Raw genomic sequence first — 56575 nt, 5'->3', positions numbered from 1 at the left:
GCAGTGTGCAGGAGAACGCCTGGGCTTTCTACGCCCTGTTCCCGATGCTGGGCCGGGTGGTTGCCGGCGTGACGGGGATGGACCCCGCCCTTGCCCTGACGCTTATCGCCACGGTCTGCGGTCTGGCGGCGGCCCTCGTGGTCTACAGCCTCTTCCGGCACAAGGCGTCGCACCTCACCGCGCTGTGGGGGACGATCTTCTTCGCGACCTTCCCGGTCTCGCCGGTGCTGCAGGTGCCGTATGCGGAGTCACTGAACCTCCTCCTGCTCGCGGCCGCATTGCTGCTCGTGGTGCGGCGGCGCTATCTGTGGGCCATGCCCGTCGTCGTGCTGATGTGCCTGTCCCGGCCCACCGGCGTGCCGTTCGCGGCCATGGTAGGGCTGCTGTTCCTCTACCGGGTTTGGCAGCGCCGGGCTGCCCGCCGGCAAGGGGATGACGGCCTCGCGACAGGCGCCGGACAGACAGGCGCCGGACAGGCAGGCGCCGTGCAGCACAGCAACCCGGAACTATGGTCCCTGGCCGGGCTGACCGCCGTCAGCGGGATCGGCGCCCTGCTGTGGCCCGCGATTGCCTGGGCCGCCACCGGAGATATCCAGGCCTACACCAGGACGGAATCCGTCTGGCGCGGCGGCGACCTGGTGCCCTTCAAGCCCTGGTTCGACACGGGCATCCTGCTGTTCGGTCCGGCGCTGGGTGTCCTGGCGCCGTTCGTGTTTGTTGCCGCCTTCGTCCTCGTCATGATGTCACGCCCGGTGCGGGCGCTTGGCCCTGAACTGCGCCTGTGGTGCGCCTGCTATCTGGGCTATCTGCTGATCTTCCTGCATCCGCAGACGAGTACCTTCCGGATGCTGCTTCCGCTGTTCCCGCTCGCCTTGAGCGCGGCCCTGATCTCCCGGTCCCGCGCCTACCGAGGCACCGTGGTGGTCATGTTCCTGCTGCTCCAGATTGTCTGGATTGTCTGGCTCTGGGCGTGGGCGCCGTTGCCCGGCGGAGGGGACTATCCGCCGTGACGCATGTTACCTTTCCGGGCTGCCGGCCCGGCATGGTGCGGCGCGGCGGAATGTCCAACGATTAGCTACCGGCGCGTTGTTACGGGATAATAGTTGGTAAGCAAGGACAAGAAGCAAACTGAGCTTGTGGCCCTGATGTCTCCCATCACGGCGACCGGGCAGCTTGATTGACTAAGCGGACACAGCCCGGTCGGGCTGGTAAGTCACTGGACCAATGGAGGGGATATTCCTTATGGCGGCTATGAAACCACGCACCGGCGACGGCCCGATGGAAGTTACCAAAGAGGGACGCAGCTTGATCATGCGTGTTCCGCTGGAAGGCGGGGGACGGCTCGTGGTCGAACTTAATTCCGCCGAAGCCACAAACCTGAAAGAATGCCTCGTCGGCGTTACCGAGTAGCTTCACCCCACACTTCCGCCAGAGGGCGGGACCGGCATCCGGTTGGCTGCCGATCCCGCCCTCTGTTTGGTTGCCTGCCAGTACCCGGCCGCTGCGCTACTTCTTGACGGCGCTACTCCTTGACAGCGCTACTTCTTGACAGCGATCAGGAGGCCATCGCCGGTGGGCAGCATGGCTGACGAGAGGCGGTCGTCGTCGCGGATGGCCTTGCCCACCTGGCGAAGGACCACCGTGGTGGCATCCCGGGCGGCCGGATTGGCGACGCGGTCCTTGTCCAGGGCGTCGTTGACGATCAGCAGGCCGCCTGATTTGAGCAGCCGGGTGGCCTGTTCCACATAGCCGGGGTAGTTCGGCTTGTCGGCATCGATGAACACTAGGTCGTAGGCGCCGTCGGTCAGCCGGGGCAGGACGTCGGCAGCCCGGCCGGAAATGGTGCGGGTGCGGTTGGCCGGGCTCCCGGCTTCCTGGAACGCTTCCCGGGCGGCCTTCAGGTGTTCGACGTCGACGTCGATGGTGGTCAGGACGGCCTGCGGCCCCAGGCCCCGCAGGATGCAGACACCGGACACCCCGGCACCGGTGCCGATCTCGACGGCGGTCTGCGCTTTCGAGGCGGCGGCGAGCACGGTCAGGACTGCGCCGACGCCGGAGCCTACCGGGGTGACGCCCAGCTCGAAGGACCGTTCGCGCGCGTGCAACAGGACCTCATCCTCGGCAGGCAGATCTTCTGCGTAGGACCAGCTCGTGGACTTATCGGCGCTCATGGGGGTATCACTTTCTGGGCGGCAGAGGGAGTATTGTCTCCAGCGTACTGTGTTCTGCGGGGCCCGGACGGGAGGCGCCTCCGCTGCGGATGTGATGGCGGACACCACGGTTCCGCCGTGGGCAGAAGGCCCCTCCGCGTCAGGAAATTCCCAGCTTGTTTTGAAATGATGGGTATCCGCTCATCCGCGTGGTGATCGGCGCCGAATCAAGGATGAAGCAGGAGCTTGCCGCCGCAAGCACCGTCCACGGCGTTAGTACCATCCATGAGGGGAGCGGACGATGTCGGTTCAGACAGTTGTCCCTGAAACTGAAGAGTCCCGGCTCACGGCCGAAGCCGAATGGGTCCGGCCCAGCTGGGAGGAAGTGGTGACCAACCACTCCGCGAAGGTTTACCGCCTCGCGTACCGGCTGACGGGCAACAAGTTCGACGCCGAAGACCTTACCCAGGAAGTGTTCGTCCGGGTCTTCCGATCACTCGCGAACTTCAAGCCGGGCACCCTGGATGGATGGTTGCACCGGATCACCACAAATCTCTTCCTTGACCAGGCCCGGCGCAAGAGCCGGATCCGCTTCGATGCGCTGTCAGAAGACGCCGAGTCGCGGCTTCCCGGACGCGAGCCGGGCCCGGAGCAAAGCTTCGAATTCAACAACCTTGACCTCGATGTTCAGGCCGCCCTCGAAGAGCTGCCGCCGGACTTCCGTGCGGCCGTTGTGCTCTGCGACCTTGAAGGCCTGTCCTACGACGAGGTGGCGGTGGCCCTCGGCATCAAACTCGGAACCGTGCGCTCACGGATCCACCGCGGCCGGACCATGCTCCGGGAGAAGCTCGCGCACCGCGACCCGCGCCCCAAACAGTCCCTGAAGCCGCGGCTTGCGATGCCGCGCATCGCCGGCCTGCTCTGAACCGGGCGATGGGCTCACTCAAACGATGGCGGCAGAGCCGGCACAAGCCGCGGCACCGGCACCTGGAGTTGTGCACCGAGTGCCTGCTGCAGCAGCGCCGGGAGCGCCAGTACCTTGAACGGCTCCGCGGCGCCGGGATCCCCAGCGCGAGCCACGACCTGACCGCACGCCTGCTGGCCCGTACCGAGAAACTGGCCTCGGAACAGCCGGCGGCGGCAGCCGCACCGCGGAGCCCCGGTCCGCACCGCGGGCGGCGGCTCGCGGCGCTTGTGGCTGGAAGTGCGGCAGCCGCCGCGACGCTGATGGCAGGCTCCGCCTACCTCCTCGGCGGCGACGCCCCGCCGCTGGCGGCAGGGGTCACGTCATCTGCCTTCCTGCAGAAGGACCTACCCAGCGGCGAAGGAACATCCGCCGGTGCCGGTGCCGCCTCCCGCCTGAGCGTCGCTGGCGAACCCGACATCACCCCGGCCGGAGCGCTCACCGCGGTGCAGCTGAACGGGCTGCGCTCCCAGGGATGGACATGTCCCGACCTGGGGGAGCTGGGCTACCGCTTGGTCTGGGCCAGGGGCGGCGTGGTGGCTGGCGGGGAGGTCCTGGAACTGCGGCTCACTGACGGACAGCACTTCGCGACGGTCATGGAACAGCACGGAGGTCCGGACGTACTGCCGTTGCCCAGCGGCACACCGCCGGTCAATGTGCTCACCGGCCGCCCCGCACCCGCTGACGGCTTCACCTCGGTACACGACGGGCTCTGGGTAAACCCGGCGGCGCCCTTCCGTGCCATCTATCAGACGTCCGCCGCGACGTTCACGTACATTTCGGATCAGCCCGCAGAACAGGCGGACGACGGCGTGGCGGCTCTGATGCGGGCCGGCTCCGTTGGCGCCGCGGCGGATCCGGCTCCGGGCACACCAGCGGTCGGAGCCGGGGAAAGCCATGCGGGCGGTCTTAAGGCGCGGATGGAGCGCGGACTGGGCCGGATCCTGGAGTTCCTGGCGCCGTGACGCGGGCATTTCCGCTGGGTCGCCGTCGTGTGGCAGCGCCGAATCGTCTCTGCTCCGGTTGAGAGGGTAATCTTCCTACAGTGCTTGGAATCAATGGACCGGAGTTCTTACTTCTGCTGATCATCGGCCTTCTGGTGATTGGTCCCAGCCGGCTGCCCGAATACACCCAGAAACTTGCCAATATCGTCAAGGAAGTCCGCCGCATGGCATCGGGGGCGCGGGAGCAGATCAAGGACGAAGTCGGCATCGACATAGATGACGTCGACTGGAAGAAGTACGATCCCCGGCAGTACGATCCGCGGCGAATCATCAAGGAAGCGCTGCTGGACGATGACAGCAAGCCGGTCAGCGCCGGTGCACCGGCCGCGGTGTCGGTGGCCGCAACGGCCGCCGCCGCGGAGCAGCGCCCGGCCCGGGTCATCGAGCGGTTGCCCGACGGCGAGTCCGCTCCGTTCGACTCCGAGGCGACCTAGGAGCGGGATCTCGGCCAGCGCGGCCTCCTGGCCCGATCCGGGCGGCTGGAGCCCCATGGGCATGCCCCGCGCCGGGTCCAGCGGGTGGACACAGTGCCCTTATGCCCGGTCCCGGGTGCGAAGAATGGGCATGTCCCCCACCGTTACCCGCGGTGCAGCCCAACTCCGCGCCCCGGGCCCCATCAGCGCGGCTGGAGCCCCAGCGGCATACCTTTCAGCCCTCGCGGGACCGACGCGAGCTTTCCGGCAATGTCCAGCAACGCTAGGGCCGCCGGCGTCTCCGGGCGGCCCAGCACCAGCGGAACCCCCTCGTCGCCGCCTTCACGGAGCAGGATGTCCAGCGGGATCTGCCCCAGCAGGGGGACCTCGGCCCCCACCGTGGCGGACAGCCGCTCGGCGAGTACGGCGCCGCCGCCGCTGCCGAACAGTTCCATCCGGGCGCCGTCGGGAAGTTCCAGGTACGACATGTTCTCCACTACGCCGGCCACGGTCTGGCCGGTCTGCGTCGCGATGGCGCCGGCCCGTTCGGCGACGTCCGAGGCAGCCGCCTGCGGCGTCGTCACCACGAGGATCTGCGCTTTGGGCAATAGCTGGGCCACGGAGATGGCGATGTCGCCGGTGCCCGGCGGCAGGTCCAGGAAGAGGGCATCGAGGTCGCCGAAGTACACGTCAGTAAGGAACTGTTCGAGCGCCCGGTGCAGCATCGGTCCGCGCCAGGCGACAGGCTGGTTCCCGGTGACGAACATGCCGATGGAGATGACTTTGACCCCGTAGGCCACCGGCGGCAGGATCATGTCATCCACCCGGGTGGGCGTCTGGGTGATGCCCATCAGGGCCGGCACGGAGAAGCCGTAGACGTCCGCATCCACGATCCCTACGCGCAGCCCTTTCGCGGCCAGGGCGCAGGCCAGGTTTACGGTGACCGATGATTTCCCGACGCCGCCCTTGCCGCTGGCGACGGCGTACACTTTGGTCAGCGAACCGGGCTCGTTGAAGGGGATCCCGCGCTGGCCGCCGGCGCCGCGTAGCTGCTCTTTGAGGGCGTCGCGCTGCCCCTGGGTCATGACCTTAAGCTCCACCTCGACGGCAGTGACCCCCGAAACTGCGGACAGCGCCGCCTCGCAGTCGGCGGTGATGGTGCCGCGCAGGGGGCAGCCCGCGATGGTGAGCAGTACGGCGATCCGAACCATGCCGCCGTCGGAAATCTGCACCGTGTCGACCATGCCCAGCTCGGTGATGGGGCGGCGGAGTTCAGGATCGATCACGGTGGCGAGGGCGGCGTGCACTGCTTTGCGCAGCGGGGAGGCCGCGGAATGGTCCTGCGACGGATCCGGGGAGGAGCCCAGGGGAGCGTCCGGCGGGGTGACATCCGGTGCGGTGCTCATGCGGTGGACACTCAGCTTCCGGGGGACGTGCGGTGTACCGGGGGGCCGGGCACGTCCGGACCGGCGTCCGGGCTGCTGCTGGACTTGGAATCCGGCTTAGAGTCCGACTTGGAATCCAATTTGGAGTCGGACTTGGAATCCGGTTTGCTGCCGGTTTTGACCCGGGGGACCTGCTGGTTCCGGGGGCTGCGTTGCTTGTCGCGGCGTTCCTTCAGCTTCTCCTTGACCTTGTCCCGCGGGGATTCGTGGACGCCTGCAGCCGGATCGTGGGTGCGCAGTTCCTCCTGCGCCTCCAGCATGTCCTCCAGCAGGCTGCGCAATTCGGCCCGGACGTAGTCGCGCGTGGCGACCTCACGCAGGGCGATGCGCAGTGACGCCAGTTCCCGGGTCAGGTACTCGGTGTCGGAGAGGTTCCGTTCGGCGCGCTGGCGGTCCTGCTGGAGTGAAACGCGGTCCCGGTCATCCTGCCGGTTCTGGGCGAGCAGCAGCAACGGCGCGGCGTAGGAAGCCTGGAGCGAGAGCATCAGAGTCAGGAGGGTGTACCCGAGGGCGCGCGAGTCGAACTGCCACTCCTCCGGGGCAAAGGTGTTCCAGACCAGCCAGAGGAGGACGAACACCGTCATGTAGACCAGGAACTGCGGCGTGCCCATGAACCGGGCAAAGCCTTCCGTGGTCTGGCCGAAGGCGTCCGGGTTGGGGGAAAACTTCGGCAGGATCCGCTGGCGGCCGCTCAGGGGCGTATCGAGGCTTCCCTTGGCCGTCTTGCTGCCCGGCCGGACCGGCGGATTCCTGGGTGCGGTGTTATCAGCCAATGCGGCCTCCAAGCTTCCTTATCGGGACATCGTCCTCGTGGGCGCGCCAGTCATCGGGCAGCAGATGATCCAGCACATCGTCAACAGTCACCGCCCCCACAAGCCGACCGTCGCTGTTGACGACGGGGAGCGAGTTGAGGTTGTAGGTGGCCAGCGTGCGGGCCACCTCGCTGATGTGTGCCAGGTCCGACACGGGTTCCAGGGTCTTGTCCACCAGGTTGCCCAGCGGCTCCGGCGGCGGGTAGCGCAGAAGCTGCTGGATGTGGACGACGCCGAGGAAACGGCCGGTGGGCGTCTCCAGCGGGGGCCGGGCGATGAAGATTGATGACGCCAGCGCCGGGGAAAGCTCCTCGCGGCGGACGTGGGCGAGGGCTTCCGCGACGGTGGCTTCCGGAGGCAGGATGACCGGGACCGGGGTCATCAGGCCGCCGGCGGTGTCCTCGTCATATTCGAGCAGGCGGCGGACATCTTCGGCGCCTTCGGGCTCCATCAGCTGCAGCAGCTGTTCGGCCTGGGCGCTGGGTAGTTCGGCGAGGAGGTCGGCGGCGTCGTCGGGGTCCATTTCCTCCAGCACGTCTGCGGCGCGGTGCACGTCGAGGGCTGAGAGGATCTCCACCTGGTCACCCTCCGGCATCTCCTGGAGGACATCGGCGAGCCGCTCATCCTGGAGTTCGCTGGCAACCTCGAAGCGGCGCTTGTCGCTCATCTCCTGGAGGGCCTCGGCGAAGTCGGCCGGCTTCAGGTCCTCGTGGGTGGCGACGAACTGGGTGGCGGCCTGCGGCTCGGTCCGGGCGCCCTGCTGCGCGTCGGCCCAGTCAATGATCATGGTTTCGTTGCGGCGCAGCCTGCTCAGCGGCGAGAGGGAATGGCCGCGGCGGACAAAAAGCTTGCTGACAAACCAGTCGCCGGAGCGGTGCTTGTCCATCGCGATGTCCTCGATGGTCGCATCCCCGCTGCCGTCCGCGAGGGTCACGCGGCGGTCGAACAGTTCGGCCACCACCAGAGTCTCGGCGCCGCGCTGCTCGAAGCGGCGCAGGTTGACGAGTCCCGTACAGATGATCTGGGTCGGGTCGATCGAAGTGATCCGGGTCATCGGCACGAAGACGCGTTTCTTTCCCGGCACCTCGACGACGATGCCCACCACATGGGGGGCGCCGCGGTTTCCGCGGGAGAGCACGACGACGTCGCGCAGCCGGCCCAGGCGGTCGCCCAGCGGGTCGAAGACGTCCAGTCCGAGGAGGCGCGCAACAAACACCCGCGAAAGATTTGTGCTCACCTGTACAGGCTACCCAGTCTGCTCTCCTTTAGCTGAATTTGCAGGCGATGCACAGCCGGATAGGTAAGAATGGGACTATGTCAAACATTTTTGGTGCCCCCAGGGCTGGTGCCCCCTCCGGCCCGGACGAGGCCCGCAGTGTCCCTAAGGGCGACACCGTCGGGTCCTACAATTCCTACCTGGATGCCCAGAAGGCGGTGGACTACCTCGCGGACCAGCAGTTCCCGGTGCAGATGGTATCGATCGTAGGCAACGAACTCAAAATGGTGGAGCGGGTGACGGGCAGGCTCACCTACCCCCGGGTTGCCCTCTCCGGCGCGGCCAGCGGCATGTGGTTCGGCCTGTTCGTCGGCATCATGCTCTCCTTCTTCTCCACGACCGACGGTGCCTTCTCGATCGTGACGTCGGTGCTGATGGGTGCCGCGTTCTTTATGCTCTTTGGCATCGTCACGTACGCCATGCAGCGCGGAAAGCGTGACTTCACCTCGACCAGCCAGGTAGTGGCGACCAACTACGACGTCGTTGTCTCCTTCGAAGCCGCAAACGAGGCGCGCCGGCTCCTCCACCAGCTCCCGATGACGCAGCATGACGCCTCGGCTTCGGCCGGGAGCACAGGTTACGCCCAGCACCAGCCATACCAGCCGGGTCCGGAGCACGGTTCCCAGCAGTCCGGTCAGCCCGGCCAGCAGGGCCAGGCACCGCAGCGCCCCGCGGGCTGGAATGACCCCTACGGCCAGAAGACTCCCCAGGACAGCCGGCAAACGGCCGCAGGCCAGCAGGCTGAGCCGTCCCCGCAGCAGGCCGCCGGTCCGGCTGAAGCAGCAGCCGCTGCCGCGCCGGAGGCGGAAGAGGCCGCCAAGCCGGCCGGTTTCGCGTATCCGGACCTGCCCGACGGCCGCCCGCAGTACGGTGTCCGCGTCACCGACGGGCCCAAGCAGGAACCGGGCCAGGACAGCTCACAGCGCTAGTGGTTATTTTCGTTAGTTCGTTGGGGTTGGACGCGGGCAGTTAGACAGGGCCTCGGCCTTTTCGCTCCGGGGGACATGTCCATTCTTCGCGCCCGGAACTGGACATAATGACAGTATGTCCATCCGCTGGCTCCGGCGCGGGGCATGTCCCTTCGGGCCGGTGTCCAGTCCAGCGGGACATGTCCATTCTTTGCGCCCCGGGACCGGGCACAACGGGACTATGTCCATCCGCTGGCCCCGGCGCGGGGCATGACCCTGAGCAGTGCCCTCCCAGCCCCCGGGCCAAGACCCCGACGAACTATCGAAAATGCCCGCTGGCCAGCGCTGCCCGGTCAGGGCTTAGGCCCGCGCACAGAAAGCCCCGTCCGGAGAACCGGACGGGGTTTTTGGACGGGTCTTTCCGCTGGGCTTTCTGGTTGGGCTTTCCATGGCGGCGGTATGCCCCGGGTGGTGCAGGCCTGCAGCCGGACCATGCGCCGCGGGCCTGCGGTGGAACTAGGGGTTCTGGCCGTTGGCTTCCTGGTAGATGCCCGCCATCCAGGATTCGACGTCGTCGGCCTTGCGCGGCAGGGCGGCGCTGAGGTTGACCGGGCCGGCCGCGGTCATGAGGATGTCGTCCTCGATGCGGACACCGATGCCGCGGTATTCCTGGGGGATGCCGAGGTCCTCGTTCTTGAAGTACAGGCCGGGCTCGATCGTGAAGACCATGCCGGGCGTGAGGACACCGTCCAGGTACAGTTCACGTTTGGCCTGGGCGCAGTCGTGCACGTCCAGGCCGAGGTGGTGGGAGGTGCCATGCGGCATCCAGCGGCGGTGCTGCTGGCCCTCGGCGCTGATGGCTTCCTCCACCGACACCGGCAGCAGGCCCCAGCCGGCGAGCCGCTCCGCCAGGACTGTGGTCGCGGCGGTGTGGATGTCGCGGAACTTGGTGCCGGGCTGGGCCGCTGCGAAGCCGGCGTCGGCGGCGTCGAGCACTGCCTCGTAGACCTTGCGCTGGATCTCGGTGAAGGTGCCGTTGGCCGGCAGTGTGCGGGTGATGTCCGCGGTGTACAGCGAGTCCGCCTCGACTCCGGCGTCGAGCAGCAACAGCTCGCCGGCATTGACCTTGCCGGTGTTCCGGGTCCAGTGCAGCACGGTGGCATTGTTTCCGGCGGCCGCGATGGTGTCGTAGCCGAGCTCATTGCCGTCCTCCCGGGCCCGGGCGAAGAACGCGCCCTCGACGACGCGCTCGCCGCGCTGATGGGTCAGTGCCCGGGGCAGGGCCTTGACCACCTCGGTGAAGCCCTGCACGGTGGCGGCGACGGCCGTCTTCATCTGCTCGATCTCCCACTCGTCCTTGAGCAGGCGCAGCTCGGAGAGGGCTTCGGAGAGCAACTCGTCGAGGGCGTCGAGGATGCCAAGGTCCAGGTTTTCCGGATCTTTGGCCGTGTTGTAGCGGGCGGTGTCCACAAGGGCGTCGATGTTCTCGTCCACCTTGCGCACCAGCCGTATCGAGATGCCGCCGATTTCGGGGGCGCCCACGTTCTTGGTGATGGCAAGCTCGAGCTCGCTGATGTCGTCGGTCGCCAGGCCAAGGCGGGCCTTGAACTCGGCGAGGCTGGGCCGGGCCCCGATCCAGAACTCGCCCGAGCGGGAGTCGGCGTAGAACTGCTCGGTGTCGCGGCCGGCCAGCGGGCGGAAGTACAGCGTCGCATGGTGGTGGCCGCCGTCGTCGCCTTTGCCTTCGCCGGCAGGCTCCAGGATGAGCACGGCGTCGGGCTCGTGGTCCAGGCCCAGTCCGGTGAGGTGCGCGAAGCCGGAGTGCGGGCGGAAGCGGTAGTCGCAGTCGTTCGAGCGGACCTTCAGCGGACCGGCGGGGATGACCAGGCGTTCGCCTTTGAACTGCTCTGAAATTGCGCGGCGGCGGGTGGCGGCATGGCCGGCAACTGCGTCGCATTCCGGCTGTTCATCCCGGGACGGGGCCCAGTTACTGGCCATAAAGGCCTTGAAAGCGGCGGAACTGGGCCGCTGCGAGCGGTTGTTGACGCGCTCTTCGAGGGGCTGGGAAGCGGAGACTGTGGTGTTATCTGCATCGTTCACGCATCTATCGTCTCACCAGCGGCGCGGCCGAGGCCAACAGGCGGGCGTTGCCCATCTACTAGGCTGGTGTGGTGAGGATAGACCTGCATGCCCATTCGAACGTTTCCGACGGCACCCAAGCGCCCGGTGCGGTGATGGCCTCCGCGGCGGAGGCGGGACTCGACGTCGTGGCCCTGACCGACCACGACTCGACCGACGGCTGGGCCGAGGCGACGCTCGCGGCCCGGGAACATGGAGTTGCGCTGGCTCCCGGCATGGAGATCTCCTGCCGGACCACCGAAGGCATCAGCGTCCACCTGCTCTGCTATCTGCATGACCCGGCGCACCCCGGCCTGCTGGACGAGATCACCAAGGCCAAGGACGCGCGCTTCGTCAGGGCCGAACGGATGGTCAGCCTGCTCGCGGAGGACTATCCGCTGAGCTGGGACGACGTCATCCACCATGTGGCGCCCGGTGCCACCCTGGGCCGGCCGCACATCGCTGACGCGCTTGTCGCCGCGGGCGTGGTGGCAGACCGTACCGAGGCCTTCGAGTCCATCCTGACGTCGCACTCGCGTTACTTCGTGCAGCACTACGCGCCGGACCCGGCACTCGCCGTCGGGCTGGTCTGCGCGGCCGGCGGCGTGCCGGTCTTCGCCCACCCGGTGGCCTCGTCCCGCGGACGGATCGTCGGGGAGCGCACCTACCGGGAGATGATCGACGCCGGACTGGCCGGGCTGGAGATCGACCACCGGGACAATCCCGAGGAGGGCAGGGCGTTCCTGCGCAAACTCGCCGAGCGGCACGGCCTGCTGGTGACGGGTTCCTCCGACTACCATGGGGCCGGGAAACCGAATCTGTTGGGCGAGAACCTGACCTCGCCCGAGGTGTTTGCCCGGATCGAGGAACTCGGCACCGGAACACCCGTGGTGCGCTGACGGATCAGCCCTCCCCGTCCGCCCGTTGTGCTATCAGTTGGAGTCCCCATCCGGCCGGATTAAGCACCGGGACTGATAGGGCAACGGGAGTCAGCTGGCCGGGAAGACGCTGAACTCGGCGTGGGCCGCGAGGCGTTTGGCCATGACGTCGATCGCGGGCTGGTTTTGGTCCACACAGACGAACCTGCGGTCCAGCTTCGCGGCGACGGCGCCGAGCGTTCCGGAGCCGGCGAAAAAGTCCAGGCACCAGTCGCCGGGGCGGCTGGAGGCGGCCACCACCCGGCGGATCACGCCCTCGGGCTTCTGCGTTGGGTAGCCGGTCTTCTCCTTGCCGGTGGGCGAGACGATGGTGTGCCACCAGACGTCTGTGGGGAGTTTGCCGAGCTCGCGTTTGGCCGGTGTGACCAGGCCGGGCGCCATGTACGGCTCCCGGTCCACCTCGGCGCTGTCGAAGTGGTACTTCGCCGGATTCTTGACGTACACGAGGATGTTGTCGTGCTTGGTGGGCCAGCGGTACTTGGCCCGCGCGCCGTAGTCGTAGGCCCAGATGATCTCGTTCAGGAAGCACTCCCGGCCGAAGATGGCGTCCAGCATCACCTTGGCGTAGTGCACCTCCCGGTAGTCCAGGTGCAGGTACAGGGTGCCGTCATCGGCGAGCAGCCGCCACGCCTCGACCAGCCGCGGCTCCAGGAAGGACCAGTAGTCGCTGAAGGCGTCGTCGTACCGGTGCAGGGCGCCCTTAATCGTGTCGTAGGACCGGCCCTTGAACCCCACCCGGTCGCCCCCGCCTGCGGCGTTGACCACCATTGTGGTTCCCTGGCGCGTCTGGACCCGGCCGGTGTTGAACGGCGGGTCCACGTAAATCAGGGTGAAGGCGCCGTCCGGCAGCGTGGGGAGGTAGTCAGCGTTGTCCGCGTGAACCACCAGGTTGCTGCCGTCCGGCGCCCAGACGTTCTCTGTCATGGGGAGAGGTCAGGCCTCGGTGCTGCTTACCGGAGACCCGGCCTGGGCGTCGCCGGCGACCACTTCGCCGTTGCGGCGGCGGGTGCGGGTCCGGTTGCGGCGTGCGCGGGTGGCGCGGTCTACCTCGGTGGGCGGCTTGACGGCTGCGACGGCTGCCGTCGGCTCTGCCGCCGGGCTGCTCGTGGCGTCGGCGTCGGAGGTACGACGGCGGTCTCCGGACCGTCCGCTGTCCCGTCCGCCGCCGGCGCTGCCGCTGCGGCGGCTGTCGCGGCTGCTATCCCGTCCGCTGCCGCGGCCCCCGTCCCGACCGCCGCCGGTGCTGCCGCTGTTTTGCCCTCCGCTGCGGGTACCGTCACGCCCGCCATCACGTCCGCCTGTGCTGCCGGTGCTGCGGGGAGCATTCCTCTTGCCGGTCTCGCCCAGGTCCTCGAGGACTTCGGCGTCGACGCCGGCGAGGACGCGCTTGTTGCGGGGCAGGCGGCCCTTGGTTCCTGCCGGGATGTCGAGCTCTTCGAAGAGGTGCAGCGAGGAGCTGTAGGTTTCCACCGGTTCCGGGACGCTCAGGCCGAGGGCCTTGTTGATCAGGCCCCAGCGGGGCATGTCATCCCAGTCCACGAACGTCACGGCGGTGCCCTTGTTGCCGGCGCGGCCGGTGCGGCCCACACGGTGAAGGTAGATCTTTTCGTCTTCGACGCACTGGTAGTTGATGACGTGGGTGACGTCGTCGACGTCGATGCCGCGGGCGGCGACATCAGTGGCGACGAGGACGTCCACCTTGTTGTTGCGGAAGGCGCGCAGCGCCTGCTCGCGGGCGCCCTGGCCGAGGTCGCCGTGGATGGCGGCGGCGGCGAAGCCGCGGTCCACCAGTTCCTCGGCAACCTTAGCGGCGGTTCGCTTGGTCTTGGTGAAGATGATGGTGCGGCCGCGGCCGCGGGCCTGCAGGATGCGCGCCACGACCTCGATCTTGTCCATGCTGTGCGCACGGTAGATGAGCTGGCGGATGTCGCGCTTGGTCAGGCCCTCGTCGTCCGGGTCGGCGGCGCGGATATGGGTGGGCTTCGTCATGTAGCGGCGGGCCATGGCGATGACCGGGCCGGGCATGGTGGCGGAGAACAGCAGGGTCTGGCGGACATCCGGGGTGCCGGCGATCAGGGTCTCGACGTCCGGGAGGAAGCCCAGGTCCAGCATCTCGTCGGCCTCGTCAAGGATGACCATCTTGACGTTCTTGAGCACCAGGTGCTTCTGCTTGTAGAGGTCGATGAGGCGGCCGGGGGTACCGACGACGATCTCGACACCCTTTTGCAGGGCCTCGACCTGGGGTTCGTAGGCGCGGCCGCCGTAGATCGTGGTGATGCGGGCGTTGCGCTTGCGGGCGGCGTTCTGCAGGTCGCTGGCAACCTGCACGGCGAGCTCGCGGGTCGGCACAATCACGAGGGCCTGGGGTGCGCCCGGGGCGGGCAACTGGTTGTAGCCGGCGTCGTCCGGCCCGACGACGCGCTGCAGCGCCGGGATGCCGAAGCCGAGGGTCTTGCCGGTGCCGGTCTTGGCCTGACCGATGATGTCGTGGCCCGACAGTGCCACGGGCAGCGTCATGGACTGGATGGGGAAGGGGTGGGTGATGCCGGCGTCGGCAAGGGACTCCACGATATCGGCGCGGACGTTGTAGTCGGCGAAAGTCAGCTCGGCAATCTCGTGCGGCTTTTCGTCCGAGATGATGGTCTCTTCCGGCTCAAGCGATTCCGTTCCGGATTCGTCGGTCAGAAGCTGGTGCGTGTGCAATTCACTCACAGGGGAGTTTCCTTATTCATTTTGGGCTGCGCTGCTTGCTCAACGGGGCCGGCCGGGAGGCCGTTCCGGAGCACGCTCAGGCGCGCAGGCAATTCCAGTGGAAGCCGATCGCGGGCTATCTAAATGCTGGCACTGGGGACCAGCGGGTGTATCTCAAGATCGCGTAGGGGCGGGCTTGTTGAATTCGGGAATCATGGAAATCAACGACCGGGCATCCATCTCTACCCTCCCAGTCTAGCTGTACGCAGCCCGGAATCTTGACTGGCCGTGCCGCTGCGGCCCCGTCACGGCGGAAATTGCGCACGTGAGCGCCGCGGAGCCTCAGCCCGCGAGCTCCAGCCGGACCTCACGGGTGGTGATATCGGAGGACACGATCCGGACCCGGACCTGGGTGCCGGGTTCCAGTTCGCCGGGGCAACGCGCCGTGACCGCGGGATCCGCGATCTGCACGATCCCGGAGGGGCTTCCGCCGTTCCCGTTTGCCTTTCCGGACGCCCCGTTCCCGTTCCCGTTTCCGTTCTTCCCGTTTTTGACGGGCTTGGTTGGCTTGGACCCGGAAATAACGACGGCATCAAATTCCTGGCCAATGTGGTTGATCAGCAGCGCCGCCTCGACGGTGTCCAGCGAGAGGCGCTCCAGCTTCGCGGCCAGTTGGTCCGACGCGGCCATGATCGAAGGAAGGGAGGGCAGGGCCTCGCGGGCCCAGGCCGGGACGTCGGTGCCATTGCTGAGCGCCTCGCAGATGACCAGCACAAAGCGGTCGATCAGCCGGCGCAGCGGTGCGGTGGAGTGGGCGTAGGCGGCGCCAATGGCGGCCTGGACGGCGGCGTCCGGTACCGTCCCGTCAAAGGGGGTGTAGCCGGCGCCGCGGAAGAGCATACCGGCCGAGTGCACGATCGCCAGCTGCTGCGGGTCCGTGGGGTCAAGGGTGCGCAGGTACTCGCCGTAGCTCATCTCCCCGTCCCAGGGCTTGCCGAGGGCCCGGGTCTGCCGGTGGAAGTGCGCCAGGGAGCTCTCATCCGGGGCGGGCATGGTGCGCAGGATCCCGACCTTGCCTTCGAGCATGATCCGGGCCGCCGCCATCCCTGTCATCAGCGAAATCTGGGCGTTCCAGTCCTCCACCGGCAGCGGCGGGACCGCCACGATCCGGTAGCCGCCGTCGGGCAGCTGTTCGATTTCCTGTTCCGGCATGTTCAGGCTGGCGCCGCCGCGGAGCCGTTCCAGCTCCACCCGCTTGATCCCCACTTCCCTGAGCAGCTGCAGCACGGGGGCCGCGGTGCCGGCGTCGAGCTCGGCCTGCACACCCTTGTAGCTGAGCTTGGCGCGGCTGCGGACCTGCGCCCGGCGCACCAGGACCGCAGCGACCTCGGCGGCGGAATCGAGCTCGAATTCCCAGACGAAGGCCGCACACAGCTGTCCGGCGAGCAGGCTGCCGGCTGCCTCGCTGATGACCTCCGGGTGCAGCGGGATCCGGCCGCCCGGGGTGTAGAAGGTCTGGCCGCGGCGGCGGGTTTCGGCGTCGAGCGCCCCGCCGGGGGCCACAAAGGAGGGGACATCGGCGATGGCATAGAACACTTTGTAACCGTCACCGGAGCGGTCGATGAAGAGCGCCTGGTCCAGGTCGGTGGAGGACTCCGGATCGATGGTGACAAACTCGATGTGGGTGAAATTCAACTCCGGCAGCTCATGCCCGGCCACGGCCTCCTTGGCTTCCCGGAGTGCGTCCTCGGGAAAGGGTCCCGGCAGCTCCAGCGTGGTGCGCAGCGTGGTCAGCGCCGCGGCAAGCTGGTTCTGCTGCTGGTGGATGCTGGGCGTCAGGCGATGATGGGACACGAAAATCAGAGTAGCCCGATTCCCGCGATTAGTCTTGGATCATGAGTGCATCCCCGTCCGATCCCGCGCGTTACAACAGTTTCCTGAGGGATCTGCTCGGTGCGATGGCCTACGGCGAGCTGTCGGCCTTCGAGCGGCTGTCCTCCGATGCCCGGTATTCGCCCACCCTCCACGACCGTGCGGTGCTCGGCCGGATCGCTGTGACCGAGTTCCAGCACTACGAACTGGTCAGCGCACGGCTGGAGGAACTGGGCCTCGACGCGGAGGCCGCCATGCTGCCCTTCCAGCCGTCCGTGGACCACTTCCACGAGCGCACGCGCCCGGCGGACTGGTTCGAATCGCTGATGAAGGCCTACGTAATCGACACGGTCTCCGCCGATTTCTACCGCGCCGTGTCGCGCCACGTCGACGGCTCGACCCGGGAGCTGGTGGAGCGGATCCAGTCCGATGAAGCGGCGACGGCGGTGCTGCGCGAGCTCCTCAGGGCGGCCCTGGACGATGACCCACGGCTGGCGTCGCGGCTGGCACTTTGGGCGAGGCGGCTGTTGGGGGAGGCCCTGACCCAGGCTCAGCGGGTGAGCGCCGGGCTTACGTTCCTCGGCGGCCTGATCGGCGTGGACGCGGAACAGTCAGAGGAACAGATCCGCGGGCTGAGGGCCGAACTCGCGGCCGGGCACTCGAGCCGGATGAAGCAGCTGGGGTTGACCGGTTAGGTCCTTATCAGGACTCTTCCCCGAGAGGCCCGGCTCAGGCCTCCGCGGCGTCGAGCGCGTCGAGCAGGGCGCGGGCGGCGTCCGCGGGGTCATCGGCCTCGGTGATCGCCCGGACCACGACGATCCGGCGGCCGCCGGCCGCCACTACCTGCTCCACATTGCCCAGGTCGATGCCGCCGATCGCGAACCACGGCATGGTTCCGTTGGCGGTGCCGTCGTCCGTGCCGTTGTTTCCGGACCGGGCCCGGCGGATCGTCTCCGCGGCGTACCGCACCAGATCCAGCCCGACGGCGGCGCGCCCCGGCTTCGTGGGGGTGGCCCACACGGGTCCCACGCAGAAGTAGTCCGGCCTGCCGCGGCCGGTGGAGGCCGCTATTGCGGCGTCCACCTGGTCGGGGCTGTGCGTGGAGAGCCCGATCACGGCGCCCTCGCCGAGGAAGGTCCGGGCCGCCGCAAGCGGGAGGTCCTTCTGCCCGATGTGGAATACCGGCGCCCCTGACAGCGATGCAATGTCCGCCCGGTCATTGACCGCCCAGAGCCGGCCATGACGGTGGGCGGCCTGGTGCAGCACCTCCAGGAGCTCCAGTTCCTCGGCCGCCTCGATGGACTTGTCGCGCAGCTGGATGATATCGACGCCGCCGGCAAAGGCGGCATCAACGAAGGCTGCAAAGTCGCCGCGGTCCTTGCGGGCGTCGGTGCACAGGTACAGGCGGGCGGTGGTGTGGACGGCATCCTTGCTCATGCTCCCAGACTAGTAGTCGTTTTCGCTGGTTCGTCTGGGGTTGGGCTGAGCCTGGGCCTTTCGTGCCGCGGCGGAGAAGGCAACGGGGGACATGCCCATTCTTCGCACCTTGGACTGGGCAAAATGACACTATGTCCATCCGCTGGCCCCGGCGCGGGGCATGTCCCTTCGGGCGGGTGTCCAGTCCGCGGGGGACATGCCCATTCTTCGCACCTTGGACTGGGCAAAATGACACTATGTCCATCCGCTGGACCCGGCGCGGGGCATGTCCATGAGCCCGGACGCGTCAGCGCGCCCGGCCAGCGCGCCCCTCGTCCGGACCTACGAGGAACTAACGAAAATGCCCACCACTTCCCCTAAACTGGGGCCATACCGCGGGAGCCCGCCGCAACCGACCGCCACTGGCGTTCGGCGCCGGAGGGGCTGAGAGGGCGTCAGAGCCGACCGCTTGACCTGATCCGGCTAGTACCGGCGTAGGGAAGGAATCCTTGATGGGCACACCATCCGCCTCAGCTGCTCCCGTGTCTGACGACGCCGGTCATGACGCCACCGCCGGGAATTTTTACGACGTTGCCGTGATCGGCGGCGGCGTGGTGGGCCACGGCATCGCCTGGGCCGCGAGGCAATCGGGCCGGTCCGTCGCCCTGATCGACGACGCCCCCGGCAGCGGCGCCAGCTTCGCCGCCGCGGGCATGCTGGCCCCCGTGAGCGAACTCCACTACCGGGAGGAAGGCCTCCTGGAACTCATGCTCGAGTCCTCCCGCCTGTGGCCTGGCTTCGCCGCCGGACTCGACGGCAGCGCCGGGAACCCTGGGGACCCCGGGGGAACCGGTCTCCCCGGGGGAACCTGGAAAACCGGAACGGCCACCGGCTACCTCACGACGTCGACCCTTGTCATTGGGGCCGACGCCGCCGACCGCCGGGCGCTCACGGACCTCCGGACCGTGCAGCAGTCCTGCGGACTGACCGTGGAGCCGTTGACCGTCCGCGGGGCGCGCGGACGCGAACCGCTGCTCAGCCCGGGGATCTCCTGCGCGTTCGACATCCGCGCCGACCATCAGGTGGACCCGCGCCGGCTGCTTGCCCGGATCGCGGCGCTGCTGGCGGCAGATAGCCGGTACTCCGCTGTTCCCCGCCGCGCCGTAGGGCTGCTCTGGGAGGGCGGACGCGTCAGCGGAGTCGGTTTGGCCGGCGGCGGGACGGTCCGGGCAGGGGAAACGGTTGTGGCAAACGGGCTGGGCGCCGCCGGGCTGGCCGGACTGCCTGCCGGGCTGAACCTTCCGCTCCGGCCGGTCCACGGAGACATCCTCCGGCTCCGGGTGCCCGCCCACCTGCGGCCGCTGCTGGGCTCGACAGTGCGCGGCCTGGTCCGCGGGGTGCCCGTCTACATCGTCCCGCGGGAGGATGGCACTGTGGTGATCGGGGCGACCCAGCGTGAGGACGCTCCCGCCGATGGGGGCTCCGCAGGCGACGCCGTCTCCGCCGGGGGCGTCTACCAGCTGCTGCGGGACGCGCAACAATTACTCCCCGCCGTCGCCGAACTGGAGCTGCTGGAGGCCACCGCCAGGGCACGGCCCGGGACGCCGGACAACGCTCCGCTGCTGGGCCGGGTGCGGGACCGGGCCCCGGACCGCGACGGGGACGTCGGAGGCCTGATTATCGCCACCGGATTCTTCCGGCACGGCATCCTGCTGACCCCTGCGGCCGCAGAGATCTGCCGGCAGCTGCTGGACGGCACCGCGGACCCGCGCTGGGCGCGCTTCCGGCCCGACCGGTTCTCCGCCGGCTCCCCAACAACCCGCCCCCACGACAGCCGCACCCGCCCAGAGCACAGCAAGGAAACGGTATGAACATCAGACTCAACGGAACGGAGCACAAGCTCCCCGACGGCGCCTCCGTCAGCACCCTGGTCAGCCGGGTCACCGGCCGGAAATTGGCCCCGAACGGCCAGTCCGCGGACGGCAGGAAGCTCGGTGTAGCGGTGGCCCGCAACGCCGAGGTGGTGCCCCGCAGCCAGTGGCACGGCACCGCGCTCGCCGACGGCGACGACGTCGAGCTGGTCACGGCGGTACAGGGAGGATGAGGAACATGGAAGCAACCACCCGTGCAGCGGCCCCGGGAGTATCCGCGGGCATCAACGATCCGTTCACGGTGGACGGCGTGCAGCTGGGATCGCGGCTGATCATGGGCACCGGCGGGGCGCCGAGCCTGGCAGGCCTCGGGGCCGCGCTCCTGGCGTCCGGCACGGAACTGACCACGGTGGCCATGCGCCGCTACTCGCCCGCCGAGGCCGGCTCGCTGTTCCAGCTGCTCGTGGACCGGAACATCCGGGTGCTGCCGAACACTGCGGGCTGCTTCACCGCCAGGGACGCCGTGCTGACCGCCGAGCTGGCCCGCGAGGCGCTGGAAACGGACTGGGTGAAGCTTGAGGTGATTGCCGACGAGAACACCCTGCTGCCGGATGCCGTGGAACTGGTGGACGCCACCGAGCAGCTCGTAGGCCGCGGCTTCAAGGTTTTTGCGTACACCAACGACGACCCCGTGCTGGCCCTGCGGCTGGAGAACCTCGGCGCCGCCGCCGTGATGCCGCTCGGCGCGCCGATCGGCACCGGGCTGGGCATCCTCAACCCGCACAACATCGAGCTGATCGTCTCCCGCGCTTCCGTTCCCGTGGTCCTGGACGCCGGAATCGGGACCGCCTCGGACGCGGCCCTGGCCATGGAACTCGGCTGTGATGCCGTGCTGCTGGCCACTGCCGTGACCCGGGCACAGAATCCGGCGCTGATGGGTGAGGCCTTCAAGCATGCGGTGATCGCCGGTAGGCTGGCGAAAAAGGCCGGCAGGATCCCGCGCCGGGAGCACGCGCTGGCGTCATCTGCCATGGAAGGCCGGGCCGAGTTACTTTAGGAATTCTCTGCCCGGGCCGGCAGATCCGGACCAGCAAAGGAGCAGTTATGGCAGCCACGGACGATGTTCTCAGCCGAAGCCGGATCGATGCCGCCCTGGCGGGCCTGCCGGACTGGAGGTACCGCCTCGGCGGGCTGGTGACGGTCTACAAGGCGCCGACGCCGGCTGCCGCGCTCGAGTTGATCGCCGCCGTCGGACGCGTGGCCGACGAACAAAACCACCACCCCGACCTGGACTGGCGCTACACCAGGGTGTTCCTTCGGTACAGCTCGCACGACGCCGGAGACGAAGTCACGCCGCGGGACGTCGCCGCCGCGGGCGCGGCCAGCGCGGCGGCAGCGGGGCTCGGCGCTGCCGCGGAGCCGGGCCTGTACCGGACAGTGGAGGTGGCTATCGATTCTGCGGATCCGGCGGCGATTGCCGGGCTCTGGCGGGTGGCCCTCGGCTACCGCAAGGGCAGGTACGGCAATCTCGTTGACCCGTTCGGGCGCGGCCCGGCCCTCTGGTTCCAGGAGAACTCCGCGCCCAACGCCAACCGGCTCCACCTCGACGTCCACCGCAGCGCGGCCGAGTCCGGGCCTGTGCTGGAGAAGACGGCAGCCACCGGGGCGTTAATGAACCGTGACCACGCACCCGGCTGGGTGGTGGTCACGGATGTGCAGGGCAACCGGTTCTGCCTCGCCACCGAGGAGGGCCACGGACCGGACCTGCCGTCGGGATAGACCCCCGGCAGCCCGATGGCCGGACCCCGGTTAGAGGCGCAGGATGGCGGTGAGCCGGGCGGTATCCTGGCTGGTGCGGTGCTTGCCGAGGTACAGGACCGCCGCAGCGGCGGCGCCGGTACCGAACACCATCGGCAGGATCCACGGGATCCAGGTCAGCCCCGGCTGGTAGCCAAGCCCGGCCGCCACAAGGATGATCCAGCTCAGCAGGCCGACGGCGAGGGCGACTCCGGCGGGCACGCTGATGCCGTACTTGGCATGCCGTTTGTCATTGGCCCAGACCACGAACCCCGCGGCCACGGTCACCATGGCAACTACGATCAGGGAAAGCATTTTTCGGACTCCTAACGGATCTGGGGACAGGGCCTCGCGGCAATGCTGCGCGGGCCTGAGTCGCGGGCGGGGGACTAGAGCGCGCCGAAACCTACACGGCGCGTTTCCTCGGCACCGATTTCCACATAACCCAGGACGTTCGCCGGGATGATGATCTGGCGGCCCTTTTCGTCCGTCAGGCGGAGCTCGGTGCCCTTGGCGATGGCCTCGCCGACAACCTTGGCCACGGCATCTGCATCCTGGGCGGATTCCAGCACAATTTCGCGGCCGATGTTCTGAATGCCGATCTTTACTTCCACAGCAAGGCCTCCAAGCCAATCAAAGTCGAATAAATATCAAGGGTCATCTCTATTTGTAGCCTAGGACTCCTTGGGGAAGCGGGAGATTCCGCGCCAAGCTAAACGGTAGATCAGGTCGCTGGCCACATCGAGGTCAAGGTTCCCATCGGTTTCCAGCCAGTAGCGGGCGCTGACCTGCGCCATTCCGGCGAGTCCGCGGCCAAGCAGCTGGGCTTCCAGTTCAGGCAGTTTGGTGTCCTCGGCGATGACGCGGGCAACGGCGTCGGCAAAGGTTTTGTTGAAGGATTCCAGCCGGGCGCTGACATCGGGGTCGTTGATCAGGTCCGATTCGAACACCAAGCGGTGGGCCTGATCGTCGCTGGCGATGAAGCGGAAGTAGGCGCGCATGACGGCCTGGACCCGCTCGTCGTTGTCCGAGGTGGAGTCCAGGGCGCCGAGCAGGAGCTCGATGAGCTTGCTCAGATGGCTGTCCAGCAGGGCCAGATACAGCTCCCGCTTGGAAGGGAAGTGCTGATACAGCACGGGCTTGCTGACATGCGCGGTCTCGGCGATTTCGTCCATGGCGGCACCGTGGAACCCATTGGCCACGAAGACTTCCTGGGCAGCGGCCAGCAGTTGCGCACGGCGCTCATCACGGGGCAGACGCGCCGAGCGCTGTCCGCTGCGTGCCTGCCCGGCCGGAGGTTTACCGGCCTGACCCCGTTCTACCGGTGCCTGATGAACCACTGTCAGCCTACTTTCCCTTGCCGTTACGACCACCTTACGCGCGGGTAATATGACCTGGCGGCATCTTCGGGCATAGATTGAAGTATGGCTTCGAAGTTCACCGCAAACGCCGGCCCCGCAATCACGGATCGGCAACCGGATCGGTTGCCGGGAACAGTGCCGGATAGGTTGCCGGGCACACCGCCGGGACCGCTGGTGGAACCGGCGGATGACCTCAGCCCCGAAGAGGTGGAACGCTACTCCCGGCACCTGATCATCCCCGAGATCGGCGCGGTCGGGCAGCGCCGCCTCAAGAACGCCAGGGTCCTGGTGATCGGCGCCGGGGGCCTCGGCTCGCCAGCCCTGTTGTACCTGGCCGCAGCCGGGGTGGGCACCCTCGGCATCGTCGACGACGACACGGTGGACCTGAGCAACCTCCAGCGCCAGGTTATCCACGGCGTTGCCGACGTCGGGCGGGCCAAGATCGAGTCCGCCCGCGACGCCATCGCCGCCCTCAACCCGCTGGTGGACGTCCGGCTCCACAATGTCCGGCTCGACGCGTCCAACGCCTTGGACCTGTTCGCCGACTATGACCTCATTCTCGACGGCGCCGACAACTTCGCCACCCGTTACCTCGTGAACGACGCCGCCGCGATCCTTGGCAAGCCGTACGTCTGGGGCTCCATCTTCCGCTTCGACGGACAGGTCAGCGTCTTCTGGGAACAGCACGGACCCACCTACCGGGACCTGTACCCGGAGGCTCCGCCCGCCGGCTCGGTGCCGTCCTGCGGGGAAGGCGGCGTGTTCGGCATGCTCTGCGCCGCCGTCGGATCACTCATGGTGACGGAGGCGGTCAAGCTGATCACCGGCGTCGGCCGCTCCCTGCTGGGGCGAGTGGCACTCTTTGACGCCCTCGGCGGAACCTGGCGCGAGATCAAGGTCTCCCGCGACCCGGCGGCTGAACGCGTGACTGAACTCGTCGACTACGAGGCCTTCTGCGGCATCACATCCGCCGCCGACGCCGGTCCCGAACACACAGTCACGGCCACCCAGCTCGCCACCATGCTGGCTTCCCGCGGGGCCGGGCTCAAGGACTTCCACCTCGTCGACGTGCGGGAAAGCGGGGAAAACGAGATCGTCCGGATCGACGGGGCCGTGCTGATCCCGCAGGGCCGGATCCTGGCCGGAGAGGCGTGGCACGAACTGCCGCAGGACAAGGACATCGTCTTCCACTGCAAAGGCGGAACCCGGTCAGCGGCCGTCCTCGCCGCAGCCCGCGCAGCCGGTTACGATCGCGTCAGCCACCTCGACGGCGGGATCCTCGCCTGGGTGCGCGATGTTGAACCCGGGAAACCGGTCTACTGACCGGGTCAGCCGGAAGGAAGCCGATGCGTAGCGGCCAGTGGGATGAGCCGTGACAAGGACATCCATGTTTTTGAGACTAACGCTGCTCAGGGGCTGTGGCTCTAGGTATCCCTGCGGGGTCGGCCGCCACGGTCCTTTCCGGCTGCCGCGGACGAACCGATACCATTCCGCGACAAGTAGGGCATCGGTCGCTGAATCGACGGGACGCCTATCCCTAGGGTTTATGGACCGTCTGGAGTGTAGCGTTTAGGGCACCTTCACCGGGCAGTTTCGCGGGCCGATCCTACGGGAATCAGAGAGTGCCGGCATCGGGACTATCGCCACGGGAGTCCGTGAATATGGCGGGGCGGCCGGTGGGGGACGGGCTTACGGGACGCCAGGCGCAGATGGTGAATCTTTATGACGAAGACTGCAGTTCGCGCCAGACCCTGGCGTGGTCGAGGATTCGCGAGATGACGCCGGTCTTTGCATCCGCGTAGTCGTTCACTGCGGGCCACCGCCGTTGGGAGAGCTTCTTCTTGGTATCGGCATATAGGGCACGGTCAGTTTCATCGACGCAGAGCCAATCGCGGAGATCTCTGTACTTGGCCACGGCATCGTGCGCAGGGTGAAAGACGTGTAGGTTCACATCTCTTGTCGGCGTCTTTAGCATGCGGTGCCCGGCCTCGCGGACGCGAAGTACAAAGCCAACGTTCTCCAAAGCCGCAACGTATGTCGCCTCGTCATCAACGTCCAGGACGGTCAGCAGGATGTCGATAATGGGCTTTGCCGCCAGACCCGGCACTGCAGTAGATCCGATGTGCTCGACAGACAGGGCCTTCTCGCCGAGAGCGTCCCTGATGGTTTTGGCTAAAGTCTCGAAGCGTCGGGGCCACTCATGGTCGTACTCCACAATGACAATGGCTCGTTCTTCGCGGCCGCCGATCCATACGCCGTCCAAGCGGGCACCTTTTTCCGACTTCATTGGCCAATCATCGCAGTGCCCCTTCCCCATTTGAGACGTCGTTCAGGGGTCCATCATGCGACGTCCTGCGGCTCGAGCGGTATCACGACCGTTGCCCCCGGAGGGAAATCCGAGTGCCGGTGCACGATCCGCCAGGCGCCGTCTTCACGGCGATAGACGTGGGTCACCCGCAGGGTGTACCGCCTCGGAGTGCCGTCGACGGTCGTGTCGGTGTGCTCGTATCCGACGGTGTAGGCGAGGCTTCCGCTCACACCGGCTGCGATGATCTCGAGGTCGAACGCGGCCGAGTCCGTGAACCGGAGGGCGGCCTGGTGAAACTTGGGCTCGAGATCCGTCCAGCCCGCTCCGGCGATGTGCGCTCCGAACAGCGTGACTGGGTCGTTGTGCGACCACAGGGCGATACGGGGCGTCGCGTCGCCGTCGTGCAGCGCCACGGTGATGTCCCGCTGCTTCGGCAGGATCTCGGCCAGGAAGGCGTCTGTCTCGTTTGGCCTGGCCCCTCCGCTCATCGTTACGCGCCGCCCGACGCGCCCGGCAACGGGATGGTGGCCTCCCCCGGCGGGACGTCCGCGTGACGGTGCACGATCCGCCAGGCGCCGTCTTCACGGCGATAGACGTGGGTCACCCGCAGGGTGTACCGCCTCGGAGTGCCGTCGACGGTCGTGTCGGTGTGCTCGTATCCGACGGTGTAGGCGAGGTCGCCGCTCACGCCGGCTGCGATGATCTCGAGGTCGAACGCGGTCGAGTCCGTGAACCACGAGGCGACGCTGCGGAACATCGGCTCCACATCCGCCCAGCCCGAGCCGGACAGGCGCGCGCCGAAGAGCGTCACGGGGTCGTTCCGCGACCACAGCGCGAGGCGTGGATCGACGTCGCCGTCATGGATCGCGCGGTCGGCCGCTTCCTGCTTCGGAACCATTTCGGCCAGGAATGCATCCGTCTCAGTGGACAAGGTCAACTCCAATACAGCTAGACTGGTTTGAATACTGTTATGATGCATCCAATGGGACCGAAAATCAAGAGGCCGTACGACTCGTCTCGCCGCCGCGAGCAGGCTGCTGAAACGCGGCGACGGATCATCGCGGCGGCGAACGACCTGTTTGTCGGACAGGGATACGGGCAGACCACGGTCAAGCAGGTGGCCGAGCGCGCAGGCGTCGCCGTCGAAACCGTGTACGCGGCTTTTCGCACCAAGGCTTCGCTGCTCAGGCACGTGTGGTACGTCGACTTCCGCGGCGATGAGGCGGACGTGGCCCTGTATGACAGGGCGGAGATGCAGTCGATCCTGACCGTGCCGGACCTGTCGGCCAGGATCCGCCGTCACGCTGCATTCGTGACTGCGAGCAATCGGCGCATGGCCCCTCTCCTCGACGCTCTCATCGGAGCCGCCGCGAGCGAGCCCGACGCCGTCGTCATGCTCGCCGAGTGGGCCGATCGGCTTCTGGACGTGGCGACGCGCTACGCTCGCGCCGCGGCCGCTACCGGGCAGCTTGGCGTAACCGAAGAGGAATGCAGGGATGTGCTGTTCGCGACCATGGACGGCACGCTGTGGACGCGGCTCGTGGGGCAACGCGGCTGGAGCGACGAGAGGTTCTCGGACTGGCTCGCCGCAACCTGGATCAGCGCGCTCGTCCGTCCTCCAGCCCCAATCGGGGCCCAGACGGACGGCCCTGCGCAATGACCACCAATGATTCAATGGAACGTCCCGCCGAGGGGAACCTGAGTCTCCGGAGAGAGCGGACGGCAGATGACAGCTACAGGTGCCCGGTCAGGGATCGCATACCGGGCACTGCAGGCTGTCCCGTAGAGGGTTCCTTTTGAGGGAGGGGCCGGCGGGCTACTGTGAGTGCAGGTAGTGACCATTCCATCCTGCGGGAGGCACGGGAGCACTCCTCACGAGCTTACGTTGGAGGGCGAATGCCGAGACGACCACAGCACTGGTTCCCAGGCTTGATTGGGGGTCAGGGAGTCATTCGTCCGAGCGGCGCTGCATGCACCCTCAATTACGCCGAGGTGTACCCCTTTGGTCTGATGGCCCAGATCAGTGTGAGATTTCGCGGGCCGTTGTCCCTGGACGTTCACCGGGAACTCAGCCAACAGTCGGGTTCCTACTTATGGAACAAGCCGGGCGTTGGACCGCAGCTGACTTTGGACCAAAACGAGTCCGTGGCATCCCCTGCCGAGGTCGTAACGCACGAAGGTCACCACTCGTTCTGGACCATTGCCTTTTGGTTCGACCAAGAGATCACCGGATCCGCCTTATCCATGACTTTCCGATGGCCCGAGCAGGGCATTGAGTGCGTTTTTGCGGTTACGCGTGAAGGCATCGGGGCAGCGTTGGAAGAGGCCACGGAACTGGAGCCCGGATCCCGAAGGATACTTCTCCCAATGAGTACCAAGCTCTTTGGTTCGTCGTGAAGTACTTCGGTAAGGGTTCGGCTGACGGCTTGGCTGAATGAAAGACGTGCAGCGAATGTCGGCTGTTCAGAAGGCTGTCAGCCGGTACCTGGCCCGGAGCCTAGGCTGGGGTGATGGGTAATGACGTGCGGTCCAAGCTGCTCGCCGGCTGGTGTGTGAGCCGACTCGGCCCTGGGGAACTTGTCCCCCTGATTCCTGCTGCCGGAGGCCAGATGTCGAATGTCTATCGGTACTTCATGGAAGACACTTCCGCGGTAATCAAGGTCCGCCCAGAGTCACTTGAACGGATCAAACGGTGCCTCGACGCGCAGCTCCTGGCAGCGCAGAACGGATTTCCATGCGCTGCGCCGCTGACGGACGCCGAGACACTGGATGCCGCCGCAGTCGTTTCGGCCGAAGAATGGCGCCCCGGCGGAGAAATGCTCCGAGGCCACAACGGCGACTCAGCACGACGCTCCGCCCTCCTCCTGGCCGAGCTCATGGCACTCCTCGGACAGCTCCGCGCGGAAGCTCTGGACCCACCGCCGCCCTGGATGCACTGGAATCCTCCCGGAGGCAGGCTGTGGCCACCGAACGGTCCCATTGACGCGATGGATCAAACACTCGTGCCGGACACCATCCAGGAAAATGCCCGCCGTGCCGCCTCGAGGCTCCGCCAATCGACGCTGCCAAACGTCCTCGGCCACGGCGACTGGGAAGCCCAGAACATCCGGTGGAAGGATGGCCGGCCTTGGTCCGTCTATGACTGGGACAGCCTCGTGTCCCTTCCCGAAGCAGCCATCGTCGGGGCCGCAGGTCTAAGGACGGGCAGCATGTGAGTGTGGCTTTGGGGTATCAGGGCGCCATGGGTCTTTTCGGCATGTATCAGAACACGGGGTTGGACTTCTTTAGCTTTGGCCTGGGACAGAATGTCGCCTTTTTTGACGTCCCAGACGCCGACGGCCTGCTGATGGCTTTGGACCAGGTCCAGGCTGGGCGAGGTGCAGCCGATCCATCCAGCTAGAGCACGACCATTCCGTAGGGGGTCCCGCTTGCGGGCGTCGGGCTGTTAGCTCAACTCGGTGACGAACCCGATCTTGTTGCCGTCCAGATCGGTGAGCTCGAAGAACTCAACGACCCCTTCAAAGCGCTGTAGCTTGGTGACCGACAGGCCTTGGTCCGCAAACCTCTGACGCTCCGCCGAAGCATCCTGCACACTGATGTTCACAGAGATGCCATCTCGACCCGAGAGCTCTGGGGCCAAGGCCAGCTGAGCCAGAACGCGCCTAGATCAAATTCTGCGAGTCCGTCCAGAGCGGCGACATCGACCCCACGACGGCGTCCTGACCATCCGCCTCGACCCCCTACCAACACAACCTGATGGTCTGGCTTTCGCGCATCAGGGCCGGCGTACGCCCCGCAGACAGAGGTAGCCCACCATCCACAGCTCACCGACGATAGCGGGCGTGGTGAGCAGGTCGACTGCGAGGCCGGCGTCGGGGAGCACGTAGCTGAGGAGCGCGCTGGCGACGTACCCCACGCCGCCGATCAACAGGATCCAGCCCAGCAGGCTGGGCATCCAGCCGGACCGCCGGGCGAGCCAGCCCATGGGGATCAGCCAGAGACCGAAGAAGATCCCGCCGATGATCCACAGGTGGCCGCTCACGACGTACAGCAGCTGCGCGGTGGCGGCCGCCCCGCCACTCACGGTCAGCGAGGCGTCCTGGCTGACGTCGAGCGCGGTCGCGAGCATGGCCGCGCTGCCGAGGATGGCCACGGCGTTGACCAGGCCGAACGCGGCGATCGAACCGGCGGCGAAGGCGTTGACGCTCTTGAAGAGGCGATAGAACCACAGCGCGACCAGCGCCTGGGTAATCACGACGCCCATCTCCATCACGATGCCGAGACGCGCCAGGGACTCGTGTTGGGTCAGGTTGGTCAACGTCGCCTCGGGGTCGTCGGCGACGAAAAGCTGGTTGCGGATCAGCATGTAGCTGAGCAGCCCGGTGATGACCAGCCCGAGGTAGAGCAGGCCGGTCGTGCGGGCGGTGCGGACCAGCTCGGGCGTGGTCGCCTCGGGTCGAGAGCTGGTGGTGGCGGACGTGGTCATCAGGGTCTCCTTCCATGAGTCTTACCATGTAAGTCTTGCATACGTTGTAAGGTTGGTACAAGAGGCTAGGAGGTGGGCTGTGACCAGAGGCGCGGTGCGTACGCCGCTCAGCCGGGGGCGCGTGCTTGCGGCCGCGATGGCACTGGCCGACGCCGAGGGCCTATCCGCGTTGACCATGCGCCGGCTCGCCGCCGACGTCGGCGTCGAGGCGATGTCCCTCTACCACCACGTGCCCGGCAAGGAGGGCCTCCTCGACGGGCTCACCGAGGCCGTTCTCGTCGCGATCAACGCTGCGGTCGCGGCTCGGGTGACGGCCGACGACGACTGGCGTACGGCGCTGCGCCACCGCTGCCTCGCCGCCCGCGAAGTGATGGTGCGCCACCGCTGGGCGCCAGGCCTCCTCGGCTCACGCTCGAGCATCCCTCCGGGCCTGTACCCCTACTACGAGGAGATCCTTGCGACGATGATCCGCGGCGGCCTGAGCTATCACCTCGGCCACCGGGCCATCCACGCCCTCGGCACCATGGTCCTCGGCTTCACCCAGGAGCTGTTCAGCCCCGACTCCGAAGGCGGCACCATGGACGAGGAGGCCGCCGAAGCCGAGTTCGCCGCCATGGCCGCCGTCCTGCCCCACCTCACCGCGATGGTCGCCTCCGAAGTCCACGACAACGACGAGGACCCCCTCGGCTGGTGCGATAGCCAGAACGAGTTCGAGTTCACGCTGGCCCTGTTGCTGGATGGGTTGGCCAGGGCTGCTGAAGGCTGAGCGGTGGGCGCGTCCTATCAGCTCCCTTCTGATGTCAACGGACAGGCTCGAGGGTCCTGCCCTCGCCGATCTTCCGATCCGACGGTCGCCAGCACCTGACGAACCGACGGTCGAGGCCTGCGCAGCCACCAGCCCAGGGGGCTGACGGAAGGCGCTGTGGTCACTTAGCTCTCCTTCGCCGCGGTGGCCACGTCGCACACTAGCCAGCGGAGCATGAAACGAGTAGGCGGTGGACCGGACCCACACCACACTCACCGGCGGGAGATCCAGCCTTCGACACATCCGACTCTGCCGCGGAGTGGCCGTACGCTCTGCCGCTGAGCCATGCGCATTTCCTCTCCGTACGACGACAAATCGTTAATCTACTCGATTAGGCAGGTAGGTCCGTGGCTGCTGCAGGTCTAGGTGCCGCACACCGTTCCCCTTGCGGGCAGCCGACTCCTTCTCCTAATCCGATTTGGCATCTCGAAACCTGCGTGTCTCGAAACGCATGCGATGCAAGACAACTCAAGCCCCGTTGAGCGACACCAAGCGATCACAGAACGCCGTCACTAGGCACAGAAGTCCACAGCTCAGTGGCGTAGAGCGCGGCCGTCACCGACAATCGCACCGTCATCGCTAGTTCCATCAAAACTGTCGTAGCCTCCCGATAATCTATGGGTATGGAAAGCACAGTCTGGAGTGCGGAGAGCAGGGAGGCCCTGGCGGCCGTCGCCGCGTCCGTGGCTGCGTTGGCTGCTTTCACCGGTTCCGGGGTGGACCGTGTTGACGTGCCGGGCGCTGATCCTTCCCGGGACGCCGAGCCTGATCCGCTTTGGGCTGATCCGTTGCGGGATCTGGCGGATGCCTGCCTGGGCAGGCTCTCAGGGGTGGCCGTTCTGGAAGCTTGTTCGGCCGCGTTGAAGGTGCGGCTGACCGCGGAGTACGTGGAGGCGACCCGGGCGATGGCGTCCCCGACGGCGTCCCTGCGGGACCACACCGTCCAGGAGATGGCACTGGTCGCCGAGCTCGCCTGCGTCCTGACCGTCAGCGAACACGCCGCCGGGGCCCTGCTGGGTCAGAGCCAGGCCCTGACAACGCAGCTGCCGCTGACCCTGGGAGCCTTGCAGACCGGGACGATCTCCTGGGCCCACGCCCGGATCATGGTGGACGAAACCACCGGCCTGGACCCGGCCGGGGCGGTGGCGCTGGAGGCGCACTTCCTGGACCCCGGCGCGCTCAACCCGGCCCGCGGGTGCCCTGCCGGGGAACTCGTTCCGGGACGGTTCCGCGCCAAGGCACGTAAGTGGCGCGAACGCCACCACCCGGTCAGTATCGAGAAACGCCACGCCAAAAGCGCGGCGGACCGGCGGTTCGAGTTCGCTCCGGACAGGGACGGGATGGCCTGGCTCTCCGCCTACCTCCCGGCAGTGACGGCCGCGGGGATCTGGGAACGGACCACCGCCGCCGCCCGCGCCCTCCAGGGTCCGGACGAGGCCCGGACCCTGACCCAGCTCCGCGCCGACATCGCCGCCACCTTACTCCTGGGCGCCGGTACCGGCGCCGAGGGCAACGGCGGATCCGGGGATGTGCCGGTCCCGCGGGCGCAGGTCCTGATCACCGTCCCGGCCCTCTCGCTCCTGGGTGCCGGGGAGGAACCGGCGATGCTGGACGGGTACGGGCCGATCCCGCCGTCCATGGCCCGGGCTCTGATCGCCGACGGCGCGGAGTCCTTCCACCGGGTCCTGACCGACCCCCGCGACGGTGCCCCGCTGGAAATCGGCCGGACCAGCTACCGCCTCACCAAAGCCCAGCGTCAATGGCTCCGGCTCCGCGACGGCCGATGCACCTTCCCGGGCTGCAACAACCCGTCCCTGGACAACGACGCCGACCACCTCCTGGCCTGGGCCGACGGAGGCACCACCGGCATCGCCAACCTCGGACAAGCATGCCGCAAGCACCACCGGCTGAAACACGGCTCGGCCTGGACCCCCTCCGGGGCCAGCAAGGACAAACCGCCGGGCTGGACCTCACCGTCAGGGCGGAACTATCCCAGCGAACAGCAGGACTGGGAACCACCGGAGTGGCCACCTCACGTCCTGCCCACTGGCGAAGGCTTGGACGAAGGCCCGACCGCGGATCCAGGTTGGGAGGCCGAACTGGATCCGCCCCAAGACCCCGGCCGGGACCCCAGCCTCGAACTGCCCGCGGACCCCGGTCGGGACCCCGAGCTGGACTTGCCCCCGGATCCCTTCCCCGACTGGCACGAATTCACGGCCGGGCATCCCTGGCCTGCAGACGCCGGGCACCAGGGCTGGTCAGCGCCTTCCGATGACCCAAACCCGGACTCATTCCTGTCCCAATGTGCCAAAACGAGCAGTTGCCTTCTTTAAGCGCGAACATCCAACCAAGTGCTAAGCGCAGTCATCCAACCACGTCGCTGGCACCCGGGGCCAGGGCCTGTCTGACTATTCATCCGTGACGGGTTGGCATGGTGGACCAGGTCGCGGACTGGCGCCTTGGCAGATGCCCAGGGACGCGGATCGAAACGTGGATGCCGAGTTCCGTCGGGACGCCGTCGGATCGCTGAAGGCACTATCTGCCCAGGCGGGCAGCATCGCCTAAGCGGTCTCCCGCGTGTCCCCGGCGGCGGGACGTTCCCGGTGGCCGGCCGGGCACCCGGCGTCGGCGGTGTTTGCGGCGGGCTGCTCCACAGTGATGCCGTAGAGCGCCTCGAGGGCGGCGACATAATGTTCCTGCTGCCCGTTGGCGGCGAGCTCGCGGGCCCGGACGGTGGGGACGTGCAGCAGTTGCTTGACCATCCGGCGGAGGGCGAACTCGACTTCCTCGGCCGCGGCGGTGCAGCCGTGTCGGGCGCGCACCTTTTCCATTTCGGCATCCAGCACGTTCATGGTGTGCCGGCGCAGGGCGACGATTGCCGAGTCCACGGAGCGGGCATCGCGTTCCTGTTCGAAGGAACTCGCGGCGCCGGCGACGATGCTGCTGGCCTGGGCCAGAGATTCGGCCTGCTCCTGCGGGGCCGCCAGCCGGACAGATTCCAGCGTCAGCAGCTCGACGCCGCGGAGCCCGCCGACGGCGGGATCGAAATCATGGGTGAGGGCCAGGTCGATGGCGATCAGCGGCTGGAGTGACGCCGCGCGGACCCGCGCGAGCTCGGCTGCCTCGACACGCGTGTCCGAGCCGCTGCAGCCGATCATGACGTCGGCCGCGGCGACGGCGCCGGGGAGGGTGTCGCCGTCGAGGGCGGTCCCGCCGCGGGTCGCGACAAAACCGGCGGCGCGGCCGGAGGAGGAATAGACAGAGACGTCGGTGCAGCCGCGTTCGCGCAGCAACGACATGGTGGCGCCCGCGTAGGCGCCGGTGCCGAAGACGACGGCCTTCTTGACCGACCAGTCGGGGTTCTCGGAGAGTTCGGTGGCGAGGTCCAGGGCCACGGAGACCACGGACAGCCCTCGGGCTCCGAGCGCGGTCTGCGCTCCGACGTCCTTGGCCGCCTTGGAGGCCGCCTGGAACAGCCGCACCAGGCCGGAACTGGCCGTGCCTTCGGCCTGGGCAGTGATCAGGGCCCGGCGCACCTGCCCGGCAATCTCGCGTTCGCCGACGACGGCGGAGTCCAGTCCGGAGCTGACCGAGAAGAGGTGCCGGCTGACCTCCGGGCCGGTGCGCGTGCTGAAGGAGCGCGCGACGAGCTGTTCGTGGAGTCCCGTGGAGCCGCTGATCTGGGTGATGAGCGCCGCGCGGGCGGCGGGAACGTCGTCCGGATGGGGGGCTTCCCCGTAGATCTCGAAGCGGTTGCAGGTGGAAAGCACGATGGCACCCGCCATGGCCGGCGATCCGGCGAGGGCGGATGTGGCGAGCTCGGAAGCGCCGGTGCTCAGTTGAGCAACGGTCTCGAGATCGATATCGGCGTGGGTCGCCACCAATGAGAAAAGAACCACAGCAGGACAATCATAGCTTTTTCGCCGGGCTGTAGAACAACCGATCCGACATCAATCGCCCGTGTGTAGCCTCACCCCTGCCTGTGATCCCCGCCACTGCACGGGGATGCCCCGGGCCCGTAACAGGTTGTGGTTATCTTTTGGGGCTGATTTTGGGCACAATCAAAGTCATGACTCCTAGTGCTGCGGTAACTCCTGACACCACCTCTGGCCTCGATGCCGGGCACCCGCTGATGGACGGCCGCACCGCGGACTCACCGCTGATCACCGCCTACCGCGGCGGCAGGCCCTCCCGGCGTCCCGTCTGGTTCATGCGCCAGGCCGGCCGCTCACTGCCGGAGTACCTCAAACTCCGTGAGGGCGTCGCGATGCTCGACTCCTGCTTGCGCCCCGAACTCGCCTCAGAGATCACCCTGCAGCCCGTGCGCCGCCACGACGTTGACGCGGCCATCTTCTTCTCTGACATTGTCATTCCGCTCAAGCTGGCCGGCGTGGGGGTCGACATCGTTCCCGGCGTGGGACCCGTGCTGGACAAACCGGTCCGCACGGCCGCGGACGTCGCGGCCCTCCCGCAGCTGACCTGGGAGGCCCTCGAGCCGATCCGGGAGGCCGTCCGGCTCACCGTCGCCCAGCTGGGCAAGACCCCGCTGATCGGCTTTGCCGGCGCCCCGTTCACCCTCGCGGCGTACATGGTGGAAGGCAAGCCCTCCCGCGACCACCTCGGCCCGCGCACCATGATGCACGCCGACCCCGAGACCTGGACCGCCCTGGCCAACTGGGCCGCAGACGCCTCCGGCATGTTTCTCCGCGCCCAGCTGGAAGCCGGCGCGTCCGCCGCCCAGCTCTTCGACTCCTGGGCCGGCTCGCTGGGCCTGGCCGACTACCAGCGCTTCGTGGCCCCGGCATCGGCCCGGGCCCTGGACCACGTCCGGCACCTCGGCGCCCCGCTGATCCACTTCGGTACCGGCACCTCGGAACTGCTCGTGGCGATGCGCGACGTGGGTGTCGACGTCGTGGGCGTGGACTACCGCCTGCCGCTGGATGAAGCCAACCGCCGCCTCGGCGGCACAGTGCCGCTGCAGGGCAACATCGACCCCGCCCTGCTGTCCGCGCCGTGGGACGTCCTGGAAGCCCACGTCCGCGACGTCATTGCCGCGGGCGCCGCGGCCCCGGGCCATGTGCTGAACCTCGGCCACGGCGTGCCCCCTGAAACGGACCCCACGGTACTGACGCGCGTCGTTGAACTCATTCACTCGATCTCCCCGGAGTAGGGGAATGGAGCCAGGCGCGGGCGTCCCGGCCACCCCGGCCGCCCCGGCGGACGCCGCCCCGGGGAACAACGTGCCGAAGACCGCCGTCGTGGTGGGCGGCGGAATCTCCGGCCTGCTGGCCGCCCGCGAACTGGCCCGGGCCGGCGTCAGTACCACAGTCCTGGAAGCCTCCGGCGGCTGGGGCGGCTGCGTCGGCAGCCACACCGTCGCCGGGCTGACCCTGGACAGCGGCGCAGAATCGTTCGCCACCCGTTCCTCCGCCGTGGCCGACCTCGCAGCCGAGCTGGGGCTCGCGGCCCAGATCGTGGCCCCCAACCCCCGCGGCGCCTGGGTCCAGTTACCCGAAGGCCCGCGTGAACTTCCCCGCACCGGCGTGCTCGGCATCCCGGCGAACTCCTGGGACCCGGAGGTCCGGCGGACCCTGGGGCTGCTCGGCACGCTCCGGGCCTCCCTCGACGCCCTGCTCCCGGCCTCGCTTGGCACCCGCAACGAGGACACCAGCGTCGCCGCGCTGGTCCGCGCCCGGATGGGTCGGCGGGTCCTGGAACGCCTCGTCGCGCCTGTGGTGGGCGGCGTCCACTCGGCCGATCCCGAGGTGCTCGACGTCGACATGGTGGCACCCGGACTGCGAGCCGGCATCAGGGAACACGGCTCGCTTGCCGCCGCCGTCACCGCCCTGCGCTCAGGAGCCCCGGGCCGGGGAGGGTCGGACCTCTCAACGCGCGCACCCGTCACGCCCGCCACGGGCCCACCCTCCACGCCCGGCGTGACCGATCCTGGCCCGCAGAAGGCTGGTTCCGCCGTCGCCGGCCTGCGCGGCGGGATGTTTACGCTGGTTTCCGCGCTCCTGGCCGATCTGCGCCGGCGCGGCGTCACCCTGCTCAGCAACGCCCCGGCCGGCTCCGTGGAACGCACCGCGGAGGGCTGGCGCGTCGCCGCGGGGGACACCGCGTACGACGCCGTTCTGCTCGTCATCGCCGTGGAGGGGCCGGCCGCCGTCGGACTGCTCACCGCTACCCTGCCGGAGCTTGCCGGCCGCCGCCCCGGTGCCGGCCCGGACGTGAGCCTGGTCACGCTCGTCGTGGATCTTCCACAGCTCGACGACGCGCCGCGGGGCACCGGCGTGCTGGTGGCGCCGCAGAGTCCGGGCATCCAGGCCAAGGCACTCACGCACTCCACGGCAAAATGGGGCTGGCTGGCGGAGCGGACCGGACCTGGCACACACGTGGTCCGCCTCTCCTACGGGCGCGGCGACGCCCGGCACGGAGTCCAGGGCGCGGGCGGGCCGCGCACTGACGAGGAACTGTTCGACGCCGCCGTCAGGGACGCCTCCACGCTGCTCTCCGTCCCGGTCACGGCTGCTGACGTGGTCGGCCGGGACGTGGTCCGCTGGGCCGGCGCGCTGCCCTTCGCATCCCTGGGCCACCAGCGCCGCGTCGCCGAGGTCCGGGGCATCTGCGCCGCGGACGGCACCCTGGCCGTGGTGGGCGGCTGGCTCGCCGGGAACGGCCTCGCCGCGATCGTGGCCGACACACCGCGGCAGGTCCGCACGCTGCTGGGCTGAGCGCCATTTCCCGGTCCTGCTGTGGCGTTGTCCGGTCCGGCCGCCCCGCAAAATGTGAGCTTAGTCACTTCTACGCGATGTAGAAGTGATCCGTTTCGACTTCGCTACACCGAGGGGGCAAACTGGTAAGCATGAGCCACACTTCTGCCGAATCTGTCACCAAAACCGGATCAGCAACCGAATCAGTAAGCGAAGAATCAGCCGGCCAGTTCTTCACTCTCTGGACTGTTTTTAAGCGCTCCGCCGACGTCAATCGGTCCGCCGACGTCCCGCGCAGCGGCGGTGCTGCCGGGGAGTTCGATGCCCTCGCAGCGCGGCTGGCCGAGGCGGGGGTGGTCCTCCGCGGCTGCTACGACGTTTCGGCAATGCGCGCCGATGCCGACATCATGATCTGGCTCCATGGACCCCAGCCCGAAGCACTACAGCGGGCCGTCCGCGACATCCGCCGCAGCGAGTTGTTCGCCGGCACCGAGATCGCCTGGTCCGCCATGGGCGTGCACCGCGAGGCAGAGTTCGCCAAGAACCACACCCCGGCGTTCTCCCGCGGCGTGGAACCGGCAGAGTGGCTCTGCGTCTACCCCTTCGTCCGCTCCTACGAGTGGTACCTGCTGCCCGACGCCGAGCGCGGCGCGATGCTCCGTGACCACGGACTGCTGGGACGCGACTTCCCCCAGGTCATCGCCAACACCGTCTCCTCCTTCGCCCTCGGTGACTGGGAATGGATCCTGGGCCTCGAAGCCCCCGAGCTCGTGGACCTCGTGGACCTGATGCGCCACCTGCGCGCCACCGAAGCCCGCCACCACGTCCGCGAAGAAATCCCGTTCTACACCGGCCGCCGAGTGAGCGCCGCAGAGATTGCCGAGGTACTTGCATGAGCCCGCTGGAGTCCAAGGAAACCACCGCCGCCACCGCCGTGAACGAGGTTACGCAAGCGGGCCGGATGGCACCCAAGGAGTACGACGCCGTGCTCCTCGCCTCCTTCGGCGGACCCGAAGGCCAGGATGACGTCATCCCGTTCCTGCGCAACGTCACCCGCGGCCGCGGCATCCCGGACGAGCGGCTCGAAGCAGTCTCGCACCACTACCGCGCCAACGGCGGAATCAGCCCGATCAACCAGCTGAACCGCGATTTGTTGGCCGGGATCGAGGCCGAACTCGCCGCCCGCGGCATCGGACTGCCGGTGTTCTGGGGCAACCGGAACTGGGCCCCGTTCATCCCGCAGACCCTCGCGGACATCCACGACGCCGGGCACCGCAAGGTTCTTATGGTCACCACGAGCGCCTACTCCTGCTACTCAAGCTGCCGCCAGTACCGTGAGGACATCGGCATCGCGCTGACCGAATCCGGCCTGGACGGGAAGCTCGAGGTCGACAAGGTACGCCAGTACTTCGACCACCCCGGTTTTGTGGAGCCTTTCGTCGAGGGCACCGCCGCCGGCCTCGCCGAGGTCCGCGCCCGGCTCGCCGCTGCCGGCACCCCGGACGCGCCCGTGCAAATCCTTTTCGCCACGCACTCCATCCCCACCCGCGACGCCGAGGCCGCCGGGCGTTCCGAGGGCGAGCCGCGCCACTTCGAGGCAGACTCCGCCTACGTCGCCCAGCACCTGGCTTCCGGCACCGAGGTCATCCGCCGGGTGGAGGCCGAGACCGGTCACACCGCTCCGTGGTCCCTCGTCTACCAGTCCCGCTCCGGCGCCCCGAACACCCCGTGGCTGGAACCCGATATTAACGACGCGATCGAGGAACTCGCCGGCCAGGGTGTCAAGGGCATCGTGATCGTGCCTCTGGGCTTCGTCAGCGACCATATGGAAGTCGTCTGGGACCTCGATACGGAGGCGCTGGAAACCTGCGACAGGCTGGGACTCGTCGCGACCCGCGTCCCCACCCCCGGCACGCACCGTAAGTTCGTCGCCGGCATCGTGGACCTGATCTGTGAGCGGACGGCCGCAAACAACATCGCCGGGCGCCCGCACCTGAGCACGCTGGGCCCCTGGTACGACGTCTGTCGACCGGGCTGCTGTGCCAACTTCCGCGGCGAAAAACCCACCATCGCAGGGGCCGACACCACCGTCGGGACCGGCCACGATCCGTATGCGGTGGCTCCCTCCGCGGCGGGCACGCCCGCGCGGGCTTCGGGTCCGGAAACCCCGTGACGGTCCGGATCGGCACCCGCGCCAGCAAGCTGGCGCTCACCCAGACCCGCCAGACCGCGGACCAGCTGGCCGCCGTCGGCGGGTTCCCGGTAGAGCTGGTCCACATCCGCACCGACGGCGACGTGCTCACCGGCTCGCTGTCCCAGATGGGCGGTACCGGCGTCTTCGTCGCCGCGCTGCGCGATGCCCTCCTGCAGGATAAATGCGACGTCGCAGTGCACTCGCTCAAGGACCTGCCCACCGGCGCGGCACCGGGGCTGACGCTCGCGGCCACCCCCAAACGCGCAGATGTCCGGGACGTGCTCTGCGCGCGCGACGGGCTCAAGCTCGCGGACCTGCCCGCCGGGGCCACCGTCGGCACCGGCTCCCCGCGACGCGCAGCCCAGCTGCGCGCGGTCCGCCCGGACCTTGACATCCGCGACATCCGCGGCAACGTGGAAACCCGCCTGGGCCGTGTCCCCGGGCTGCCGGGCAACACCAACGACGCCGTCGTGGCAGGCAAGAGCTCCGATCTCGACGCCGTTGTGCTCGCCGCTGCCGGGCTCCACCGGCTCGGCCGGCTTGACGCGGTGAGCGAATACCTTGAGTCCGATGTTATGCTGCCGGCCGCCGGCCAGGGTTCGCTTGCGATCGAATGCCGCAGCGCCGATGCGCCGCGCAAGGCAGGGTCCACCGAAGGATCGCAGGGCGTGCTGGCGCAGGCCCTCGCCGCCCTCGACGATCCTGACACCCGGCTGGCCGTGACGGCTGAGCGCGCGCTGCTGGCCCGCCTTGAGGCCGGCTGCGCCGCACCGGTAGGCGCCTACGCGTCCCGAAAGGGCAGCACGCTGTCCCTCGAGGCCGTGGTCTGCGCCGTCGACGGCACCGCCTCCATCCGGGACGCGAAGGCCACCGACGGGCTGACTGAAGTCGGCGCCACCCTGCTGGGGATCGAGCTGGCCGAGATCCTGCTGGCGCGCGGAGCCGCCGACATCGCGGACCTGGCCGCTTCCTGAACCGCGGAATCCATCAGTCCATGGGACGGCACAGTGAACCCGGCATGAAGTTTCCCAGCGGCGCCCGCGTGCTGGTGGCCCGCAGCCCGGACCGTGCGGGAGAGCTCGTCTCGGCCCTGCGCGGGGTGGGGGCCGAGCCGTTGCTGCTGCCGCTGATCGACTTCGAACAGGCAGGCGACCAGCATTCCCTCGACGTCGCCTTCGACGCCCTGGGTGCCGGGGCCTACGGCTGGCTCGTGATCAGCAGCGTGACCACTGTCCAGGCCCTTGAGGCGAAAGCCGCCGAGCGCGGCACCTCACTCAGCGCCTGGCTGCCCGGCAGCATCCTCGTGGCCACCATCGGCCCTGCGACACGCCGGGTCCTGGAGTCCCGGGGTGTCAGCGTCGACCTTGCACCCACGGCCCAGCAATCCGGAACAGGCCTGCTCGACATCTGGCCCGACAACCAGGGCAGCGTGCTCCTGCCGCAGGCGGATATCGCCGACCCGCGGCTCAGCCGGGGCCTCGAAGCGAGAGGCGCGTCAGTCCAGGCCGTCACCGCCTACAACACCGTGGACTACCCGGCCGATCCCCGCCGCGCCCTGCCCGCCTGCCGGCCGGCCCTGCAGCAGCAGGATGTCCCGAACGGTGCCGCGGCCTTGGTGCTCACCGCCGCCGAGGCGAAAGCCGAAATCGGCGCGGGCCGGCTGCATGCCGTCGTCGCCGCCTCGCCCAGCGCCGTGCGCCGTATCCACGCAGACCTCGCGCCGCTCGGCACCTGCCGTTTCGTCGCCATCGGACGCTCGACGGCGGCCGAGGCGGAGTCCCTCGGGCTCACCGTTGCCTCTGTCGCGGAGGAGCCCACCGCCTCCGGCCTGGTGGCCGCCGTCGTCCGGTCCCTGGATCCCCAGCCGCCCCCGCCCCGTCAGCCGTAAAGCACCCAGCAAAGGACACCCCATGAGCTTCCCGAGCCACCGCCCCCGCCGGCTCCGCACCACCCCGGCCATGCGACGGCTGACGGCCGAGCACCGCCTCTCGGCCGCGGAACTCATCCTGCCTGCCTTCATCCGCGACGGCCTCACCGCGCCGAATCCCATTGCCTCGATGCCGGGTGTGCAGCAGCACACCACCGACACGCTGAAGCGCGCCGCGGCCGAAGCCGTGGAACGCGGCGTCGGCGGCATCATGCTCTTTGGAATCCCCGCCGTCCGCGACGCCACCGGCACCGCCGCGCTGGACCCCGACGGCGTGCTGAACAAGGCCATCCGGGACGTCCGCGCCGAGGTGGGCGACGAACTGGTGATCATGAGCGACGTCTGCCTGGACGAATTCACCGACCACGGCCACTGCGGCGTCCTCGACGCCGGCGGCTACGTGGATAACGATGCCACCCTGGAGATCTATGGCCGGATGGCCGTCGCCCAGGCTGAGGCCGGCGCCCACGTGCTGGGGCCCTCCGGCATGATGGACGGCCAGATCGGCGTCATCCGGCAGGCGCTGGAAGACGCCGGCCACGCCAACACAGCCGTGGTGGCCTACGCCGCGAAGTACGCGTCGGCGTTCTACGGTCCCTTCCGCGAGGCCGTCGACTCGCAGCTCAAGGGCGACCGCCGCACCTACCAGATGGACGCGGCCAACCGCCGCGAAGCGATGCTTGAAGTGGAGCTGGACCTCGCCGAAGGCGCCGACATCGTGATGGTGAAGCCCGCCATGAGCTACCTCGATATCCTCGCCGACGTCGCGGCGATGAGTCCGGTGCCGGTTGCCGCCTACCAGATCTCCGGCGAATACTCGATGATCGAGGCCGCCGCCGCCAACGGGTGGATCGACCGCCGCGCGGCGATCACCGAATCCGTCCTGGGCATCAAACGCGCCGGGGCCAACATGGTGCTGACCTACTGGGCCACCGAGCTCGCCGGCTGGCTGCAGGAGTCCTGATGAACGCCGTGGCAACTACTGACCCGGTCCCGGCGGCGGACCCCACCGCGCCCGTCGGGCCGGGCCGGATCCTGCTGGGCCTGAACACCTTCGGCGACGTGGGGGTGTTCCCCGACGGGCATCCCGTCCCGCACGCCCAGGTGCTGCGGCAGCTGCTGGAACAGGCCGAACTCGCGGATCAGGTGGGGCTGCATGCCTTTGGTGTGGGGGAGCACCACCTGGTGTGGGGGAGCACCACCGCCGCGACTTCGCCGTGTCCGCCCCCGAGGTATTCCTCGCCGCCGCCGCAGCCCGCACCAAGCACATCCGGCTCGGCTCCGCCGTGACGGTGCTCAGCTCCGATGATCCCATCCGGGTCTTTGAGCGCTTCGCCACCGTGGATGCCATCTCCGAGGGCCGGGCCGAGGTCATGCTGGGCCGCGGCTCATTCATCGAGTCCTTCCCGCTGTTCGGGCTGGACCTGGCGGACTACGAGGTCCTTTTCGAGGAGAAGCTGGAGCTCTTTGACAAGGTCCGGGCGCAGCGACCCATCCATTGGGAGGGCCGCACCCGGCCGGCCATCAACGGGCTCAGCGCCTACCCGCCGCTGGAGCACCACCTGCTGACCGCCTGGATCGGCGTCGGCGGGACCCCGGAATCGGTGCTGCGCTGTGCCGAATACGGCTACCCGATCATCTTCGCCATCATCGGCGGCCAGCCGCGGTCCTTTGCCCCCTTGGCGGACCTGTACCGCGAGGCGATGGGCAAATACGGCCACCCGGTGCAGCAGCTGGCTGCCCACTCACCGGGCCACGTTGCCGGGACCGACGAGGAAGCACGGGAAGAGCTCTTCCCGCACTGGCTCGGCCAGCGCAACCTGATCGGTTCCGAGCGCGGCTGGGGTCCGGGCAGCCGGGCCGAGTTCGACGCCCTGTGCGCCCCCGAAGGCGCCCTGTACGTCGGCTCGCCGGATACCGTCGCCGCGAAGATCGCCCTGTTGAAGGAGAACCTCGGCGTGGACCGCTTCGACCTCAAATACAGCCACGGCACCCTGCCGCACGCCGCCATGATGCGGTCCATCGAGCTGTTCGGCACCGAGGTGGCACCCCGGGTGGCCACCCTGCTGGCCGGCGCTGCGCCACTCCATTGAACGCGACTGAAAGAACAGGAACCATGACTTCCAGCCACCCCCGCAACGAAGAACTCTTCGACCGCGCCCGCCAGCTGATGCCGGGCGGCGTCAACTCGCCGGTCCGCGCGTTCGGCTCCGTCGGCGGGACCCCGCGGTTTATGGTCAACGCCACCGGCCCCTACCTGACCGACGCCGACGGCGACGAGTACGTGGACCTGGTCTGCTCCTGGGGCCCGGCGCTGCTGGGACACGCCCACCCGGCAGTCCTCGCCGCCGTACACGCCGCCGTCGACCACGGATTGTCCTTTGGGGCCTCGACGCCGGACGAGGCCAACCTCGCGGCGATCGTCCGGGAACGCGTCCCCGCGGCCGAGCGCGTCCGGATGGTGTCCACCGGGACGGAGGCGACCATGACGGCCGTCAGGCTGGCCCGCGGCTTCACCGGCCGGAACCTCATCATCAAGTTCGCCGGCTGCTACCACGGCCACCTCGACAGCCTCCTCGCCGCCGCCGGGTCCGGCCTGGCCACCCTCGCCCTGCCCGGTTCCGCGGGCGTCACCGCGGCCACCGCCGCCGAGACCCTGGTGCTGCCGTACAACGACCTGGCCGCCGTTGAGGCGGCCTTCGCCACCCACGGTGCGAACATCGCCGCGGTCATCACCGAGGCCGCGCCCGCGAACATGGGCGTCGTCACCCCCGGCGAGGGCTTCAACGCCGGCCTGTCCCGGATCACCCGCGAACACGGCGCCCTGTTGATTCTCGACGAAGTCCTGACCGGCTTCCGCACCGGCCGCTCCGGCTACTGGGGGCTCACCGGCGGGGCGGTGGACGCGGCCGAACCATGGACCCCGGATCTGCTGACTTTCGGCAAGGTCATCGGCGGCGGGATGCCGACGGCGGCCCTTGCCGGACGTGCGGACGTGATGGACTACCTTGCGCCGCTGGGCCCGGTCTACCAGGCCGGCACGCTGTCCGGTAATCCGGTGGCCATGGCCGCCGGCGTCGCCACCCTGACCCATGCCACCCCGGAGGTGTACGCCTTCGTGGATGCCCGCGCGCTGGAACTCTCTGCCGCGCTGTCCTCGGCGCTGGCAGCGGCCGGCGTGGACCATTCGATCCAGCGCGCCGGGAACCTGTTTTCGGTGGCGTTCGGTACCTCCGCCCGCGGCGTGCACAACTACGACGACGCCCAGGGCCAGGAAGTCTTCCGCTACGCACCGTTCTTCCACTCGATGCTGGATTCGGGCGTCTACCTGCCGCCGTCGGTCTTCGAGGCCTGGTTCCTCTCCGCCGCGCACGACGACGCCGCGATGAACCGGATCTTCGACGCCCTGCCGGCCGCGGCGAAGGCGGCGGCTGCCGCGAAGGCGTAGCCTCCGGAAGCTGCACCGCCGGCGGCGCGGGGTCCGGCGTCGCTAGTTGGGACGGTGCTTAAAACACTTTGGGCACCCGCCGCGGCGGGTGCCCAAAGTGTTTTCGCTGCAGAACCGCGGTCTACAGGACGTCCGAGAGGAAGCCCTGCAACCGTTCGGTCCGGGGGTTGGTGAAGAGCTGCTCCGGCGGGCCGGACTCCACCACGACGCCGGCATCCATGAACGTGACGGTGTCCGAGACGTTCCGGCAGAACCCCATCTCGTGGGTCACCACCACCATGGTCATGCCGCCCTCGGCAAGCTCCGCCATCAGGGCGAGAACGCCTTTGACGAGCTCCGGGTCGAGGGCGGAGGTTGCCTCGTCGAAGAACATCACTTCGGGCTTCATAGCCAGCGCACGGGCGATAGCCACGCGCTGCTGCTGCCCGCCGGAGAGGTTGGCGGGCCGGGCGTCCGCCTTGTGCTTGAGACCCACGAGGTCCAGCTGTTCCAGCGCCTCGGCCCGCGCCTGCTCCTTGGACATGCCGCGGAGCTTGTGCAGTGCCAGCGAGACGTTTTCCGCCACGGTCTTATGCGGGAACAGATTGAACTGCTGGAAGACCATGCCGATGCGCCGGCGGAGCTCATCAGGGTTGTCCTTTAGCACGGACTTCCCATCGAGGATGATGTCGCCCTGATCGGGCTCGATCAGCCGGTTCATCACCCGGAGAAGCGTGGACTTGCCCGAACCGGACGGGCCGATCACCGATGCAGTGGTGCCCTTCTCCACCGCCAGGTCAATGCCGCGGAGGACATGGTTGGAACCGAAGGACAGATGGATGTTTTTCGCTGTCAGCGACCCTGAAGCAAACTCGCTCATGCCTGGGCCCCCTTTCCGACCTTTGCGGCCGCTTCATCGGGTTCCTTCTTTTCCGGCCGGCCGGAACGCAGCCGGCCGTCAATCCAGTTCACGAAGTGTGTCAACGGAACCGTCAGGGCGAGGTAAAAGATTGCTGCGGCAACATACGGGGACAGGTTCCCGCTGGTCGACGCCGCGTCCTTGCCGATTTGGAAGATTTCCCGTTCCGAGGCCAGCAGGCCCAGGAGGAAAACCAGCGACGACTCCTTGATCAGGGCGATGAACTGGTTGACCAGGGCGGGCAGAACCCGCCGGATGCCCTGCGGCACCACCACCAGCCGCATCGAAGGGCCGTAGCCGAATCCCAGGGCGCGGGTAGCTTCGAGTTGTCCCTTGTCCACACTCTGGATGCCGGAACGGAAGATCTCACCGATGTACGCCGCCGACATCAGCGACAGTGCCGCCACGGCCATCGGGTAGGGGCTCGTGGAACCGGTCAGTTGCCGGATGATCGGACCGAAGCCGAGACCGATCACGAGGATGGTCAGGACGGGAGGCAGCCCACGCAGGATGTCGGTGTAGACACGCGCAATCCAGCGAACTGCAGCGTTCCTGGAGATACCCATCAGGGCAAGCACCATCCCGAGCAGCGTTCCGATGATCCCTGACGTAACGGCCAGGACGAGCGTATTCGGCAGGCCCACCGCGAACATCATGGGGATGACTTCGCCCATCGCCTGCCAGTCGAGGAAAGTCTCGCCAAGTTGCTTGAGGATATCCAGGAAATTCATCGACGCCCCGGGCTACTTGGCCGGGATCTGGACGGCCTTGCTGCCCGGCTTCCAGCCCTGCGGAGTCTGTTCCGCCGCGGTCTGGCGGTCCGTGTACCACTCGGACGTCAGTTTGGTCCATGTGCCGTCGGCGATGACCGCATCCAGACCCGTGTTCAACGCGTCGATGAGGGCTTTGTTGTCCTTGTTAACGGCGTAAGAGGTGAAGTTCTGGGTATTGACGACCTTCTCGGCGATTTTGGTTTTGTCGCCTTCCTTGACCTGGCCCGTGGCCTGCTGGGACGGGGCCACCCACGCGTCCACCTGGCCGTTCTTCACGCTGGCGTAGACCGTGTTGTAGTCCGGGAAGCGGACGGGCTCAAGCTTGAGGGTGTTGGTGACATAGTCATCCTGGACGGTGCCCTGGACGACGCCGACACGTACCCCGGCCTTGAGGTCACCAAAGGACTTGATCGGGGCGTTGTCCTTCGTCACGACGGCCATGTAGCCGAAGTCGTAGCCGTTGGTGAAGCCGACCGATTCACGGCGCTTGTCGGTGGTGGAGATCGAGGAGGATCCGACGTCGAATTGCTTGTTGTTGACCTGGGAGAGCAGCGCGGAGAAGTCGGTTGACGCGAATTCGACCTTGAGCCCCAGCTTGTCGCCGATGGCACGCATGATCTCGTTGTCGTACCCGGTGAACTTGCCCGCGGGGTCGATGAAGATGTTTGGCGGCGCGTCCGAGAGGGTGCCCACCCGCAGGGTTCCCTCGGTGATCAGGCCAAGTTTTGACTTGTCGATCGTGTCCAGGGGAGTGACGTCGGCGGTCGTGTACGTGTCCAGGGAGGTCTGGTCGCTGCCGGCGAGGGCATCACTGGGCGTTCCGCTCGGGGCGGCTGTTCCGCCGCCGCAGGCCGCCAAGGATACGGCAACGGCAATCGCCGCCGGGACGGTAGTCAGCCACTTCATCGCTTTGGATTTCATCGCGCAAATCACTTTCATCGGAAGTTCAGGGGGTCGCGGGGCCGCGCAGTGCAGCCCGGCCCGGGGCATCAGCGCCGGCAGGGGGCAGGTGGGTCCGCGAATATTATTGTTACACCTGACTCTGAGGCCGGATGAATCCGAAGCAGTGCAGGGCAGAAGCTGCTTTCACCGAATTTACTTCAGCTGTGCCAGGTATCGCCCGTGATCTGGGCGACGCAGGCGGGCTGCAGCGGAATGATCGGCTTGGGCGCGCCCGGCGATCGGTTGGTCGCGGGTGTGTGACTTCGGTCGCAATTGCTGGAATCAGGCGCCGCGGCGGTCGATTCACGGGCCGTCTTTGCCCGCACGTTTCCTTCCATGACGCCCGGCCGCCCTAGAAATCGCCGCGGCCGGCGTCCTCGGGGGGCAGCACGGGCCAGTCGCCCTCGATCACGGCGGCGGGCTTGGTCTTGCGCAGGTACGTCTGGAAGTCAGCGGCCTGCGAGGATGCCCATTCGATCTGGAGTTGATGCAGGTGGCTGGCGGGCATCCGCAGTTTGGGGAATTTGCCGGCCATGGCGTCGAGCATCCGCAGGGTGGCCAGCGCGTCGGCCGCCGAGGTGTGCGCGTTGTCCAGGTTGACGCCGTACTCCTCGCACAGGGCGGTGAGTGTGCGCTTGCCCTTGCGGTAACGGTCCACCTGCTTGTTCATGATGTATGGGTCCAGGACCGGGAAACGGCTCAGCTGGGGAATGCCGTAGCGGGCCGATTCCGCGGCGAGCACGGTGAAGTCGTAGCTGGCGTTGAAGGCGATCACCGGGACGTCGGCGTCGAACAACTCCTGGAGCACGGCGGCGACATCGCGCGTGACATCCGCGGCGGGGCGGCCCTCGCGGCGGGCCTGCTCGGTGGTGACACCGTGGATGTCGCTGGCCTCGGTCGGGATTTCGATCCCCGGATCGGCGAGCCACTCGTGTTCCTTGATGATCCCGCCGTCGGCGTCCACGACGGTGATGGACGCCGTGACGATCCGCGCGGCGCGGGAGTCCCGCCCGGTGGTTTCAAGGTCGAAGGCTGCGCGGGGGAGGGTGTTCCAAGTGCTCATGCTTCAACGCTACCTGCTGCCGCCGACAGTAGCGGGCCACCACCCCGGTCCCCGCACTGGCGCGCTCCGACGGCCCCGCACTGGCCCGCTCCCGCGGCCCCGGCCGCTAGGCTTATGCCATGCGGATGGACTATGTGGAGGCGGTGCTGGAACTCGTGGCACTGATCCCCGCAGGCGCCGCCGTGGCCTATGGCGACGTCGCCGAACTCCTCGGCTCCGGCGGGGCCCGGCAGGTGGGTTCGGTCATGAGCCATCACGGCAGCACGGTCCCGTGGTGGCGGGTCCTCAAAGCCAGCGGTGACGCCCCGCCCGGCCACGAGCGCGAGGCCATCGCCCTGTACATCGTTGAAGGCACGCCGCTGCTCGGCAGCTATGCGGACTACCTCCGCAGCGGGGAGGGACGCTGGCGGGTGGACATCACGGCTGCGCGATGGGCGCCGTCGGACGGCGAGTTCGGCCGGATTGACGCCATCGCCGGGCGGCTTGGACGCTCCTCGCCTAAAGTGTCAGCCCCTGATGATGAAATGACTGTGTGAGCACCCCCAGCCAAACCCCTGCTACGCCACAGCCCACGACGCCCAGGACGGCACCGCCCGCAAAGGGTGGATTCCGCGGCACCAGATCCGGCACCTCCGGTTCATCCCTTCGCCTGCTGCCGCCGCGCAAGCAGCACAGCACAGTGCCCGTGCTCTCGGGGGACCAGCTTGCCGCCGTCGACGTGGCACACGGTTCCGGTCCCGTCCTCGTCCCCGGGGCACCGGGCACGGGAAAATCGACGGTACTTCTCGAGGCCGCCGTCCGCCGCGCGGAACGCGACGGCCTGGACCCGGAACGAATGCTCATCCTGGCGCCCGGGCGGCTCGCCGCCGATTCACTCCGGGACCGCTTCACCGCACGGCTGGACCGGAGTCTGAGTACGACGCCGGCCCGCACCTGGGCATCGTACGCCTTCGACGTGATCCGGCGCGCCAAGGCGGAAGGCATCCTGCCGCTGCCGCGTCCGCCGAAGCTCCTCTCGGGTCCGGAGCAGGACCTCATCATTAAGGAACTGCTTGAAGGACACACGCAGCCGGGGCTGGAGCTGCCCTGGCCCGTGGACCTGGCGGCAGCCCTGCAGACCCGCGGCTTCAGGCAGGAAGTCCGCCAACTCTTCGACCGGATCATCGAATCCGGCCGCACCGCTGACGATCTTGTGGTCCTCGCGGGGCGCTGCCACCGGCCGGACTGGGTGGCCGCGGCGGCGCTGTATGCCGAGTACCGCGACGTCCTGGACCTGCGGATGCCCGAAGCCTTCGACCCTGCCGGCATCATCACCGCCGCCCGCCAGATCTTTCAGGATGCGCCGGATTTCCTCGCCGCGGAGCGGGACCGGCTCCAGCTGGTGCTGGTGGACGACATCCAGGAAGCCAACCCCGCCGTGTTCGAGCTGCTCGCGGACATCGCCGCGGGCAAGGACGCCATCATCACCGCTTCCCCGGACACCGTCGTCCAGGGGTTCCGCGGCGCCCGCCCGGACCTCGTGGCCGAACTGCCCCGCCTGCTGGCACCCGCCGGCGGTTCTTTGCTGGAGCGCCCGCTGTGGACCGCCCACCGCCACAGCCCCGCCGTGGCCGACGCCTGGCTCTCGGTGGCCGGGCGCATCTCCCGACGCGCCGGCGGGCAGTCCGCGCGGCGGCTCGAACAGCCGGCACAGCCTGCGGCAGCACCTCCCGACGGCGGCCCCTCCGCGGGCTCCGTTGAGGCGCACCTCCTGCCGTCCCCCGTGCACGAACTGCGCTACGTGGCGCAGCGGATCCTGGAAGCCCAGCTCAACGAGGGCCGCGAACTCGGCGACATCGCCGTCATTGTCCGCAACGGCGGCCAGCTCAGCCAGCTCCAGCGTTACCTCTCCGGCCAGGGCATCCCGGTCCGGATTCCGGTGGCCGAATCAGCCGTCCGCGATGAGGTTGCCGTCCGGCCCCTGCTGGACGCCTACACGGTGGTCCTGGACCCCGAAATGCTCACGGCCGAGGCTGCTGTCGCCCTGCTGAGCTCCCGGGTCGGCGGAGCCACCTCGATCGAACTGCGCAGGCTGCGCCAGTCGCTGCGCCGGGAGGAAATTCTTGGCGGCGGCGGGCGCACCAGTGACGTGCTCCTCGTCGAGGCGCTGCTGGAGCCCGGGGCCCTCGCCACGATCGGCGTCGAGGGCCACTCCGCACGCCGGGTGGCCCGGATGATCCAAGCCGGCCGGGAAGCCGCGGAGGCCAAGGGCGGGAACGCCGAAACGGTGCTCTGGGCGCTGTGGAACTCCACCGGCCTCGCCTCGCGCTGGACCGAGGCGGCGCTGGCCGGGGGAGCCGCCGGCGCCCGCGCGGACCGGGACCTCGATGCCATGATGGCCCTGTTCCACACCGCCGAGCGCTTCGTGGACCAGCTGCCCGGTTCCGGACCGGAGCAGTTCCTGGAGTACCTGCTCAGCCAGGAGCTCCCGATGGACACCCTGGCCGCGAGGGCACAGCTGGAGGACGCCGTGGAACTCATGACCCCTGCCAGCGCTGCCGGACGGGAATGGCCGGTGGTGATCGTCCCCGGACTGCAGGAAGGCGTGTGGCCCAACACCCGGCTCCGCGGCGAACTGCTCGGCAGCACCCTGTTCGCGGACGCGGTCGAGCACGGGGTGGACTATGCCCTGCAACTGGACCCGCTCAGCCGGCTGCGCGAGATCCGCTATGACGAGCTGCGCAGCTTTTCCACGGCGGTGTCCCGGGCCCGGCAGGTGCTGATCTGCACCGCTGTGTCCTCGGAGGACGATCAGCCCTCCTCCTTCCTGGACTACGTGGCCCCGCTGCATCCGGACCGGGACCGGCGCGGATTCACCCCGGTGGAGCGGCCGTTGACCCTTCGCGCCCTCGTGGCCGAACTGCGCCAATACGCCCAGCTGGACGCTCCTGAAGCCCTGGAGGCAAGCGCCGTCCTCGGCGCCCTCGCCGCCGCGGAGCCGCCGGTACCGGGGGCGCACCCGGCTGACTGGTGGGGATTGGCGCAGCTGTCCTCCGGCGAGCCGGTGGTCCCGCCGGGGAGCACCGTCTACGTCTCGCCGTCGAAGGTTGAAACGGTGCAGAAATCGCCGCTCGACTGGTTCGTCCAGGCCGCCGGCGGAGAGGCGGCAACCGACTTTGCCCGCAGCCTCGGCACGCTTGTCCACGCCATCGCGCAGGACCTCCCGGATGCCTCGGGCGGGGAATACGTCGCCGAACTGGTCCGCCGCTGGCCCGCGCTCGGGATGAAGGACAACTGGGAAGGCAAGCTGGACTTCCAGCGCGCCGAATCGATGGTCCGGAAGCTGGCCCAGTATGTGCTGCTCATGCGCAGCGAGGGTCGGTCCCTGGTCGGCGTCGAGCAGGACTTCGAAGTCAAACTCCCTGACGTTGCGGCCCCGGCCGGTAGCGCCAGCGCTGACGCCGGTCCCGGGGCCGACGGCGAGCCCTGGCCTGCCCGCCCCGCCATGCTGCGCGGGCAGGTCGACCGGCTGGAGATCGACGCTGACGGCCGGCTGGTGGTCGTGGACCTCAAGACCGGCAAACGGCAGCCGGGCAAGGCCGATCTCGAGCGCCACCCGCAGCTGGGCGCCTACCAGGCGGCCGTGCTCGCGGGCGGTTTTGCCGGACCCGACGACGGCCCGCCGCCGCGTCCGGGCGGTGCCGTCCTGGCGCAGCTCGGCACCACCACCAAGAGCCCCGGCGTGCAGGCCCAGAAACCGCTGGATCCGGCGGACAACTGGGCGCTGGAGATGGTGGGCGATGCTGCCCGGGTCATGTCCGGGAGTACTTTCGAGGCCCGCCACGACCCTTCCAAGGGTGGCCACGGCGGCCACGGCTGCCGGCTGCCCGAGGTCTGCCCGCTGTGCGCCCGGGGAAAGCAGGTCACCGAATGACCGCCGAGCCAACACCGAGGCCCTTCGACGGCAGCGGGCCCCTTCCGGCCGAACTGCCCGCCGCTCGGCACGCACCCCTGCCCACCCCGCGGTTCACCCCCGAGGCACTCGCCAAAATGCTGGGGGAGAAGAACAGCCCCACGGCCGAGCAGTCCCTCATCATCTCTTCGCCGCTGGCTCCGCGGCTGGTGATCGCCGGCGCCGGCTCGGGGAAGACCGCCACGATGGCGGACCGGGTAGTGTGGCTTGTCGCCAACGGCTGGGTCCGGCCGGAGGAAGTGCTCGGCGTGACCTTCACCCGCAAGGCCGCCGGGGAACTGGCCACCCGCATCCGTGCCAAGCTGGCCGCCCTGGCCCGGATCGCCGCGGAAGACACTGAGAATAGAGTCTTCCCGGCCGGGCTGCTCAGGACGGACGCGCTCGAGCCCAAGGTCTCCACCTACCATTCCTACGCAAGCGCGATCGTGTCCGACTACGGGCTCCGGCTCGGCGTCGAACGCGACGTCGTGCTGCTCGGCGGGGCCCAGTCCTTCCAGCTCGCCAGCGAAGTGGTGGAGGCGTTCGACGGCGACTACCAGCATTTCCGCTCCGCCAAGTCCACCCTGGTCAAGGCGGTCATCCAGCTGGCAGGCGAATGCGCGGAACACCTCCAGGATCCCGCCGGAGTCAGCGGCTGGCTGTTGGAACGCGCCGGCGAGTTCGAGGCGCTGCCATACCTCGCCACCGCCAAAAAGAACCCCAGCCAGGCCGCAGGGGAGCTGAGCGCCCTGCTGCGCACCCGGGCCAGCGTCGCTGAGATGGTGGGCCGCTACACCGACGCCAAACGGGCCCGGGGTGCGCTGGACTTTGGTGACCTCGTGGCACTGGCAGCCCGGGTGGCCAACGAGATCCCGGTTGCCGCGGAAACCGAACGCCAAAAGTACAAGGTGGTGCTGCTGGACGAGTTCCAGGACACCTCACACGCCCAGCTTGTCCTCTTTTCCCGGCTCTTCGGCGACGGCCACGCCGTGACCGCGGTGGGGGACCCGAACCAGTCGATCTACGGCTTCCGCGGCGCGTCCGCGGGCCAGCTCTTCCACTTCGTCCGCGAATTCCCGGTCCGGGTCGGAACCGGGCATCCGGCCGCCGCCACCCCGCGCTTTGCCGTGGCGCCGACGTCGTACCTCACCACCGCCTGGCGCAACGGCCGGAACATCCTCTCCGCCGCCAACGTCATTTCCGCCCCGCTCAGCAAGGCCGCGGCCCACACCGGCACCGCAGGCGCGCGGGATACCCCCGACGCGGTCGAGGTCCCGCCGCTGCAGCCCAGCCCCGGCGCGGTCCAGGGCCGGGTGGTGATGGGCCGCTTCGGCACGGACGAAGAGGAGGCCGCAGCGATCGCGGCCGACGTCCTGACGTTCCGCGTCACGGACTTTGACGGGTCGACGGCGGACCCCGAGCCGCCCGCGATGGCGGTGCTGTGCCGGCGCCGGGCCCAAATGGAGTGCATCCGCCGGGAATTCGAGCTGCGCGGGATTCCCTATGAGATCGTCGGCCTCGGCGGGCTCCTGGACACCCCGGAGATCGTGGACCTGGTAGCAACCCTCCGGGTCCTGGCGGATCCGGGCCGCTCGGACTCGCTGATGCGCCTGCTGGCCGGCGCACGCTGGCGGATCGGCCCCGCGGACCTGATGGCGTTCCGCGACTGGTCGAGCTTCCTCGCCCGACGCAGGGGTCGCCCCGGCAGCCCCGGGACGGACGACGGCACGGATGACGACACCGATGCCGACACCGACGACGGCGCGGATGCGGTGGTGATCGAGGGCGACCTCACGGATGCCGCCAGCCTGGTCGAGGCACTGGACTGGCTGCCGCGCGAGGGTTGGATATCCGCGCACGGCCGCCGGCTGAGCCCCGAAGCGTTGGAACGGCTCCACCGGCTCTCGGCCGAACTCCGCCAGCTGCGCGGCTACCTGGGCGATGATCTCACCACCCTTCTTGGCGAGGTGGAGCGGGCCATGCTGCTGGACATTGAAGTCGCGGCCCGGCCCGGGATCAGCATCCACCAGGCACGCCGGAACCTGGATGCCTTCCAGGACGCCGCCGCCGGATTCCTGCACACCGCACGGCGCATCGACGTGCTCGCCTTCCTGGCCTGGCTCGAGGCTGCGGCTGCGGAGGAAAACGGCCTCGATGCCGCCGCGCCTGAAGTGAACCACGAGGCCGTGCAGCTTCTGACCGTGCACGCCTCCAAGGGCCTGGAATGGGACGTTGTGTTTGTTCCCGGGCTCAACGCCGGGGCGTTTCCCAGCAGCCGCGACTCGCGCTGGAGCAGTGGCAGCGCCGCCCTGCCCTGGCCGCTGCGCGGGGACCGTGCGGACCTGCCGCAGTGGGATCTCGACCAGCCCGATCAGAAGGGCTGGCTCGACGCCGAGAAGGAGTTCAAGTCCGCCGTTCAGGTCCACGGGGAAGCCGAGGAACGCCGGCTGGCCTACGTGGCCTACACCCGGGCCAAGCATGTCCTCTGGGTATCAAGCGCCGCCTGGGTGGGCTCCCGGGCCGGGATGGCGGAAATGTCGCCGTTCTTGGCGGGGCTTGAGGCTCTGGCGGCCGACGGCGCCGCGGAAATCCACCCGCTCTCCGTCACGGAGGACTCGCTGCCGGAGGTGAGCCCGCTGACCGCGGAACTCGACGTGGCAGGGTGGCCGTATGACCCTCTCGAGGGACCGATCGATCCTCGGACGGGCTCCCGGCTGCGGCTCGTCGCCGGCCGCCGGGCCGCGATGGAAGCGGCAGCCGCACGGGTGCTGCAGTCGCTAGATTCGGACGTCCTCGATTCGGACGTCCTCGATGCGGACATCCTCGGTCCGGCAGTGGTCTCCGAACGGGCTGCAGTTCAGGCCGGCGGGGTAACCCGGCGCCCGCTGCGCGGCCCGGCCGCGGGCTGGGCCCGCGAGGCCTCGAGGCTGCTGGAACGCCGGTCCCGGCGGACCACCATGCACCACGTCCACCTCCCGGGCCATATCTCGGCGTCCACCCTGGTGGATCTGGACGAAGACGCAGGCTCCGTCGTCGCCCGGCTCCGGCGGCCGGTTCCGCGGGAGCCCGGGATGTCCGCCCGCAAGGGCACTGCCTTCCACGCCTGGGTGGAGGAGTATTTCGGCTCCACCGGCATGCTGGACCTTGGCGAGGCAACCGGCTCCGATGACCATATTGACGTGGCGTACGGCCTGGACGCCATGGTGGAGACCTTCCGCCGGTCCGAGTGGGCCCACCGGGCCCCGGCGCATGTCGAGGTCCCCGTTGAGACGCGGATCGGCGACGTTGTGGTCCGTGGCCGGATCGACGCCGTCTTCCGGGACGCCGACGGCGGCTGGGACCTCGTGGACTGGAAGACCGGTCGCCGGCCCTCGGCTTCCCAGCTGAAGGTCAAGGCCGTCCAGCTTGCCGTCTACCGGCTCGCCTGGTCGCGCCTGAAGGGCGTCCCGCTGGATCAGGTGCGGGCAGCGTTTTACTACGTTGCGGACAACCAGGTGGTCCGGCCGCACGATCTGGGGTCGGCGGAGCGGCTCGAAGCGATCGTGGCCGCGGCCCTGGGGCAGGGCCGCGGCTAGCGGCCATTTCCGTTAGTTCGTCGGGGTCCGGGGTCCGGGGCTGGGGGTTGGGGGTCCGGGCGGTGGCCGGGCTCAGGGACATGCCCCGCGCCGGGGCCAGCGGATGGACATAGTGTCATTGTGTCCAGTCCCGGGTGCGAAAAATGGACATGTCCCGCTGGACTGGCCAATTGGACTGGATGCCGGCCCAAGGGGACATGTCCCGCGCCGGGGGCAGCGGGTGGACATAGTGCCATTGTGCCCGGTCCCGGGTGCGAAGAATGGGCATGTCCCGCGCGGGGACGCCCGGCCCGAAGGGACATGCCCCGTGCCGGGGGCAGCGGGTGGACATAGTGTCATTGTGCCCGGCCCCGGCGAGTTCTAGTGATCGTTGCAACACCCCCTATGAACGGGAATTGCGACACACATGGAAACACCATCGATCAACAGTTCTTCCTTGAGGAAAAAAGCGTCTTTGAGGGAAGAACCTGGTCCTC

General features: G+C 68.4%; 51 protein-coding genes, 1 pseudogene and 1 riboswitch (1 of these 53 cut by a window edge). Of the genes and pseudogenes, 30 read left to right on the top strand and 22 right to left on the bottom strand.

What is annotated here, in order from left to right; genetic code table 11:
• Nucleotides 1-1010: the 3' portion of a putative hexosyltransferase gene (locus AC50X6_RS15615; protein ID WP_494967127.1), read on the top strand. 241 nt of this gene lie to the left of the window's left edge; the window shows 1010 of its 1251 coding nt (coding positions 242-1251); its start codon lies beyond the left edge, outside the window; its stop codon occupies nucleotides 1008-1010.
• Nucleotides 1011-1242: 232 nt separating this feature from the next.
• Entirely contained in the window at nucleotides 1243-1410 is a 168-nt protein-coding gene (locus AC50X6_RS15610) for a DUF3117 domain-containing protein (protein WP_069949162.1), read from the top strand.
• Between the two features lie 128 nt (nucleotides 1411-1538).
• Here the strand turns inward: AC50X6_RS15610 and AC50X6_RS15605 are convergent, their stop codons facing one another.
• A complete protein-coding gene (locus AC50X6_RS15605) occupies nucleotides 1539-2171 on the bottom strand; it encodes an O-methyltransferase (protein ID WP_494967090.1) in 633 nt (210 codons plus the stop codon).
• A 280-nt stretch (nucleotides 2172-2451) separates the two neighbouring features.
• Between AC50X6_RS15605 and sigE the strand changes: the two genes are divergently transcribed.
• From sigE to AC50X6_RS15590, 3 genes are all read left to right on the top strand, one after another.
• Nucleotides 2452-3075: an RNA polymerase sigma factor SigE gene (gene sigE / locus AC50X6_RS15600; protein WP_326965756.1), complete on the top strand. Its 624-nt coding sequence runs from the start codon at nucleotides 2452-2454 to the stop codon at nucleotides 3073-3075.
• Between the two features lie 8 nt (nucleotides 3076-3083).
• Nucleotides 3084-4079 carry an anti-sigma factor gene (locus tag AC50X6_RS15595; protein WP_494967089.1) on the top strand — a complete coding sequence of 332 codons (996 nt, stop codon included), beginning with the start codon at nucleotides 3084-3086 and terminating at the stop codon, nucleotides 4077-4079.
• An 80-nt stretch (nucleotides 4080-4159) separates the two neighbouring features.
• On the top strand, nucleotides 4160-4552 hold the full coding sequence (locus AC50X6_RS15590; RefSeq protein ID WP_326965754.1) for a twin-arginine translocase TatA/TatE family subunit: 393 nt from the start codon (nucleotides 4160-4162) through the stop codon (nucleotides 4550-4552).
• A 182-nt stretch (nucleotides 4553-4734) separates the two neighbouring features.
• Here AC50X6_RS15590 and AC50X6_RS15585 read toward each other — a convergent pair whose 3' ends face one another.
• From AC50X6_RS15585 to AC50X6_RS15575, 3 genes are read right to left on the bottom strand one after another with little or no spacing between them, the layout of a single operon-like run.
• Nucleotides 4735-5937, bottom strand: a complete 1203-nt coding sequence (locus AC50X6_RS15585) for an Mrp/NBP35 family ATP-binding protein (protein WP_494967088.1) — start codon at nucleotides 5935-5937, stop codon at nucleotides 4735-4737.
• Between the two features lie 11 nt (nucleotides 5938-5948).
• Nucleotides 5949-6761, bottom strand: coding sequence for a DUF1003 domain-containing protein (locus AC50X6_RS15580; RefSeq protein ID WP_494967087.1), 813 nt, complete (start codon nucleotides 6759-6761; stop codon nucleotides 5949-5951).
• The gene (locus AC50X6_RS15575; protein ID WP_326965751.1) at nucleotides 6742-8025 is read right to left on the bottom strand and encodes a magnesium transporter MgtE N-terminal domain-containing protein; all 1284 of its coding nucleotides are present in this window, start codon (nucleotides 8023-8025) and stop codon (nucleotides 6742-6744) included. Before AC50X6_RS15575 ends, AC50X6_RS15580 begins: the two co-directional genes overlap by 20 nt.
• Before the next feature lie 77 nt (nucleotides 8026-8102).
• Between AC50X6_RS15575 and AC50X6_RS15570 the strand changes: the two genes are divergently transcribed.
• Nucleotides 8103-8993 carry a YflT domain-containing protein gene (locus AC50X6_RS15570; protein ID WP_494967086.1) on the top strand — a complete coding sequence of 297 codons (891 nt, stop codon included), beginning with the start codon at nucleotides 8103-8105 and terminating at the stop codon, nucleotides 8991-8993.
• 495 nt (nucleotides 8994-9488) lie between these two features.
• On the opposite strand, the gene AC50X6_RS15565 is transcribed toward AC50X6_RS15570, so the two are convergent.
• On the bottom strand, nucleotides 9489-11072 hold the full coding sequence (locus tag AC50X6_RS15565) for an aminopeptidase P family protein (RefSeq protein ID WP_494967085.1): 1584 nt from the start codon (nucleotides 11070-11072) through the stop codon (nucleotides 9489-9491).
• 71 nt (nucleotides 11073-11143) lie between these two features.
• Here AC50X6_RS15565 and AC50X6_RS15560 point away from each other — a divergent pair, with 71 nt between their 5' ends.
• A complete protein-coding gene (locus tag AC50X6_RS15560; RefSeq protein WP_494967084.1) occupies nucleotides 11144-11989 on the top strand; it encodes a PHP domain-containing protein in 846 nt (281 codons plus the stop codon).
• Nucleotides 11990-12079: 90 nt separating this feature from the next.
• Here the strand turns inward: AC50X6_RS15560 and AC50X6_RS15555 are convergent, their stop codons facing one another.
• From AC50X6_RS15555 to AC50X6_RS15545, 3 genes are all read right to left on the bottom strand, one after another.
• A complete protein-coding gene (locus AC50X6_RS15555; RefSeq protein WP_494967083.1) occupies nucleotides 12080-12952 on the bottom strand; it encodes a DNA-methyltransferase in 873 nt (290 codons plus the stop codon).
• A gap of 9 nt (nucleotides 12953-12961) precedes the next feature.
• On the bottom strand, nucleotides 12962-14740 hold the full coding sequence (locus AC50X6_RS15550; protein WP_494967082.1) for a DEAD/DEAH box helicase: 1779 nt from the start codon (nucleotides 14738-14740) through the stop codon (nucleotides 12962-12964).
• A 321-nt stretch (nucleotides 14741-15061) separates the two neighbouring features.
• The gene (locus AC50X6_RS15545; RefSeq protein ID WP_494967081.1) at nucleotides 15062-16573 is read right to left on the bottom strand and encodes an RNB domain-containing ribonuclease; all 1512 of its coding nucleotides are present in this window, start codon (nucleotides 16571-16573) and stop codon (nucleotides 15062-15064) included.
• Between the two features lie 41 nt (nucleotides 16574-16614).
• Here AC50X6_RS15545 and AC50X6_RS15540 point away from each other — a divergent pair, with 41 nt between their 5' ends.
• On the top strand, nucleotides 16615-17286 hold the full coding sequence (locus AC50X6_RS15540; RefSeq protein WP_494967080.1) for a ferritin-like fold-containing protein: 672 nt from the start codon (nucleotides 16615-16617) through the stop codon (nucleotides 17284-17286).
• A 34-nt stretch (nucleotides 17287-17320) separates the two neighbouring features.
• Here AC50X6_RS15540 and thiE read toward each other — a convergent pair whose 3' ends face one another.
• Nucleotides 17321-18028, bottom strand: a complete 708-nt coding sequence (thiE, locus tag AC50X6_RS15535; RefSeq protein WP_494967079.1) for a thiamine phosphate synthase — start codon at nucleotides 18026-18028, stop codon at nucleotides 17321-17323.
• A gap of 364 nt (nucleotides 18029-18392) precedes the next feature.
• A riboswitch (TPP riboswitch) is annotated at nucleotides 18393-18526 on the top strand.
• Between thiE and AC50X6_RS15530 the strand changes: the two genes are divergently transcribed.
• The 4 genes from AC50X6_RS15530 to AC50X6_RS15515 all read left to right on the top strand — a co-directional run bounded on the left by AC50X6_RS15530 (nucleotide 18520) and on the right by AC50X6_RS15515 (nucleotide 21657).
• A complete protein-coding gene (locus AC50X6_RS15530; RefSeq protein ID WP_494967078.1) occupies nucleotides 18520-19878 on the top strand; it encodes an FAD-dependent oxidoreductase in 1359 nt (452 codons plus the stop codon). (Overlaps the previous riboswitch by 7 nt.)
• Nucleotides 19875-20111 (top strand): sulfur carrier protein ThiS, encoded by a 237-nt coding sequence (gene thiS / locus AC50X6_RS15525; protein WP_494967077.1) that lies wholly within the window; start codon nucleotides 19875-19877, stop codon nucleotides 20109-20111. The genes AC50X6_RS15530 and thiS overlap by 4 nt, the downstream gene beginning before the upstream one ends.
• Before the next feature lie 5 nt (nucleotides 20112-20116).
• Nucleotides 20117-20935 carry a thiazole synthase gene (locus AC50X6_RS15520; RefSeq protein WP_494967076.1) on the top strand — a complete coding sequence of 273 codons (819 nt, stop codon included), beginning with the start codon at nucleotides 20117-20119 and terminating at the stop codon, nucleotides 20933-20935.
• Between the two features lie 47 nt (nucleotides 20936-20982).
• Nucleotides 20983-21657 carry a 4a-hydroxytetrahydrobiopterin dehydratase gene (locus tag AC50X6_RS15515; protein ID WP_494967075.1) on the top strand — a complete coding sequence of 225 codons (675 nt, stop codon included), beginning with the start codon at nucleotides 20983-20985 and terminating at the stop codon, nucleotides 21655-21657.
• 30 nt (nucleotides 21658-21687) lie between these two features.
• On the opposite strand, the gene AC50X6_RS15510 is transcribed toward AC50X6_RS15515, so the two are convergent.
• From AC50X6_RS15510 to AC50X6_RS15500, 3 genes are all read right to left on the bottom strand, one after another.
• The gene (locus tag AC50X6_RS15510) at nucleotides 21688-21990 is read right to left on the bottom strand and encodes a hypothetical protein (RefSeq protein WP_494967074.1); all 303 of its coding nucleotides are present in this window, start codon (nucleotides 21988-21990) and stop codon (nucleotides 21688-21690) included.
• A gap of 74 nt (nucleotides 21991-22064) precedes the next feature.
• Nucleotides 22065-22289, bottom strand: coding sequence for a DUF3107 domain-containing protein (locus tag AC50X6_RS15505; protein WP_326965737.1), 225 nt, complete (start codon nucleotides 22287-22289; stop codon nucleotides 22065-22067).
• A 60-nt stretch (nucleotides 22290-22349) separates the two neighbouring features.
• Nucleotides 22350-22931: a TetR/AcrR family transcriptional regulator gene (locus AC50X6_RS15500; protein WP_442784761.1), complete on the bottom strand. Its 582-nt coding sequence runs from the start codon at nucleotides 22929-22931 to the stop codon at nucleotides 22350-22352.
• A gap of 168 nt (nucleotides 22932-23099) precedes the next feature.
• Here AC50X6_RS15500 and moeB point away from each other — a divergent pair, with 168 nt between their 5' ends.
• Complete coding sequence (gene moeB, locus AC50X6_RS15495) at nucleotides 23100-24359, top strand: molybdopterin-synthase adenylyltransferase MoeB (protein WP_494967073.1); 1260 nt, start codon at nucleotides 23100-23102, stop codon at nucleotides 24357-24359.
• A gap of 397 nt (nucleotides 24360-24756) precedes the next feature.
• Here moeB and AC50X6_RS15490 read toward each other — a convergent pair whose 3' ends face one another.
• From AC50X6_RS15490 to AC50X6_RS15480, 3 genes are read right to left on the bottom strand one after another with little or no spacing between them, the layout of a single operon-like run.
• Nucleotides 24757-25323, bottom strand: coding sequence for a GrpB family protein (locus AC50X6_RS15490; RefSeq protein WP_494967072.1), 567 nt, complete (start codon nucleotides 25321-25323; stop codon nucleotides 24757-24759).
• Between the two features lie 53 nt (nucleotides 25324-25376).
• Entirely contained in the window at nucleotides 25377-25832 is a 456-nt protein-coding gene (locus tag AC50X6_RS15485; RefSeq protein WP_494967071.1) for a YybH family protein, read from the bottom strand.
• Between the two features lie 2 nt (nucleotides 25833-25834).
• Nucleotides 25835-26275 (bottom strand): nuclear transport factor 2 family protein, encoded by a 441-nt coding sequence (locus AC50X6_RS15480; RefSeq protein ID WP_494967070.1) that lies wholly within the window; start codon nucleotides 26273-26275, stop codon nucleotides 25835-25837.
• Nucleotides 26276-26326: 51 nt separating this feature from the next.
• Here AC50X6_RS15480 and AC50X6_RS15475 point away from each other — a divergent pair, with 51 nt between their 5' ends.
• The 3 genes from AC50X6_RS15475 to AC50X6_RS15465 all read left to right on the top strand — a co-directional run bounded on the left by AC50X6_RS15475 (nucleotide 26327) and on the right by AC50X6_RS15465 (nucleotide 28744).
• A complete protein-coding gene (locus AC50X6_RS15475) occupies nucleotides 26327-27004 on the top strand; it encodes a TetR/AcrR family transcriptional regulator (RefSeq protein WP_494967069.1) in 678 nt (225 codons plus the stop codon).
• An 850-nt stretch (nucleotides 27005-27854) separates the two neighbouring features.
• Nucleotides 27855-28559 (top strand): phosphotransferase, encoded by a 705-nt coding sequence (locus AC50X6_RS15470; protein WP_494967068.1) that lies wholly within the window; start codon nucleotides 27855-27857, stop codon nucleotides 28557-28559.
• A 2-nt stretch (nucleotides 28560-28561) separates the two neighbouring features.
• Nucleotides 28562-28744: a hypothetical protein gene (locus AC50X6_RS15465; protein WP_494967067.1), complete on the top strand. Its 183-nt coding sequence runs from the start codon at nucleotides 28562-28564 to the stop codon at nucleotides 28742-28744.
• Between the two features lie 45 nt (nucleotides 28745-28789).
• Here the strand turns inward: AC50X6_RS15465 and AC50X6_RS15460 are convergent, their stop codons facing one another.
• Nucleotides 28790-28948: a hypothetical protein gene (locus AC50X6_RS15460; protein WP_494967066.1), complete on the bottom strand. Its 159-nt coding sequence runs from the start codon at nucleotides 28946-28948 to the stop codon at nucleotides 28790-28792.
• A gap of 171 nt (nucleotides 28949-29119) precedes the next feature.
• The gene (locus AC50X6_RS15455) at nucleotides 29120-29830 is read right to left on the bottom strand and encodes a DUF4386 domain-containing protein (RefSeq protein WP_494967065.1); all 711 of its coding nucleotides are present in this window, start codon (nucleotides 29828-29830) and stop codon (nucleotides 29120-29122) included.
• A 79-nt stretch (nucleotides 29831-29909) separates the two neighbouring features.
• Here AC50X6_RS15455 and AC50X6_RS15450 point away from each other — a divergent pair, with 79 nt between their 5' ends.
• Both AC50X6_RS15450 and AC50X6_RS15445 read left to right on the top strand, forming a co-directional pair.
• Complete coding sequence (locus AC50X6_RS15450) at nucleotides 29910-30596, top strand: TetR/AcrR family transcriptional regulator (protein WP_494967064.1); 687 nt, start codon at nucleotides 29910-29912, stop codon at nucleotides 30594-30596.
• A 656-nt stretch (nucleotides 30597-31252) separates the two neighbouring features.
• A complete protein-coding gene (locus AC50X6_RS15445) occupies nucleotides 31253-32968 on the top strand; it encodes an HNH endonuclease signature motif containing protein (protein ID WP_494967063.1) in 1716 nt (571 codons plus the stop codon).
• Between the two features lie 228 nt (nucleotides 32969-33196).
• On the opposite strand, the gene AC50X6_RS15440 is transcribed toward AC50X6_RS15445, so the two are convergent.
• Nucleotides 33197-34534, bottom strand: a complete 1338-nt coding sequence (locus AC50X6_RS15440; protein WP_494967062.1) for a glutamyl-tRNA reductase — start codon at nucleotides 34532-34534, stop codon at nucleotides 33197-33199.
• Nucleotides 34535-34704: 170 nt separating this feature from the next.
• On the opposite strand from AC50X6_RS15440, the gene hemE reads away from it, so the two are divergent.
• From hemE to hemL, 9 genes and pseudogenes are all read left to right on the top strand, one after another.
• Nucleotides 34705-35805, top strand: coding sequence for a uroporphyrinogen decarboxylase (gene hemE / locus AC50X6_RS15435; protein WP_494967061.1), 1101 nt, complete (start codon nucleotides 34705-34707; stop codon nucleotides 35803-35805).
• Nucleotides 35806-35809: 4 nt separating this feature from the next.
• Entirely contained in the window at nucleotides 35810-37369 is a 1560-nt protein-coding gene (gene hemG, locus AC50X6_RS15430) for a protoporphyrinogen oxidase (protein WP_494967060.1), read from the top strand.
• Between the two features lie 131 nt (nucleotides 37370-37500).
• Nucleotides 37501-38244 (top strand): hydrogen peroxide-dependent heme synthase, encoded by a 744-nt coding sequence (gene hemQ, locus AC50X6_RS15425; RefSeq protein ID WP_494967059.1) that lies wholly within the window; start codon nucleotides 37501-37503, stop codon nucleotides 38242-38244.
• The gene (locus tag AC50X6_RS15420) at nucleotides 38241-39521 is read left to right on the top strand and encodes a ferrochelatase (protein ID WP_494967058.1); all 1281 of its coding nucleotides are present in this window, start codon (nucleotides 38241-38243) and stop codon (nucleotides 39519-39521) included. The genes hemQ and AC50X6_RS15420 overlap by 4 nt, the downstream gene beginning before the upstream one ends.
• Entirely contained in the window at nucleotides 39518-40516 is a 999-nt protein-coding gene (hemC, locus tag AC50X6_RS15415) for a hydroxymethylbilane synthase (RefSeq protein ID WP_494967057.1), read from the top strand. The genes AC50X6_RS15420 and hemC overlap by 4 nt, the downstream gene beginning before the upstream one ends.
• A 44-nt stretch (nucleotides 40517-40560) precedes the next feature.
• Nucleotides 40561-41430: a uroporphyrinogen-III synthase gene (locus tag AC50X6_RS15410; RefSeq protein WP_494967056.1), complete on the top strand. Its 870-nt coding sequence runs from the start codon at nucleotides 40561-40563 to the stop codon at nucleotides 41428-41430.
• 22 nt (nucleotides 41431-41452) lie between these two features.
• Nucleotides 41453-42433, top strand: a complete 981-nt coding sequence (hemB, locus tag AC50X6_RS15405) for a porphobilinogen synthase (RefSeq protein ID WP_494967055.1) — start codon at nucleotides 41453-41455, stop codon at nucleotides 42431-42433.
• Nucleotides 42433-43562, top strand: a pseudogene (locus AC50X6_RS15400) (LLM class flavin-dependent oxidoreductase). The gene hemB and the pseudogene AC50X6_RS15400 overlap by 1 nt, the downstream one beginning before the upstream one ends.
• Before the next feature lie 23 nt (nucleotides 43563-43585).
• A complete protein-coding gene (hemL, locus tag AC50X6_RS15395; protein WP_494967054.1) occupies nucleotides 43586-44917 on the top strand; it encodes a glutamate-1-semialdehyde 2,1-aminomutase in 1332 nt (443 codons plus the stop codon).
• Nucleotides 44918-45038: 121 nt separating this feature from the next.
• On the opposite strand, the gene AC50X6_RS15390 is transcribed toward hemL, so the two are convergent.
• The 4 genes from AC50X6_RS15390 to AC50X6_RS15375 all read right to left on the bottom strand — a co-directional run bounded on the left by AC50X6_RS15390 (nucleotide 45039) and on the right by AC50X6_RS15375 (nucleotide 48593).
• Complete coding sequence (locus tag AC50X6_RS15390; protein WP_494967053.1) at nucleotides 45039-45776, bottom strand: amino acid ABC transporter ATP-binding protein; 738 nt, start codon at nucleotides 45774-45776, stop codon at nucleotides 45039-45041.
• A complete protein-coding gene (locus AC50X6_RS15385; protein WP_494967126.1) occupies nucleotides 45773-46537 on the bottom strand; it encodes an amino acid ABC transporter permease in 765 nt (254 codons plus the stop codon). Before AC50X6_RS15385 ends, AC50X6_RS15390 begins: the two co-directional genes overlap by 4 nt.
• Nucleotides 46538-46558: 21 nt before the next feature.
• Nucleotides 46559-47509 carry an ABC transporter substrate-binding protein gene (locus AC50X6_RS15380; RefSeq protein WP_494967052.1) on the bottom strand — a complete coding sequence of 317 codons (951 nt, stop codon included), beginning with the start codon at nucleotides 47507-47509 and terminating at the stop codon, nucleotides 46559-46561.
• A gap of 373 nt (nucleotides 47510-47882) precedes the next feature.
• Nucleotides 47883-48593: a 3'-5' exonuclease gene (locus AC50X6_RS15375; RefSeq protein ID WP_326965721.1), complete on the bottom strand. Its 711-nt coding sequence runs from the start codon at nucleotides 48591-48593 to the stop codon at nucleotides 47883-47885.
• 119 nt (nucleotides 48594-48712) lie between these two features.
• Here AC50X6_RS15375 and AC50X6_RS15370 point away from each other — a divergent pair, with 119 nt between their 5' ends.
• The 3 genes from AC50X6_RS15370 (at nucleotide 48713) to AC50X6_RS15360 (ending at nucleotide 56099) form a co-directional block, all read left to right on the top strand.
• On the top strand, nucleotides 48713-49129 hold the full coding sequence (locus AC50X6_RS15370) for an MGMT family protein (RefSeq protein WP_494967051.1): 417 nt from the start codon (nucleotides 48713-48715) through the stop codon (nucleotides 49127-49129).
• Complete coding sequence (locus tag AC50X6_RS15365) at nucleotides 49126-52506, top strand: ATP-dependent helicase (protein WP_494967050.1); 3381 nt, start codon at nucleotides 49126-49128, stop codon at nucleotides 52504-52506. The genes AC50X6_RS15370 and AC50X6_RS15365 overlap by 4 nt, the downstream gene beginning before the upstream one ends.
• Before the next feature lie 116 nt (nucleotides 52507-52622).
• On the top strand, nucleotides 52623-56099 hold the full coding sequence (locus AC50X6_RS15360) for an ATP-dependent helicase (RefSeq protein ID WP_494967125.1): 3477 nt from the start codon (nucleotides 52623-52625) through the stop codon (nucleotides 56097-56099).
• Nucleotides 56100-56575 lie beyond the last annotated feature (476 nt).

The organism is Pseudarthrobacter sp. HLT1-7, from assembly GCF_059383435.1.
The sequence above is the reverse complement of the archived record's forward strand: the minus strand, read 5'-3'. Positions and strand labels throughout refer to the sequence as shown.

What these genes read in the sequence shown, in the direction of transcription:
- AC50X6_RS15610 (WP_069949162.1), top strand. Translation starts at nt 1,243, where the DNA reads ATGGCGGCTATGAAACCACGCACCGGCGACGGCCCGATGGAAGTTACC.
- AC50X6_RS15605 (WP_494967090.1), bottom strand. Translation starts at nt 2,171, where the DNA reads ATGAGCGCCGATAAGTCCACGAGCTGGTCCTACGCAGAAGATCTGCCT.
- sigE (WP_326965756.1), top strand. Translation starts at nt 2,452, where the DNA reads ATGTCGGTTCAGACAGTTGTCCCTGAAACTGAAGAGTCCCGGCTCACG.
- AC50X6_RS15595 (WP_494967089.1), top strand. Translation starts at nt 3,084, where the DNA reads ATGGGCTCACTCAAACGATGGCGGCAGAGCCGGCACAAGCCGCGGCAC.
- AC50X6_RS15585 (WP_494967088.1), bottom strand. Translation starts at nt 5,937, where the DNA reads ATGAGCACCGCACCGGATGTCACCCCGCCGGACGCTCCCCTGGGCTCC.
- AC50X6_RS15570 (WP_494967086.1), top strand. Translation starts at nt 8,103, where the DNA reads ATGTCAAACATTTTTGGTGCCCCCAGGGCTGGTGCCCCCTCCGGCCCG.
- AC50X6_RS15555 (WP_494967083.1), bottom strand. Translation starts at nt 12,952, where the DNA reads ATGACAGAGAACGTCTGGGCGCCGGACGGCAGCAACCTGGTGGTTCAC.
- AC50X6_RS15540 (WP_494967080.1), top strand. Translation starts at nt 16,615, where the DNA reads ATGAGTGCATCCCCGTCCGATCCCGCGCGTTACAACAGTTTCCTGAGG.
- thiE (WP_494967079.1), bottom strand. Translation starts at nt 18,028, where the DNA reads ATGAGCAAGGATGCCGTCCACACCACCGCCCGCCTGTACCTGTGCACC.
- AC50X6_RS15530 (WP_494967078.1), top strand. Translation starts at nt 18,520, where the DNA reads ATGGGCACACCATCCGCCTCAGCTGCTCCCGTGTCTGACGACGCCGGT.
- thiS (WP_494967077.1), top strand. Translation starts at nt 19,875, where the DNA reads ATGAACATCAGACTCAACGGAACGGAGCACAAGCTCCCCGACGGCGCC.
- AC50X6_RS15520 (WP_494967076.1), top strand. Translation starts at nt 20,117, where the DNA reads ATGGAAGCAACCACCCGTGCAGCGGCCCCGGGAGTATCCGCGGGCATC.
- AC50X6_RS15515 (WP_494967075.1), top strand. Translation starts at nt 20,983, where the DNA reads ATGGCAGCCACGGACGATGTTCTCAGCCGAAGCCGGATCGATGCCGCC.
- AC50X6_RS15510 (WP_494967074.1), bottom strand. Translation starts at nt 21,990, where the DNA reads ATGCTTTCCCTGATCGTAGTTGCCATGGTGACCGTGGCCGCGGGGTTC.
- moeB (WP_494967073.1), top strand. Translation starts at nt 23,100, where the DNA reads ATGGCTTCGAAGTTCACCGCAAACGCCGGCCCCGCAATCACGGATCGG.
- AC50X6_RS15490 (WP_494967072.1), bottom strand. Translation starts at nt 25,323, where the DNA reads ATGAAGTCGGAAAAAGGTGCCCGCTTGGACGGCGTATGGATCGGCGGC.
- AC50X6_RS15485 (WP_494967071.1), bottom strand. Translation starts at nt 25,832, where the DNA reads ATGAGCGGAGGGGCCAGGCCAAACGAGACAGACGCCTTCCTGGCCGAG.
- AC50X6_RS15475 (WP_494967069.1), top strand. Translation starts at nt 26,327, where the DNA reads ATGGGACCGAAAATCAAGAGGCCGTACGACTCGTCTCGCCGCCGCGAG.
- AC50X6_RS15470 (WP_494967068.1), top strand. Translation starts at nt 27,855, where the DNA reads ATGGGTAATGACGTGCGGTCCAAGCTGCTCGCCGGCTGGTGTGTGAGC.
- AC50X6_RS15455 (WP_494967065.1), bottom strand. Translation starts at nt 29,830, where the DNA reads ATGACCACGTCCGCCACCACCAGCTCTCGACCCGAGGCGACCACGCCC.
- AC50X6_RS15445 (WP_494967063.1), top strand. Translation starts at nt 31,253, where the DNA reads ATGGGTATGGAAAGCACAGTCTGGAGTGCGGAGAGCAGGGAGGCCCTG.
- hemE (WP_494967061.1), top strand. Translation starts at nt 34,705, where the DNA reads ATGACTCCTAGTGCTGCGGTAACTCCTGACACCACCTCTGGCCTCGAT.
- hemG (WP_494967060.1), top strand. Translation starts at nt 35,810, where the DNA reads ATGGAGCCAGGCGCGGGCGTCCCGGCCACCCCGGCCGCCCCGGCGGAC.
- hemQ (WP_494967059.1), top strand. Translation starts at nt 37,501, where the DNA reads ATGAGCCACACTTCTGCCGAATCTGTCACCAAAACCGGATCAGCAACC.
- AC50X6_RS15420 (WP_494967058.1), top strand. Translation starts at nt 38,241, where the DNA reads ATGAGCCCGCTGGAGTCCAAGGAAACCACCGCCGCCACCGCCGTGAAC.
- AC50X6_RS15410 (WP_494967056.1), top strand. Translation starts at nt 40,561, where the DNA reads ATGAAGTTTCCCAGCGGCGCCCGCGTGCTGGTGGCCCGCAGCCCGGAC.
- hemB (WP_494967055.1), top strand. Translation starts at nt 41,453, where the DNA reads ATGAGCTTCCCGAGCCACCGCCCCCGCCGGCTCCGCACCACCCCGGCC.
- hemL (WP_494967054.1), top strand. Translation starts at nt 43,586, where the DNA reads ATGACTTCCAGCCACCCCCGCAACGAAGAACTCTTCGACCGCGCCCGC.
- AC50X6_RS15390 (WP_494967053.1), bottom strand. Translation starts at nt 45,776, where the DNA reads ATGAGCGAGTTTGCTTCAGGGTCGCTGACAGCGAAAAACATCCATCTG.
- AC50X6_RS15380 (WP_494967052.1), bottom strand. Translation starts at nt 47,509, where the DNA reads ATGAAATCCAAAGCGATGAAGTGGCTGACTACCGTCCCGGCGGCGATT.
- AC50X6_RS15375 (WP_326965721.1), bottom strand. Translation starts at nt 48,593, where the DNA reads ATGAGCACTTGGAACACCCTCCCCCGCGCAGCCTTCGACCTTGAAACC.
- AC50X6_RS15370 (WP_494967051.1), top strand. Translation starts at nt 48,713, where the DNA reads ATGCGGATGGACTATGTGGAGGCGGTGCTGGAACTCGTGGCACTGATC.
- AC50X6_RS15360 (WP_494967125.1), top strand. Translation starts at nt 52,623, where the DNA reads ATGCTGGGGGAGAAGAACAGCCCCACGGCCGAGCAGTCCCTCATCATC.